At 68.6% G+C, this 56,397-nt stretch carries 53 protein-coding genes (1 of these 53 cut by a window edge); 31 read left to right on the top strand and 22 right to left on the bottom strand.

Features of this window, described 5'->3' with window-relative positions:
- On the top strand, positions 1–132 hold the 3' portion of the coding sequence (locus tag ACIHAO_RS00935; RefSeq protein ID WP_396554767.1) for a TetR/AcrR family transcriptional regulator. It extends 450 nt beyond the left edge of the window; the window shows 132 of its 582 coding nt (coding positions 451–582); the start codon falls outside the window, past its left edge; its stop codon occupies positions 130–132.
- On the opposite strand, the gene ACIHAO_RS00930 is transcribed toward ACIHAO_RS00935, so the two are convergent.
- Both ACIHAO_RS00930 and ACIHAO_RS00925 read right to left on the bottom strand, forming a co-directional pair.
- Positions 129–1,448, bottom strand: coding sequence for a GGDEF domain-containing protein (locus ACIHAO_RS00930; protein WP_396554147.1), 1,320 nt, complete (start codon positions 1,446–1,448; stop codon positions 129–131). The two genes, ACIHAO_RS00935 and ACIHAO_RS00930, sit on opposite strands and share 4 nt — an antisense overlap.
- A gap of 202 nt (positions 1,449–1,650) precedes the next feature.
- Entirely contained in the window at positions 1,651–2,904 is a 1,254-nt protein-coding gene (locus tag ACIHAO_RS00925) for an MFS transporter (protein ID WP_396554146.1), read from the bottom strand.
- A 491-nt stretch (positions 2,905–3,395) separates the two neighbouring features.
- Between ACIHAO_RS00925 and ACIHAO_RS00920 the strand changes: the two genes are divergently transcribed.
- Complete coding sequence (locus tag ACIHAO_RS00920; RefSeq protein ID WP_396554145.1) at positions 3,396–5,291, top strand: FAD/NAD(P)-binding protein; 1,896 nt, start codon at positions 3,396–3,398, stop codon at positions 5,289–5,291.
- A 103-nt stretch (positions 5,292–5,394) separates the two neighbouring features.
- On the opposite strand, the gene ACIHAO_RS00915 is transcribed toward ACIHAO_RS00920, so the two are convergent.
- The 7 genes from ACIHAO_RS00915 to ACIHAO_RS00885 form a co-directional block, all read right to left on the bottom strand.
- Positions 5,395–6,432, bottom strand: a complete 1,038-nt coding sequence (locus ACIHAO_RS00915; RefSeq protein WP_396554144.1) for an LLM class flavin-dependent oxidoreductase — start codon at positions 6,430–6,432, stop codon at positions 5,395–5,397.
- Entirely contained in the window at positions 6,429–8,006 is a 1,578-nt protein-coding gene (locus tag ACIHAO_RS00910; protein WP_396554143.1) for a dipeptide ABC transporter ATP-binding protein, read from the bottom strand. Before ACIHAO_RS00910 ends, ACIHAO_RS00915 begins: the two co-directional genes overlap by 4 nt.
- Positions 8,003–8,815, bottom strand: a complete 813-nt coding sequence (locus ACIHAO_RS00905; RefSeq protein ID WP_396554142.1) for an ABC transporter permease — start codon at positions 8,813–8,815, stop codon at positions 8,003–8,005. The genes ACIHAO_RS00910 and ACIHAO_RS00905 overlap by 4 nt, the downstream gene beginning before the upstream one ends.
- Entirely contained in the window at positions 8,808–9,758 is a 951-nt protein-coding gene (locus ACIHAO_RS00900; protein WP_396554141.1) for an ABC transporter permease, read from the bottom strand. The genes ACIHAO_RS00905 and ACIHAO_RS00900 overlap by 8 nt, the downstream gene beginning before the upstream one ends.
- On the bottom strand, positions 9,755–11,362 hold the full coding sequence (locus ACIHAO_RS00895; protein WP_396554140.1) for an ABC transporter substrate-binding protein: 1,608 nt from the start codon (positions 11,360–11,362) through the stop codon (positions 9,755–9,757). The genes ACIHAO_RS00900 and ACIHAO_RS00895 overlap by 4 nt, the downstream gene beginning before the upstream one ends.
- A 225-nt stretch (positions 11,363–11,587) precedes the next feature.
- Positions 11,588–12,226, bottom strand: a complete 639-nt coding sequence (locus tag ACIHAO_RS00890) for a DUF1524 domain-containing protein (RefSeq protein WP_396554139.1) — start codon at positions 12,224–12,226, stop codon at positions 11,588–11,590.
- 192 nt (positions 12,227–12,418) lie between these two features.
- Positions 12,419–13,099, bottom strand: a complete 681-nt coding sequence (locus ACIHAO_RS00885; RefSeq protein ID WP_396554138.1) for a hypothetical protein — start codon at positions 13,097–13,099, stop codon at positions 12,419–12,421.
- A 54-nt stretch (positions 13,100–13,153) separates the two neighbouring features.
- On the opposite strand from ACIHAO_RS00885, the gene ACIHAO_RS00880 reads away from it, so the two are divergent.
- Complete coding sequence (locus tag ACIHAO_RS00880; RefSeq protein WP_396554137.1) at positions 13,154–14,440, top strand: adenylosuccinate synthase; 1,287 nt, start codon at positions 13,154–13,156, stop codon at positions 14,438–14,440.
- Between the two features lie 69 nt (positions 14,441–14,509).
- Here the strand turns inward: ACIHAO_RS00880 and ACIHAO_RS00875 are convergent, their stop codons facing one another.
- Positions 14,510–15,004, bottom strand: a complete 495-nt coding sequence (locus ACIHAO_RS00875; RefSeq protein ID WP_125790956.1) for an OsmC family protein — start codon at positions 15,002–15,004, stop codon at positions 14,510–14,512.
- A 122-nt stretch (positions 15,005–15,126) separates the two neighbouring features.
- On the opposite strand from ACIHAO_RS00875, the gene ACIHAO_RS00870 reads away from it, so the two are divergent.
- Together ACIHAO_RS00870 and ACIHAO_RS00865 are read left to right on the top strand one after the other, a co-directional pair.
- Positions 15,127–16,062 carry an LLM class F420-dependent oxidoreductase gene (locus ACIHAO_RS00870; protein WP_396554136.1) on the top strand — a complete coding sequence of 312 codons (936 nt, stop codon included), beginning with the start codon at positions 15,127–15,129 and terminating at the stop codon, positions 16,060–16,062.
- A 140-nt stretch (positions 16,063–16,202) separates the two neighbouring features.
- On the top strand, positions 16,203–17,426 hold the full coding sequence (locus ACIHAO_RS00865) for an MFS transporter (protein WP_396554135.1): 1,224 nt from the start codon (positions 16,203–16,205) through the stop codon (positions 17,424–17,426).
- On the opposite strand, the gene ACIHAO_RS00860 is transcribed toward ACIHAO_RS00865, so the two are convergent.
- The gene (locus tag ACIHAO_RS00860; RefSeq protein WP_396554134.1) at positions 17,410–18,945 is read right to left on the bottom strand and encodes an amino acid permease; all 1,536 of its coding nucleotides are present in this window, start codon (positions 18,943–18,945) and stop codon (positions 17,410–17,412) included. The two genes, ACIHAO_RS00865 and ACIHAO_RS00860, sit on opposite strands and share 17 nt — an antisense overlap.
- A 223-nt stretch (positions 18,946–19,168) precedes the next feature.
- On the bottom strand, positions 19,169–20,287 hold the full coding sequence (locus ACIHAO_RS00855) for a glycerophosphodiester phosphodiesterase (protein ID WP_396554133.1): 1,119 nt from the start codon (positions 20,285–20,287) through the stop codon (positions 19,169–19,171).
- Between the two features lie 317 nt (positions 20,288–20,604).
- Here ACIHAO_RS00855 and purD point away from each other — a divergent pair, with 317 nt between their 5' ends.
- The 9 genes from purD to ACIHAO_RS00810 all read left to right on the top strand — a co-directional run bounded on the left by purD (position 20,605) and on the right by ACIHAO_RS00810 (position 28,757).
- Entirely contained in the window at positions 20,605–21,867 is a 1,263-nt protein-coding gene (gene purD, locus ACIHAO_RS00850; RefSeq protein WP_396554132.1) for a phosphoribosylamine--glycine ligase, read from the top strand.
- A gap of 136 nt (positions 21,868–22,003) precedes the next feature.
- Positions 22,004–22,390 (top strand): PE domain-containing protein, encoded by a 387-nt coding sequence (locus ACIHAO_RS00845; RefSeq protein ID WP_125784839.1) that lies wholly within the window; start codon positions 22,004–22,006, stop codon positions 22,388–22,390.
- Positions 22,341–22,982, top strand: coding sequence for a DUF3558 domain-containing protein (locus ACIHAO_RS00840; protein WP_396554131.1), 642 nt, complete (start codon positions 22,341–22,343; stop codon positions 22,980–22,982). Before ACIHAO_RS00845 ends, ACIHAO_RS00840 begins: the two co-directional genes overlap by 50 nt.
- A 10-nt stretch (positions 22,983–22,992) precedes the next feature.
- Positions 22,993–24,648, top strand: coding sequence for a hypothetical protein (locus ACIHAO_RS00835; protein ID WP_396554130.1), 1,656 nt, complete (start codon positions 22,993–22,995; stop codon positions 24,646–24,648).
- A gap of 4 nt (positions 24,649–24,652) precedes the next feature.
- Positions 24,653–25,423, top strand: a complete 771-nt coding sequence (locus tag ACIHAO_RS00830; RefSeq protein WP_396554129.1) for an ESX secretion-associated protein EspG — start codon at positions 24,653–24,655, stop codon at positions 25,421–25,423.
- A gap of 166 nt (positions 25,424–25,589) precedes the next feature.
- Complete coding sequence (locus ACIHAO_RS00825; RefSeq protein WP_396554128.1) at positions 25,590–25,907, top strand: hypothetical protein; 318 nt, start codon at positions 25,590–25,592, stop codon at positions 25,905–25,907.
- A 45-nt stretch (positions 25,908–25,952) separates the two neighbouring features.
- Positions 25,953–27,071 carry a transglycosylase SLT domain-containing protein gene (locus tag ACIHAO_RS00820; protein WP_396554127.1) on the top strand — a complete coding sequence of 373 codons (1,119 nt, stop codon included), beginning with the start codon at positions 25,953–25,955 and terminating at the stop codon, positions 27,069–27,071.
- A gap of 227 nt (positions 27,072–27,298) precedes the next feature.
- Positions 27,299–28,486 (top strand): pyridoxal phosphate-dependent aminotransferase, encoded by a 1,188-nt coding sequence (locus ACIHAO_RS00815; protein WP_396554126.1) that lies wholly within the window; start codon positions 27,299–27,301, stop codon positions 28,484–28,486.
- An 85-nt stretch (positions 28,487–28,571) separates the two neighbouring features.
- A complete protein-coding gene (locus ACIHAO_RS00810) occupies positions 28,572–28,757 on the top strand; it encodes a hypothetical protein (RefSeq protein ID WP_007032516.1) in 186 nt (61 codons plus the stop codon).
- Here the strand turns inward: ACIHAO_RS00810 and ACIHAO_RS00805 are convergent.
- The 3 genes from ACIHAO_RS00805 to ACIHAO_RS00795 form a co-directional block, all read right to left on the bottom strand.
- On the bottom strand, positions 28,754–29,581 hold the full coding sequence (locus ACIHAO_RS00805; protein ID WP_396554125.1) for an SAM-dependent methyltransferase: 828 nt from the start codon (positions 29,579–29,581) through the stop codon (positions 28,754–28,756). The genes ACIHAO_RS00810 and ACIHAO_RS00805 overlap by 4 nt on opposite strands.
- 92 nt (positions 29,582–29,673) lie before the next feature.
- Positions 29,674–30,264, bottom strand: coding sequence for an HAD family hydrolase (locus tag ACIHAO_RS00800; protein WP_396554124.1), 591 nt, complete (start codon positions 30,262–30,264; stop codon positions 29,674–29,676).
- Between the two features lie 2 nt (positions 30,265–30,266).
- Positions 30,267–31,295, bottom strand: a complete 1,029-nt coding sequence (locus ACIHAO_RS00795) for a threonine aldolase family protein (RefSeq protein ID WP_396554123.1) — start codon at positions 31,293–31,295, stop codon at positions 30,267–30,269.
- Positions 31,296–31,430: 135 nt separating this feature from the next.
- On the opposite strand from ACIHAO_RS00795, the gene ACIHAO_RS00790 reads away from it, so the two are divergent.
- The 10 genes from ACIHAO_RS00790 (at position 31,431) to ACIHAO_RS00745 (ending at position 40,009) form a co-directional block, all read left to right on the top strand.
- Entirely contained in the window at positions 31,431–31,949 is a 519-nt protein-coding gene (locus tag ACIHAO_RS00790) for a SigE family RNA polymerase sigma factor (protein WP_005152531.1), read from the top strand.
- Positions 31,936–32,640 carry a hypothetical protein gene (locus tag ACIHAO_RS00785; RefSeq protein WP_396554122.1) on the top strand — a complete coding sequence of 235 codons (705 nt, stop codon included), beginning with the start codon at positions 31,936–31,938 and terminating at the stop codon, positions 32,638–32,640. The genes ACIHAO_RS00790 and ACIHAO_RS00785 overlap by 14 nt, the downstream gene beginning before the upstream one ends.
- Positions 32,641–32,663: 23 nt before the next feature.
- The gene (locus tag ACIHAO_RS00780; protein WP_396554121.1) at positions 32,664–33,278 is read left to right on the top strand and encodes a TetR/AcrR family transcriptional regulator; all 615 of its coding nucleotides are present in this window, start codon (positions 32,664–32,666) and stop codon (positions 33,276–33,278) included.
- Positions 33,279–33,305: 27 nt separating this feature from the next.
- The gene (purB, locus tag ACIHAO_RS00775; RefSeq protein WP_396554120.1) at positions 33,306–34,736 is read left to right on the top strand and encodes an adenylosuccinate lyase; all 1,431 of its coding nucleotides are present in this window, start codon (positions 33,306–33,308) and stop codon (positions 34,734–34,736) included.
- A gap of 300 nt (positions 34,737–35,036) precedes the next feature.
- Positions 35,037–35,864, top strand: a complete 828-nt coding sequence (locus ACIHAO_RS00770; RefSeq protein WP_396554119.1) for a substrate-binding periplasmic protein — start codon at positions 35,037–35,039, stop codon at positions 35,862–35,864.
- Positions 35,865–35,911: 47 nt separating this feature from the next.
- Positions 35,912–36,685: an ABC transporter substrate-binding protein gene (locus tag ACIHAO_RS00765; RefSeq protein ID WP_396554118.1), complete on the top strand. Its 774-nt coding sequence runs from the start codon at positions 35,912–35,914 to the stop codon at positions 36,683–36,685.
- Positions 36,686–36,693: 8 nt separating this feature from the next.
- On the top strand, positions 36,694–37,476 hold the full coding sequence (locus tag ACIHAO_RS00760) for a transporter substrate-binding domain-containing protein (RefSeq protein ID WP_396554117.1): 783 nt from the start codon (positions 36,694–36,696) through the stop codon (positions 37,474–37,476).
- Positions 37,477–38,235 (top strand): amino acid ABC transporter permease, encoded by a 759-nt coding sequence (locus ACIHAO_RS00755; RefSeq protein WP_396554116.1) that lies wholly within the window; start codon positions 37,477–37,479, stop codon positions 38,233–38,235.
- Positions 38,232–38,972 (top strand): amino acid ABC transporter ATP-binding protein, encoded by a 741-nt coding sequence (locus ACIHAO_RS00750; protein ID WP_125784856.1) that lies wholly within the window; start codon positions 38,232–38,234, stop codon positions 38,970–38,972. Before ACIHAO_RS00755 ends, ACIHAO_RS00750 begins: the two co-directional genes overlap by 4 nt.
- Before the next feature lie 149 nt (positions 38,973–39,121).
- Positions 39,122–40,009 carry an MOSC domain-containing protein gene (locus ACIHAO_RS00745; RefSeq protein ID WP_396554115.1) on the top strand — a complete coding sequence of 296 codons (888 nt, stop codon included), beginning with the start codon at positions 39,122–39,124 and terminating at the stop codon, positions 40,007–40,009.
- On the opposite strand, the gene ACIHAO_RS00740 is transcribed toward ACIHAO_RS00745, so the two are convergent.
- Positions 39,892–40,698 (bottom strand): S-adenosyl-l-methionine hydroxide adenosyltransferase family protein, encoded by an 807-nt coding sequence (locus tag ACIHAO_RS00740; RefSeq protein ID WP_396554114.1) that lies wholly within the window; start codon positions 40,696–40,698, stop codon positions 39,892–39,894. The genes ACIHAO_RS00745 and ACIHAO_RS00740 overlap by 118 nt on opposite strands.
- Before the next feature lie 35 nt (positions 40,699–40,733).
- Here ACIHAO_RS00740 and ACIHAO_RS00735 point away from each other — a divergent pair, with 35 nt between their 5' ends.
- Both ACIHAO_RS00735 and ACIHAO_RS00730 read left to right on the top strand, forming a co-directional pair.
- Positions 40,734–41,615, top strand: coding sequence for a phosphoribosylaminoimidazolesuccinocarboxamide synthase (locus ACIHAO_RS00735; RefSeq protein WP_396554113.1), 882 nt, complete (start codon positions 40,734–40,736; stop codon positions 41,613–41,615).
- Positions 41,616–41,665: 50 nt separating this feature from the next.
- On the top strand, positions 41,666–42,382 hold the full coding sequence (locus tag ACIHAO_RS00730; protein ID WP_396554112.1) for a DUF2334 domain-containing protein: 717 nt from the start codon (positions 41,666–41,668) through the stop codon (positions 42,380–42,382).
- 15 nt (positions 42,383–42,397) lie between these two features.
- Here the strand turns inward: ACIHAO_RS00730 and ACIHAO_RS00725 are convergent, their stop codons facing one another.
- Both ACIHAO_RS00725 and ACIHAO_RS00720 read right to left on the bottom strand, forming a co-directional pair.
- Positions 42,398–43,042 carry an MBL fold metallo-hydrolase gene (locus ACIHAO_RS00725; RefSeq protein ID WP_396554111.1) on the bottom strand — a complete coding sequence of 215 codons (645 nt, stop codon included), beginning with the start codon at positions 43,040–43,042 and terminating at the stop codon, positions 42,398–42,400.
- Positions 43,043–43,075: 33 nt separating this feature from the next.
- Positions 43,076–44,020: a DUF5937 family protein gene (locus tag ACIHAO_RS00720; RefSeq protein WP_396554110.1), complete on the bottom strand. Its 945-nt coding sequence runs from the start codon at positions 44,018–44,020 to the stop codon at positions 43,076–43,078.
- A gap of 61 nt (positions 44,021–44,081) precedes the next feature.
- Here ACIHAO_RS00720 and ACIHAO_RS00715 point away from each other — a divergent pair, with 61 nt between their 5' ends.
- Positions 44,082–45,224 carry an MFS transporter gene (locus tag ACIHAO_RS00715; RefSeq protein WP_396554109.1) on the top strand — a complete coding sequence of 381 codons (1,143 nt, stop codon included), beginning with the start codon at positions 44,082–44,084 and terminating at the stop codon, positions 45,222–45,224.
- Positions 45,225–45,257: 33 nt separating this feature from the next.
- A complete protein-coding gene (locus tag ACIHAO_RS00710; protein WP_396554108.1) occupies positions 45,258–46,760 on the top strand; it encodes an aldehyde dehydrogenase family protein in 1,503 nt (500 codons plus the stop codon).
- 102 nt (positions 46,761–46,862) lie between these two features.
- On the opposite strand, the gene ACIHAO_RS00705 is transcribed toward ACIHAO_RS00710, so the two are convergent.
- Positions 46,863–48,443 (bottom strand): GMC family oxidoreductase, encoded by a 1,581-nt coding sequence (locus ACIHAO_RS00705; protein ID WP_396554107.1) that lies wholly within the window; start codon positions 48,441–48,443, stop codon positions 46,863–46,865.
- A gap of 105 nt (positions 48,444–48,548) precedes the next feature.
- Positions 48,549–49,337, bottom strand: a complete 789-nt coding sequence (locus ACIHAO_RS00700) for a hypothetical protein (RefSeq protein WP_396554106.1) — start codon at positions 49,335–49,337, stop codon at positions 48,549–48,551.
- 66 nt (positions 49,338–49,403) lie between these two features.
- Here ACIHAO_RS00700 and purS point away from each other — a divergent pair, with 66 nt between their 5' ends.
- Both purS and purQ read left to right on the top strand, forming a co-directional pair.
- Complete coding sequence (gene purS / locus ACIHAO_RS00695) at positions 49,404–49,643, top strand: phosphoribosylformylglycinamidine synthase subunit PurS (protein ID WP_125784867.1); 240 nt, start codon at positions 49,404–49,406, stop codon at positions 49,641–49,643.
- Positions 49,640–50,323, top strand: a complete 684-nt coding sequence (gene purQ, locus ACIHAO_RS00690; RefSeq protein ID WP_192742543.1) for a phosphoribosylformylglycinamidine synthase subunit PurQ — start codon at positions 49,640–49,642, stop codon at positions 50,321–50,323. The genes purS and purQ overlap by 4 nt, the downstream gene beginning before the upstream one ends.
- Positions 50,324–50,513: 190 nt before the next feature.
- Here the strand turns inward: purQ and ACIHAO_RS00685 are convergent, their stop codons facing one another.
- Positions 50,514–52,241, bottom strand: coding sequence for an ABC transporter ATP-binding protein (locus tag ACIHAO_RS00685; protein WP_396554105.1), 1,728 nt, complete (start codon positions 52,239–52,241; stop codon positions 50,514–50,516).
- The gene (locus ACIHAO_RS00680) at positions 52,238–53,863 is read right to left on the bottom strand and encodes an ABC transporter ATP-binding protein (RefSeq protein WP_396554104.1); all 1,626 of its coding nucleotides are present in this window, start codon (positions 53,861–53,863) and stop codon (positions 52,238–52,240) included. Before ACIHAO_RS00680 ends, ACIHAO_RS00685 begins: the two co-directional genes overlap by 4 nt.
- Before the next feature lie 119 nt (positions 53,864–53,982).
- Between ACIHAO_RS00680 and purL the strand changes: the two genes are divergently transcribed.
- A complete protein-coding gene (purL, locus tag ACIHAO_RS00675) occupies positions 53,983–56,265 on the top strand; it encodes a phosphoribosylformylglycinamidine synthase subunit PurL (RefSeq protein WP_396554103.1) in 2,283 nt (760 codons plus the stop codon).
- The last annotated feature ends 132 nt before the right edge of the window (positions 56,266–56,397 follow it).

The raw sequence follows: 56,397 nt of genomic DNA, 5'->3' as shown, positions 1-56,397 counted from the left end.
CTCGTCCAGGCGAGCTGGGACGGTGAGCCGCCCGACGCGGACGCGCTCATCGACCTGCTCACCGAATTCACCGTCGGGGGCGTGGTCCGCCTTCGGACCGCGGCCGCCGACGTGATGGAGCGGCTGCGTTAAGCCGCGACGGCCTCCAGGGACTTTTCAGCCACTTCGGCGACCGCCGCCAGGTCCGGCGACGAGACGACCCGGTTCCGGCCGTTGCGTTTGGCCGCGTAGACGGAAGCGTCGGCCGAGGCCATGACCTCTTCCATCGTCCGGCCGTCGAGCGGGAAGTTCGCGACGCCGACCGACGCCGTCCGCTGCTCGATGACCACGGGATTGCCCTCGTTGTCCTGGGTCTTGATGACCATTTCGCTGATCCGCTGCCGGATCCGCTCGGCGACCGCGACGGACTCCCGCTTCGACGACGATGTCAGGAGTACGACGAACTCCTCGCCGCCGAAGCGGCCGGCGAGGTCCTGCGTCCGCGTTTCGGCCTTGACCAGCGCGGCGACCCCCTTGAGCACGTCGTCGCCCGCCAGGTGGCCGTAGGTGTCGTTGATGCTCTTGAAGTGGTCGAGGTCGATCATCAGCGTGCCGAACTGGCCGTTTTCGCGCTCGGCGCGGGCGACCTCGCGGACGGCGCCCTGCTGCCAGGTCGTGGCGTTGAGCAGCTGGGTCTTCTGATCGGTGGTGGCGAGTTCTTCCAGCTGCTTGATCAGCACCGAACGCTGCAGCAGGTACAGCGGCAGGAAGACGAGCAGCACCAGCACCGGCTGATGCGGCATGACGGCGAGCACCAGTGCGCCGATGCAGACCGTCGAAGCTTCGAGGATGTTGTCGTCCCAAGAGCCGAGGAGCGCCTGGATCGTCGCCTTGTCAGGCGCCGCGAAGTACAGGCCGGTCCCGGTGAAGACGGCGTTCATCAGGAAGAAGGCGAGGCTCGCGGCACAGATCGACGTCACCGACGCCGCGTCGGCGCCGACGATCTGCACGGCCGCCCAGGCGGCGAACGCGGTCAGCGTCATCGATGTGGCGTTCGCCACAGTACGGTGGGGGTTGACCGTGCGAAGGCCCGCCCAACTGCGGTATCCGAGGTGGAGATAGATGACGGTTACGAGAAGCGCCGTCAACTGCGGCGGAAGCAGAATCGCACCAGGTAGCACCCAGACCGAGGTCATGTTGATGTGCGGGGTGACGCTCATGCTGCGTCGCTGCCGCTCGATCCGGCGGGTCGCCTCGGTATGCGCGATGGCGAGCCCGGCGAGCAGGAAACACAGCAGGACCTGCGAAGACGTGATGGCGATGGATGCGGCGAAGACCCCCGTCAGTGCCAGCATCGTCGCGACGGACAGCCCGGTGTAGGCGATCCAGTGTCGAGGCCTCTTCCACAGCTCCCACGTCGCTACCGTGAGAGCCGAACGATGTCCAGCGCGTTCCTCCGATGTGATCATCTTTCCCCCTGACTCTTGCGTCATTCTCCGAAACCCCCTACTTACGGACAGCTTCTACCGACTTGCGGGCTGTCGACAAGCTCCCTAGGTGTGTACTTTTCTCTGAGAGGTCGAGGGAAAGGTGCCAGCGATGGCCGGTAGGGATCAGTGAACTGGGGCGCGCGCCAGACGTCCGCGCGATCGGGCCGGCGCGTGGAACACCTCAATGTTCTGCGCGCGCGGCGTCTTTCTCATGCCATCGTTCGGGGTCGTGGCTGAGGGTCCGCCACCAGCTCAGCGCGAGCGGGACGGTCAGTATCAATCCCGCAAGCCCGAAGACGCCGACGGTCGACTGCGGGCCCACCTGATCGGCCAGGATGCCGCCGATCAGGGGACTCACGCCCATCGTGGTGGTCAGGCCGGTGTTCGAAAGTCCCATGACCTGTGCCCGGCTCTCGTCCGGCACGGCCAGCGTCAGTGAGGCGGTCGCCTGCATCAGCGCCACCGTGCCGAAGGCGCCGCAGAGCACGAACAACAAGATCGACGACAGCGGCCCCGGCTGCAGGAAGCACAGCAGCAACGGGACCGCCGTCAGCGCCGAAAGCGGCCCGATCAGCTTCGGCCGGACGTGTGCCGGCACCCAGCGCGAGTAGATGAACGCGCCGATCACGCTGCCGATCGGATCGGCGGCCAGCAACAGGCCGATGATCTCGGGGCCGCCGCCCGACGAGGCGACATACGGCGCCGCGATGCCCTCGTACACCGGCAGCAGGCCCATCAGCCAGGTGAACAGCAGCAGCGAGCGAAGCCCGGAGCTGGCGAAGACGATCTTCCCGCCCGAGCCGATCGACGCGAAGAACGACTTGCGCTTCTCGCCGGTGGCCGCGGCCGGACGCGACTTCAGTCCGAATCGGACGAACACCGCCGAAATCACGAAGGTGACCGCGTCCAGCGCGAGGGCGATGTGGGGTTCGAGCGCGGTCAGCAGGAGACCGCCGCCCGCGAACCCGGCCAGCTGCGCCGATTGGACGGTCATGCTGCGGATCGCCATGCCGACGACGAAGCGATCGCCTTCGAGGATCTGGGGCAGTAAGGCCAGCTGCGCCGCCTTGAACGGCGGGTTCAGCAGTGAGACGGCGCCGACGAGGACGCACAGGACCCAGAACGGCAGCACCGGGATCGCGACCAGCGCGATCAGCGCCGCCCGTAAGAGGTCCACGACCACCATCACGGTTCGCCGGGGGAACCGGTCCGCGAACCCGGTGAGGAAGATTCCGCCGAGCAGCGAAGGGGCGTATGTCAGCGCGTAGGTGAGACCGGTCAGGGTCGCGGAGCGGGTTTCGGTGAAGACGAGGACCGAGAGGGCGACCCTGGCGAGTTGATCGCCGAAGATCGAGAACAGCTCGGCGAACCAGAGCGAACGGAACTCGGCTACCCCGAACACTTCTCGGTAAGTGACCCGTCCGGCCGAAGCCATGTTGCCCCCAATAGGGTCCTTATTACGCGACAAACTCGTGACCGAGAGTAACGCGGTCACGAGCTCGTCACGAAGCGTCATTCGTTCACGTAAGTGTCTCCTGACTGTTGGTGATTGGCTAGGTTCTTTCGCCGGGTTTCTGGAGTTGGAGATCTTTTTCGTGGACGAACGGTCGTTCGCGAAGATGTCCCGATGGCCGACACCGAGGTCCAGACCTGCGGCTTTCGTCTTTTTCGTGCCTTTGGCCGGTGAAATCCGGCTGTGGCCGCCTCGTCGGAGGCCGGAATCCCCGCGCGGCCGGGACCGGCCGGATGAGCCCGCGCCGCAGGTGTCCGATCGCCACGGAGCGCAGCGGAAACGCTGGGCCGAATGGCTGAGTGGCCTGCGTCCGGAGGAGTGAACGGCTCAGCCTTCTTTCCGAGCCTCCGCGCGACGGTTCCGCTCTTTGAGAAGCCGGACGCGCCCCGGAATCCGGGCGTAGCTTCGGCCTCGTGAGTACCGGAGAGCGTCCCTACGTGCTCGCGGTGGTCGGTGCCGGTCCGCGCGGGGTGGGTGTGCTCGAACGGCTCGGCGCGAACGCCGCCGAACTGCTCGGCGGACGGCGGCTGATGGTGCATCTCATCGATCCTTTTCCCGCCGGGGCGGGCCGGGTCTGGCGGTTCGAGCAGTCGCCGCTGCTGCGGATGAACTCCATGCCCGAGGACGTCACGGTCTTCACCGACGACACCGTGAAGATCGACGGTCCGATCCGGCCGGGGCCCTCGCTGATCGAATGGGCGCGGCTGGTTCGCGCGGGCACCCTCGACGCCGAGGTCGACGACAGGCTGCGTGCCGAACTCGAGGCGCTGCAAAACGATCACTTCCCGACGCGACGGTTGCAGAGCGCGTATCTCACCTGGTTCCACCGCAAGGTCCTGGCCGAACTCCCGGCCGGGATCGAGGTCGTCGAGCACCGGACCCGCGCGGTGCGGCTCGAAGACGGCGAGCCGCAGTCGCTCTGGCTGGAGGATCGCGCGGAGCCCCTCGAAGTGGACGCGGTCCTGTTCACCGTCGGGCATCTCGACGCGGAACCGGACGACCGCGAGACGGCGCTCGCGGATTTCGCCGCCCGCCACGACCTCGCGTACTACCCGGCCGGCTACACCGCCGACGTCGACTATTCGGCGATCGGACCGGGGGAAACCGTGCTGGTGCGCGGATTCGGCCTCGCGTTCGTCGATCTGATGCTGTTGCTGACCGAAGGCCGCGGCGGTCGTTTCGAGGAGCAGGCGTGCGGCGGGTTGAAGTATCACCCCAGCGGCGCCGAGCCCGTACTGCACATCGGTTCCCGTCGCGGAGTGCCGTACCACGCGAAAATCGGCTACCGCTCGCGCGGGAAACCGTTGCGATTGCCGAGGTTCTTCGACGCCTACGCCATCGAAAGGCTTTGCGCCGTACCCGGCCGGATCGACTTCCGCCGCGACGTCTGGCCGCTGATCTCGAAGGAGATCGCCTGGGCGTACTACAGTGAACTGTTCACCGCCCATCCCGAACGGGTGCGCATGGACTTCGCCGTCTTCGCCGACGCTTTCGCGGACGCGGCACCGGACGAACTCGCCGCACTGGTGGCGCGGGCGGTCCCGGCGCAGGACGACCGGCTCGACCTGGACCGGCTCGACCGGCCGATGGCGGGCGCCGAATTCGGCACCGCCGAGGAGTACGGCAAGGAACTGCGCGAGTACGTCGAAGCGGACCTGAGCCGCCGGTCGGACTCGGAGTACAGCGCGGATCTTGGCGCGTTCATGGCGCTTCTGTCGGTGATGGGCCAGCTTCCCGCGCTGATTCAGACCGGACGGCTCGACGCGGCCTCGCAACTGTCCGATTTGGACGGTTGGTTCCTCGGTTTCTTCTCGTACTTCGCCAGCGGGCCGCCTCCGCGACGGCTCGAAGAACTGCTCGCACTCCAGGAATCGGGCCTCGTTTCCTTCCTGGGCGCCGAAATGCGGATTTCGGCCGACGAGGAACGCCGGTCGTTCGTCGCCACCGGCGCGAGCTTCCCCGGCGAGACCGAGGCGCGGACACTCGTCGAGGCAAGGTTGCCCGAGCCGAGCATCACCCGGGCGTCCGATGTCCTTTTGCGACAGTTGCGCGACAGCGGCGCGCTCGGCGAGGAAGCCGTGGCCGACCCGGTCACCGGCGACCGGCTGCTCGCCGGCCGCATCCACACCCGCGTCTCCGACGGCCGGATGCTCGACGGCGAGGGCCGTCCGCATCCGCGCCGGTTCGCGCTCGGGCCGCATACGTCCGCGCGGTCCGCCGGGGCGTTCACCCGGCCGCGGACCAACGCGATTCCCTTCCGGCAGAACGACATCGTGGCGCGGGAAATCCTGCGGCTGGCCGTCTCGTGAGTGCTCGCTGCCGCCGCGGTCCGGTGCTCCCAATGCCGCATTGGGGACACTGAGCGTCTCCAATGTGACATTGGGGGCACCGATGCGCACCTTCTCGAAGGTGCTAGCTCTCCCACACCTGTGAGGGCAGCTCTTTCCGCACGATCGGGATGACGTCGGAGGCGAAGAGCTCCAGGACTTCCCGTGCCTCCTCGGATTTCAGGCCGTCCACCGAGACCGCCTGCGCCTCGTGCCCGAAGGACGCGTGGTAGTCACCGATCTTGTCGATCACCTGCTCCGGGCTTCCGACCAGCGCGGAACCGTTGGCGATCTTGTCCTCCAGCGTGGTGAACTCCGACTTGTTGTGTTGATACGCGGGTGTCTTCATCAGCGCCTCGAAATACGGCCGGTAGCCGTTCAGCGCCTCCTGCGAGGTCTTCGCGACGTACAGCCCACCCGCGCCCGAACCGACGAGCGCGTCCGCCGGATCGTGACCGTACTCGGCCCACCGACGCCGGTAGTGGTCGATCAGGTCCGCGTACTTCTTCTTGGGGTGGAAGCCGTTCGCGGTGAACAGCGGGTCGCCGAACTTCGCCGCCAATTCGGTCGACTCGGTGCTCGACGCGCTTCCGTGCCAGATCCGAGGCCGCGGGTGGAACGGCCGCGGCTGCGTCGTGACGTCGGTCAGCGGCGCACGGAACTCGCCTTCCCACGTCACGCCTTCCTCCAGGAACAGCCTGCGCAGCAGGGCGAACTTCTCCGCCTGGTACTCCCATTGCCGTTCCTCTTCGAGGCCGAACAGCGGGAAGTGCCGGGGATCGTTGCCCTTCCCGATCATGAGTTCCAGCCGCCCGCCGGAAAGCTGGTCGAGCGTCGCGTAGTCCTCGGCGACGCGGACCGGGTCGAGCACGCTGATCACGGTCAAGGTGGTCAGCAGCCGGACGCGCCGGGTGCGTTCGGCGACCGCGGCCAGGATCACCGGTGGCGCCGAGGAGAGGAAGGGCTCGCCATGCCGTTCGCCGACGCCGTACGCGTCGAAGCCCAGCTCCTCGGCGAAGATCGCTTCGTCGACGACTCGGCGCAGCCGTTCGTGCTGGGTCGGTGTCACCCCGGTCACCGGGTCGGGGTGATTCGCGACGAGGGAGAAAAGCCCGAATTTCATCGTGTCTCCAACGGTTTCCGGCCCGGGATCGCGGCGAGCAGCTCGCGGGTGTAGTCCGCGCTCGGCCGTTCGAGGACGTCCTGAGCGGGGCCGAGTTCGACGAGTTCGCCGCCGCGGAGCACGCCGACGGTGTCCGCGATCTGCCGGACCACGGCGAGATCGTGCGAGATGAACAAATACGTCAGGCCGAGTTCGTCCTGAAGGCCGGCGAGCAACCGCAGGATCTGCGCCTGCACCGAGACGTCCAGCGCGGACACGGGTTCGTCGGCGACGATCAGTTCCGGGCGCAGCGCGAGCGCCCGCGCGATGGCCGCCCGTTGCCGTTGCCCGCCGGACAGTTCGGCGGGTTTGCGCTTCAGCACCGAAGACGGCAGCGCGACCTGGTCGACGAGTTCCGCCGCCCGCGCCCGGCGTTCCGCTTTCGTGCCGACGCCGAACGCCCGCAGCGGCTCGGAGATGACGTCCTCGATGCTGAACTTCGGGTTCAGCGACGCGTATGGGTTCTGGTACACCAGCTGGAACCGGCGGCGCAGCCGTCGCAGTTCCTCGCCCCGCAGCGTCGTGATGTCCTCGCCGTCGAACTCGACGACGCCGTCGGTCGGCGTCTCCAGCCGCAGGATCATCCGCGCGGTGGTCGACTTGCCCGAACCGGACTCGCCGACCAGCGCGAGCGTCCGGCCGCGGGCGATGTCGAACGAAACGCCGTCCACGGCGCGGACGGTCCCGAAGGCCTTGCCGAGGCCGCGGACCGAGACCAGGACGTCGGAGGACGGCGGTTTCGGCTCGCGCAAGGGGGTGTCGGACAGGCTCGGCGCGGCGGCGAGCAGATTCCTCGTGTACTCCCGCGTCGGCGCCGCGAGGATTTCGCCGGTCGTTCCTTCCTCGACCACGGTCCCCTGGGACAGCACCACGATCCGCGACGCCCGATCGGACGCGACGCCGAGGTCGTGCGTGATCAGCAGGACGGCGGTGCCCGCTTCGGCGGCGAGTTCTTCGAGGTGGTCGAGGATCTGCCGCTGCACGGTGACGTCGAGCGCGCTGGTCGGCTCGTCGGCGATGATGAGTTTCGGCCGTCCGGCCAGTGCGGCGGCGATCAGCGCTCGCTGGCGCAGCCCGCCGGACAGCTCGTGCGGGTACTGCCGCGCCCGCGCCTCCGGATCCGAGATCCCGGCCTTGCGTAGCAGCTTCACCGCTTCCGTGCCGGCGGTTCGCTTGTCCGCCAGGCCATGGATCAGCAGCACTTCCGCGACCTGATCGCCGATCCGGTGCACGGGATTGAGCGAAACCGTCGGATCCTGGGGGACCAGCGCGATCTCGCGGCCGCGCACGGAACGCCAAGCGCGGTCGGAGAGCTTCGTGAGATCCCGGCCGTCGAAGGTGATCTCGCCGCGTTCGATCCGCCCACCGCGGGGCAGCAGGCCGATCGCCGCGTGCGCCGTCGTGCTCTTGCCGGAGCCGGACTCGCCGACCACCGCGACTATCTGTCCTTTGTGGATGGACAGCGAGACGCCGGCCACGGCGGGGACGGACTTGTAGGAAACCGCGAGGTCGCGGATGGTCAGCAGATCGCTCATCGCACGTCTCCTTCGATGGCTCTGGACAGCCGGTTCGCGGACAGCACCACGGCCGCGACGGTGAGTCCGGGGAAGGTCGTCATCCACCAGGCGGTGGCGAGGAAGCCGCGCCCGCCCGCCACGAGCGAGCCCCACTCCGGGGTCGGCGGGGTGGCGCCGTAGCCGAGGAAGCTCAGCGCGGACACCTCCAGTACGGCGGTGCCGAAGGTGAGCGTCGCGAGCGCGAGCACCGGCCCGAGCGCGTTGGGCAGCACATGCCGTCCGAGCACCCCGGTCCAGCGCACGCCTCCCGCGCGGGCCGCCTCGACGAACACGCCACCGCGGACACGCAGCACTTCGGCGCGCATCAGCCGGGCGAACTGCGCGAGATTCGCGACACCGACGGCGATCGCGACGTTGGTCGTACCGAAGCCGAGCGCCGTGACCAGCGCCAGCGACAACAGGATCGACGGGATCGCCAGCAGGACGTCGACGCAGCGCATGATCGCCGAATCGAGGGCGCCGCCCCGGAACCCGGCGAGCAGACCGAGCGCGGAACCCGCGACGAGCGCGACGACGACGGCGATCACCGTCGCCCGCAACGAAAGCGCGGCGCCGTGCACCACTCGCGCGAAAATGTCCCGCCCGGTTTCGTCGGTGCCGAAGAGGTGACCGAGCGAAGGGCCCTGCATCTTCTCCGCGGGGACACCGGCGAGCGGGTCCTGCCCGGTGAAAAGGCCGGGGACGAGCGCCGCCAACAGGGCGAAGGCCAGGACGGCGATCGCGAGGAGCAGCCCCGGCCGCCTGGTGTGCACGAGAACGTCAGGCATCGGCAGTCTCCCGGTGTCGGATCCGCGGGTCCAGCAGCGGATAGACGAGGTCGACGAGCAGGTTGATGCCGACGAACATCAGCGCGGCGAGCACGATCACCGCCTGCACCACCGGGATGTCGTGCGCGGTGACCGCCGACGACGTCACGCGTCCGAGGCCGTCACGGGAGAACACCGTCTCGGTGATCACCGAACCCGCGATCAGGTTCCCCGCGACCACCCCGGCGATGGTCAGTGTCGGCACCGCCGCGTTGCGCAGGAGGTGTCCGAAGTGGACTCTCGATCGGCTCGCCCCTTTGGCCAGCGCGATCTCGGCGTAAGGCTCGGCGAGTTGCGTGCGGAGGCTCTTCGCCAGCACCTGCCCGATGATCGCGCCGGTCGGGATGGCGAGGGTGATCGCGGGCAGGATCAACGACTCGAAGCCGTTCGAACCCAACGCTGGCAACAGCTTGAGCTGGAAGGAAAAGAACTGGATGAGCAACAATCCGACCCAGAACGGCGGCAGCGAGATCCCCAGCGGTGGCAACGCGAGCAGGAGATCGCCCAGCCGGCGCTGCCGGGTGACGGTGCCGGCGATCGCGATCCCGCCGCCGAACAGGATCGCCAGTACCAGCGCGAATCCGGTCACCGCGAGGGTCGGCGGCAGGGCGGAGACGACCATGTTCGTGGCGTCGTCCCCGGTGGCGATGGAGCGGCCGAAGTCGCCTTGCAGCGCGGCGAGCAGCCGCTTTCCGTACTGGAGTGGCAACGGGTCGTCGAATCCGTACTCCGCCTTCGCCGCGGCCAGTTGCTCCGGCGTCACCGAAAGGCCGCCCTCACCTCCGCCGAGCTTCGCGCTGACCGCGTCACCCGGCAGGAGGTAGAGGATCACGAACGACACGGTGAACGCGGCCCACAGGACGAAGACCGCCTGCAGGATCCGCCGGAGCAGGTACCGCCTCACGAGCCCGACACCCAGGCGTCGAACAGCTGCAACCGGGACGACGCCTCGAAACCGACGCCGTGCGCGTTCGGCCCGTGCGCCAGCACCTGGGTCAGCTCGAACACCGGCGCCGAGTAGCCGTGCTCGATGATCGCACGCTGCGCCGCCTCGGCCGCTGGCTTCCGCTTCGCCGGGTCCACAGTGGACGACTGCGCGTCGAGCGGCGCGTCGACGGGGTTGTCCGCGGGCAGCTTGCTGCGGTTGTTCGCCTTGGTGGAGAACAGATTGCGCAGGATGTCCGGATCGGCGCGGGTGGTGTTGTACCAAAGGTACTCGTAGTTCCCGCTTTGCGTGATCTGCACGCTCTCGGCGGTCGTGCGCTGTTCGATCTGAAGGTCGAAGCCGATCTTGCGCAACTGCTGCTGCACGAGTTCGAGCACACTCTTGTTCTGGTTGAACACCAGGGAGAAGACGACCTTGGCGGTCAGCCGCTGCCCGTTCTTCGTCCGGATCCCGTCGGGACCGGGCAGCCAGCCCGCGCTCTCCAGCAACGACGTCGCCCCGGCCGGATCGTAGGCGAGCAGCGGCGACAGGTCGGTGTAGAACGGCGTCGCCGAGCCGAGAATACTGGTGGCGGGTTTGTAGTTCGGTGTCAGCACGGTGTTCGTGATCTCGGGGCGGTCGATGCCCTTGACCACCGCCCAGCGGACCTTTTCGTCGGTGAGCACGCCCTTGGTGACGTTGGCGTGCAGGTTGAACACCACACCGGGATTCGGTCGGGTGGGCTCGGTGAACCCGTTGCCGGTGAACTGCGGTTCGTCGACGGGCTGGACGTCGGTGATGGCGTCGAGCTGCGCCGAAGCGAGACTTCCGGTGCGCACGCCGGGTTCCGGCACGATCTTGTAGGCGATCCTGTCGAGATATGCCTCGCCCTGGTGCTTGAACAGCGACGAACCCCAGCGGTAACCCTTGCGTTTGGCGAGGACGATTTCCTGGTTCTGCTTGAGGCTTTCGAAGACGAACGGGCCCGAGCCGATCAGCCCGTCGCCTTGGCAGCGCTGATCGGGAGTCTTCTTGTACGCGGCAGGCGCGAGGACGCCGAGCGACATCGTCGAGCTGGCCTGCAGGAACTGCGCGCTGGGAACGGAGAACTCGATCTTGACCGTCTTCGGGCCGGCGACCGTCGTTCCCTTGTAGACGGCCAGATAGCCGGAGCCGAGTTGCGATTTCGGGCCGAGCGCCTTGATCGCGTCGAAGCTCGTCTTGACCGCGGCGGCGTCGACAGGGCTGCCGTCGGAGAAGGTCGCGCCGTCGCGCAGGTGGAAGGTGAACGCGGTCGAATCGGCGTTGCTCTCCCACTTTTCGGCCAGCCACGGCTTGATCTCACCGGTGGCCGGATCCTGGTCGGTCAGCGAATCGACCAGCTGACGGCCGATGTTGAGCGACGCGTTGGTGCCGACCTGCTGCGGATCGACGCAGTCCGGGCTCGACGAGATCCCGAGGCGCAACGTGCCGCCGGGTTTGGGCGGCCCGGCGTCGGCACCCGTCGAACCGCCCGCGGAAGAGCAGGCGGTGGCGAAAAGTGCGGTGAGCGCGAGTAAAGAAGTGGCGGCGGTACGGGACACCGGGTGGCCTCCAGCGGGGAACGGGGGGCGCGTTTTTGGGAATTGCACTGCTGCTTGCGCCTGCCCGATTCACGCTAATCACGACCTTGAGGCCCGCCCACATACTGAGCCCGGCTCCCAGCCCGCGAAACGTCCCACCTTTCCGCTTGACAGCCCCGAAAGTCCGTGAAGGCCTCCTTCCCTACCCTCAAGGTAGTGAAGGAGGCCCTCACGGATCGACCAGGTCTAGCAGCGGTTGAGCATGTCCGTCAGCGCGGTCTTCTCCGCGGACTTGATGGAGAGCTTGTACTTGTACTTCACCGTGGTCCACATCTTCGCGTAGGTGCACCAGTAGCCGACGGTCGGCGGCTTCCAGGCGTCCGGCGACTTGTCGCCCTTCTCCTGGTTGACGTTGTCGGTGACGGCGATCAGCTGCGGCGCGCTGAGGTCGTTCGCGAACGCCTGCCGCTGCGAGGTGGTCCACGACGACGCCCCGGTGCGCCACGCGGCGGCGAGCGGCACGACGTGGTCGATGTCCACATCGGACGCCGCGGTCCAGGTGGCGCCGTCGTACGGGCTGGACCAGCTGCCGGAGACGGCGGCGCAGCTGCTGTCCTGCTGGACGTTCGTGCCGTCCCGCTTCAGCACGACCTCACGGGTGTTGCAGCTGTTGCCCTGGTCGGACCAGTGCGGGAACTTGTCGCGGCTGTACCCGGTGGACGAACCGTCCGGCTTGACGGTCAGCGCGGCCAGCTGGGTCTTGGCGGTGTCGGCCGAGGGGATGCCAGGGGGCGTCGCTTCGGCGACACCGGCGACGCCCGCCGAGACGATCGCCGAGACGGCGAGAACAGTGAAGGAGCGACGAACAGCAAGCGCGGTTGGCATATTGCCGCCTCCGTGTCAGGTTTGGGGACCTGGTCACCATGCGGGACGGATATGACCCACGCAACACCATCGGATGACACTCTGCTGGCTATTCGTGAACGGAGGGTGTCACGAGCAGGTAGGACCCGGTGTACGCCGCCGAAAAATTTTCGGAAAGTCCAGCTGATGGTTCTGGGCCGAACGGGCTAGCGCCTAGTCCAGGCCGCGGACCAGCCGGAGGTCCTCGGTGTGCCGGTACCAGGTCCAGCGGCTCATCGCGCGCGGATGGACGACGCCGTCGCTGCTCGGCCGGGTCGGGATGCAGCCGAGCTGGAACGCCCGCGCGTACTGCGTCGAAGGCCGTTTGAACAGCGTCCCCTTGGTCACCCGGACCATCAGCCCCGGTCCGCTCGCGTCCGGCTCGACCTCGATCGAGCGCGCGGGCCCGCGCAGGACGGTGTGCTCGTCGCAGTAGGCCACCCCGCGGATCATCCCGATCACCCCCCGCCCGACCAGCACCCCGCCGTTGTCGTCGCGGATCAGCGGCACCGGATCGACCTCACCACGGAGGGCGAGCGAGAGGGCACGCAGCGGCTGCGTCGGCAGGCTCCAGATGCGGGCGACGTCGGAGTCCGGCGACGACGGCACGAATCCGAGCGACACGCCCGAGAGCTGTTCTTTTCGTAACAGCCGCAGCGCGACGGCCGCGAGGTCCGCGTCGGTGCCCGCGACCACCAGGTGATCGTGTTCCCCCAGCAAGGGGTCGATATCCGCCTTGCCAGGGCGGCTCGGAACGCGCACCATTTCGACGTCGTCGATGTCCGGGAGTGTGGGCTCGCCCTCGGGACAGACCACCACTATTCCGCGCACCCGAAGGCCCTCCGTTACGCTCATGCACCGGCATTTACCAGCGCCAAACCACAAGTCGCCGAACACCTGGAGTGTCACATGCCGGCCATCGTGCTGATCGGGGCCCAATGGGGGGACGAGGGCAAGGGCAAGGCCACCGACCTGCTCGGCGACCGCGTCCAGTGGATCGTGCGTTACCAAGGCGGTAACAACGCGGGCCACACCGTAGTCCTTCCCGACGGGCAGAACTTCGCCCTCCACCTCATCCCGTCCGGGATCCTCACGCCGGGCGTCACCAACGTCATCGGCAACGGCGTCGTCATCGACCCTGGCGTGCTGCTCGACGAACTCGCCGGGCTCGAGGAACGCGACGTCGACACCAGCAAACTGCTGATCTCCGCCGACGCGCACTTGATCATGCCGTACCACGTGGAGATCGATAAGGTCACCGAGCGTTACCTCGGCAGCCGCAAGATCGGCACCACCGGCCGCGGCATCGGCCCCTGCTACCAGGACAAGATCGCCCGCGTCGGCGTCCGCGTGCAGGACCTGCTCGACGAAAAGATCTTCCGGCAGAAGGTCGAGTCGGCACTGGAGTTCAAGAACCAGGTGCTGGTCAAGGTCTACAACCGCAAGGCACTGGACGCGAACCAGGTCGCCGACGAGGTGCTGGCCGCGGGCGAGAAGTTCGCGCACCGCATCGCCGACACGCGCCTCCAGCTCAACCAGGCCCTCGAACGCGGCGAGACCGTGCTGCTCGAAGGCTCGCAGGGCACCCTGCTCGACGTCGACCACGGCACCTACCCGTTCGTGACGTCGTCGAACCCGACCTCCGGCGGCGCGAGCGCCGGTTCGGGCATCGGACCCGGCAAGATCGACACCGTGCTGGGCATCCTCAAGGCCTACACCACACGCGTCGGCTCCGGCCCGTTCCCGACCGAGCTGGACGACGAGTCCGGCGAGTACCTGCGCAAACAGGGCGGCGAGTTCGGCGTCACCACCGGCCGCTCCCGGCGCACCGGCTGGTTCGACGCCGTCATCGCGCGCTACGCGGTGCGGGTCAACGGCATCACCGACTACTTCCTCACCAAACTGGACGTGCTGTCCGGGCTGGAGAAGGTGCCGGTGTGCGTCGGCTACGAGGTCGACGGCTTCCGTACCTACGACATGCCGATGACACAGACCGACGTGCACCACGCGCTGCCGATCTACGAAGAGCTGCCTGGCTGGTTCGAGGACATCTCGGGCTGCCGCACCTTCGAAGAGCTGCCGGCCAACGCGCGGGCCTACGTCGAGCGGCTCGAAGAGCTCTCGGGCGCGCGCGTCTCGGCGATCGGCGTCGGCCCCGGCCGGGAGCAGACGATCGTGCGCCACGAGTTCGTCTGACCCCCTAAAGCGCGCTATGAAAGGCCCCTTCATTGCAAATTTCGCAATGAAGGGGCCTTTCATGGCGTCTCAGGCGAGTGAGGTCTTCACCGGCGTCGGGTTCCGGAACAGGTCCAGCACCGGGCAGTGCTCGTCCACCTGCCGCTTCAGGTCCTCGTAAGCCTCCGCGCCCGCAGGCCCGCTCAGCTCCACCGAAACGCGCACATCGCCGAAGCCGGGGCGAGTCTCCGAGAACCCGAAGAACCCGTGCAGGTCGATGTCGCCGTCCACGGTCACCTGAACGCCTTCGAGCGGCACACCGAGCTTCGCCGCCCAGAACTGGTACGTGATCACCTGGCACGAGCCCAACGCGGCGAGCGCGTATTCGACCGGGTTCGCCGCGGTGTCGGTGCCGCCGAGCGCGGCGGGTTCGTCGACGGCGAACGAGTGGTCCCGCACTCGCACGTCCACCCGCGTCGCGGTTCCGGGGTTCAGCGCGTTGGCGACGCTGAACGAGACGGCGGCGTTGCGCGGGTCGGCGTCGACGGCGGTCTTGGTTCCTTCGATGACATCGGTCAGCGACATCGGGTCTCTCCAGGATCGAGGTGTCGGACGCCGCCCAGGGTGCGGCAACCCGCGCGACCGCGCTCGTGATCTCATCTGGTGAACGGCGAAATATCCTTTGGACGGCGCGGTTGGCGTTGAACATGACCATCGGAGTGGCACTCCCGTCCGGGGACACCGCGGACGCCGTCAACATCGTCGATGAACTCGTCACGCAGACCCGGCAGGCCGCCGACGCGGGCCTGACGTCCGTCTGGTTCTCCCAGCAGATGGAGCACGACGCGATCACCGTCGCCGCCCTCGCCGGCCGCGCGGTCCCGGGAATCACCGTCGGGACCGGCGTCGTCCCGATCTACCCGCGACATCCGTTGCTGATCACCGGTCTCGCGCAGACGGCGCAGGCCGCCACCGGAGGCCGGTTCGTCCTCGGCCTCGGAACCGGCGCGAAGAACTGGCTCGAACCGGCGTACGGCATCGAGTACCCGTCGCCGATCAAGCACCTTCGCGAGTACCTGACGATCCTCCGTCAGGTGTTCGACGGCGGCGAAGTCGACTTCCAAGGTGAGACTGTTCGAGCGCACGCCAAGGGCTTCGCGGCTTCGCTTTCTGTCGCCGGGGCTTCGGACATCCCGGTGATCATCGCCGCGATGGGACGCCAGGCGCTGCGCGTCACCGGCGAACTCGCCGACGGCACGATCCCGTTCCTCGCCGGGCCCAAGGCCCTTTCCGAGGTGATCGTCCCGGAGATCACCAAGGCCGCCGCCGGCCGTCCGGCGCCGCGGATCATCGCGATGGCCCCGGTCGTCGTGACCGACGATCCCGACGCCGTCCGCGCCCAGGTCGACCGGCAGTACGCGTTCTTCCGCGACATCCCGTCCTACCGCGCGATCTTCGACGCCCAGGGCGTGGATTCCGCCGGTGAGCTGGTGATCGCCGGGAACGAGGAGACCGTCGCGGCCGAGATCCGGCGGTACTTCGACGCCGGGGCGACCGAGGTGGTCGCGACGCAGAGCGGCATTCGGAACAGCGAAGAGCGGCTTCGCACTTGGAGCGTCCTCGGAGACCTCGTCAAGCGCTGACCCCCATGTCAGGAAAGGGTCGTTCAGGACATTTTTCGTCCTGAACGACCCTTTCCTGACATCCAGGGTCCCCGTGGCCTTGCTCACAGCGTTCGGATTGTGCATACTCGTGCGCATTGCGAACACAGCTGGAGGTCCCCATGTCCACTGCCGCGGCCCGTTCGTGGGTGGTTCCACTCGCCTGGACGGCGGTACTGCTCGACGGATTCGACCTGGTCGTCCTGGGCACGGTGCTGCCCGCGCTGCTCCGTGACCACGTCTGGGGGCTGACGCCGGGCACGGCGTCGGTGATCTCGACGTTCGGCCTGATCGGCATGATGATCGGCGCGATGGCGATCGGCACGATCACCGACGTCATCGGCCGCCGCAAGGCGCTGATCATCGCGGTCACCGCCTTCTCGGTGTGCACCGCGCTCTGTGCGATCGCGCCTTCCGCGTTCTTCTTCGGGCTGTTCCGGTTCCTCGCCGGGCTCGGTCTCGGCGGTTGCCTCCCGACGGCGATCGCGCTGGTCACCGAGTACGCCCGCAAGGGGAAGGGCAGCAGCGCGACCACCACGGTGATGACGGGCTACCACGTCGGCGCGGTGCTCACCGCCCTGCTCGGCATCTGGCTGATCCAGCCGCTCGGCTGGCGCGCGATGTTCGTCGCGGGCGCGCTGCCCGCGCTCGTGCTGGTACCGCTGATGATCAAGTACCTGCCCGAGTCCGAATCCTTCGAGCGGGTGCGGGACACGCAGGAGAAGTCGGCGACACAAGTTGTCGGCGGGCTGTTCCGCGGCGGGCTCCTGCGCGCCACCATCGCGTTCTGGGTGACGTCGTTCATGGGGCTGCTGCTGGTCTACGGGCTCAACACCTGGCTGCCGGAGATCATGCGCCAGGCCGGGTACCCGCTGGGCGCGGCGCTCGGGCTGCTGCTCACGCTGAACCTGGGCGGCGTCGTCGGCCTGCTCGTCGCGGGCCGGGTGGCGGACAAGGTCGGCGTGCGACCGGCGGTGATCTTCTGGTTCCTCGGCGCGGCGCTGTTCCTGGCTCTGCTGAGCGTGAAACTGCCCGCGGTCGGTCTGTACGTGGCCGTGTTCCTCACCGGCGGTTTCGTGTTCAGCGCGCAGGTGCTCGTCTACGCCTACATCGGCAAGACGTACCCGGATTGGCAACGCGCCACCGGAATCGGCTGGGCGGCGGGTGTCGGCCGGGTCGGCGCGATCAGCGGCCCGATCCTCGGCGGCGCGCTACTGACCGCCGGAATCGCGTACCCGTGGGGTTTCTACGCCTTCGCCGCAGTCGGGGCGTTGGGAGCGGCCGCGGTGACCGGAGTCCGCGCCGGCCGCTCCCGGGAGGCCACCGCCGCTACCCCAGCTCCTTGAGTTCCCTTTCCACGGCGGCGAGTTCCGCCTCGGAACCCTGCACCTTCGGGCCCGTGAACCACTTGCGGGCCGAGACGAACCACCACGCCGCCGCACCACCGAGTACGACGAGGAAGGCGATAGGCGTGTAGTTGAAACTGTCGATGGTGATCGGTGACCCCTGCGGGAGCATGAACAGCACGAAGATGAAGCACACCCAGACGGTCGCGATGGTCCCGATGAGCTTGCCCCAGCGGCCGAGGTTCCACGGTCCGGGTTCGAAGTCGTCGCCCTTGCGCACCCGCAGGAACACCGGGATCACGTAGGCCACGTAAAGGCCGACGACGGCGATCGAGGTCACCGCCGCGTAGGCGGTTTGGCTCCACAGATACGGCAGGGCGAGCAGGAGCGCGCCGCCCGCGGCCAGCCACACCGCGTTGGTCGGTGTCTGGGTGCGCTTGTTGATGCGGTGCCAAAACTTTGAACCCGGGATCGCGCCGTCACGGGCGAAGGCGTAGATCATCCGCGAGTTCGCGGTCACCGACGCCATCCCGCAGAACAGCTGCGCGCCGATACAGATCAGCAAGAGGAACTTGCCGGTCGTCGCGCCGGTCGCGTCGATGAAGATCTGCGCGGGCGGCACCCCGGTCGCGGAGCCGACGGCGCCGTCGTAGTCCTGGATGGCGAACGTGAGGCCGATCAGCAGGACCCAGCCGGCGACCAGTGAGACGAGGATCGAGTTGATGATGCCGCGCGGCCCGGCTTTCGCCGCGTTCTTGGTCTCCTCGGTCATATGTGCCGAGGCGTCGTAGCCGGTCAACGTGTACTGCGCGACGAGGAGCCCCAGTAAGAAGACGTAGACCGGTGAAGCCCAGCCGGTCTTGTTCACGAACTCGCCGAAGACGAAGGACGCGTCCTGGTGCTTCTCGGGAACGACGATCAGCACCCCGACGATCACCAGCACGCCCACCAGATGCCACCACACACTGATGCTGTTCAGCAGTGCCACGATCTTGACGCCGAAGGTGTTCAGCAGCCCGTGGACCACGAGGATGATCCCCAGCAGCAGGATCGTGTTGCCCGGCGTCGCCTCGAAGCCGAACTGCAGGTCGAGGAAGGCGTTGAGGAACAGCGCGGCGCCGAAGTCGATCCCCGCGGTGACGGCGATCTGCCCGATGAGGTTGAACCAGCCGGTGAACCACGACCACGCCGCGCCGTTGCTCGGCGCGAGCTTCGCGGCCCAGTAGTAGAGGCCGCCCGCGGTCGGATAGCTGGAACAGACCTCCGCCATGCCCAGCCCGACGAGGATGACGAACAGGCCGACCAGCGGCCAGCCCCAGATCATCGCGGCGGGCCCGCCGGTCTTCATGCCGAACCCGTAGAGGGTCAGGCAGCCGGACAGGATCGAGATGATCGTGAAGGAGACGGCGAAGTTCGAGAAGGTCGACATCGTGCGCCGGAGTTCCTGCGCGTAGCCGAGCTGGTGGAGCCGGGCACTGTCTTCGTCGGCGGGTTCGACCTGCTTGTCTGAGACATCCATCGGGCACCCACTTAAAAGGTATGCGGACAGACCATTGAGATCCGCCGAAATTAGGCCCGCCGACCTGCGGATGTCAAGGTCCCGTCAAGAAACCCGTCCCCAGATGTCAGGAAAGGGTCGTTCAGGACAGATTTTGTCCTGAACGACCCTTTCCTGACATTCACCGTGCTTGAAGTACAGGAAGGGGGCGTTCCTGTACTTGGACCTCAGCTGCCGTAGAGGCTCAACGCCCCCGGAAAGCCTTCACAGCCTCCAGCGCCGTGTCCGGGTGGTCGGCGAAGTAGCCGTCGACGCCCGCCTTGAGGAACGCCTCCTGCTCGGCGAACGCGCTGCCGTACTCGGCGGGGTTCGCCGACGAGCGCAGGTTCTGCGGGAGGAAGTTGTTCTCGTTGCGGAACGTGTAGGGCCCGACCTTCAGCCCGGCCTGGTGCGCGTCGGCGACCAGCTTGGTCGGCTGTCCCAGCGCGCCGTTCACGACCGGGATGACCTGCGCCTTTTCCGGGCCCAGGTAGTCGGCGTACTTCGAGATCTCCTTCAGGCCCGCAGGCGTGACGAGGTCGGCGTACGTCCGCGGGTCGCCCTTCGCGACGAAGTCGGCCGGAGCGCCGGTCGCGGAGGTCAGCTGCAGCAGCGGCACCCGCACCTGGCGCGAAAGCGCGATCAGGTTCGACACCTCGAACGACTGGATGATCACCGGCGCCTTCGGGTGGTTGAGCCCGTTGCGCTTGATCAGGTCGACGAGCTTCGGCTCGGTCGGGTTCTTGATCGACGAGAAGTACGTCGAGTGCTTGATCTCCGGGTACGTCCCCAGCTCACGGCGCAGTTCGCGGCCCAGCCGGCGCGTCAGGTCGAGCACCTCCTGGTAGGTGGCGATCTGGTAGCGGCCGTCGTAGATCCGGTTGTTCGGGCGCAGCTGCGGGATCCGCTCGGTGGCACGCAGGGTCTTCAGCTCGGCGAGGGTGAAGTCCTCGGTGAACCAGCCGGTGAACGACGTGCCGTCGATGACCTTCGTCGTCTTCCGGTTCGCGAACTCGGGGTGCTTCGCGACGTCGGTGGTCCCGCCGATCTCGTTCTCGTGCCGGGCGACCAGCTGGCCGTCCTTGGTGGGCACGAGGTCGACGTCGACCCAGTCGACGCCCTGGCGGTAGGCGAGCTCATACGAGGCGAGCGTGTGCTCCGGGCGGTAGCCGGGGGCGCCGCGGTGTCCGACGATCACCGGCCCATCGTGGCCCTTCGCCAGCGCCGACACATCTTGGGCGCTCGGCTCGGCGGCGCCTGCCAGCCCTGTGACGCTGAGTACGGCGAGTCCGGACAGGGCGAGCACGCCCAGGCGCTTTCGCATGGTGGTTGACCTCTTTCGCTTGAACTCGGGGTACCGCGCAACCCTTGACGCAGGAGGCGTCCGGTCGGCGAAGACGGACCGGCGGAGCGCTGACCGCCGGGTGAACGCCGGATGGAACCACCCGCTCGAGGACGGCGACGTGTTCGGGCTGTGTCGATCGGTGAACCCGCGACCGCGATCGTGTCGCCGGGGCGGGTCGTGTTTTCGCAGGTCAGACGTCATGGCGCCCCGCCGCCACGATGGCGGGGCCTCCGGCCGGGGCGGGTTTCACGTGGCTCCGCCAACAGGTCGTCTCCGGCCCGGTTACCCTGTGCGTCGTGCGCGTACTGGTAATCGGGTCCGGCGCCCGTGAGCATGCACTCGTCCTCGCGGTCGCGGAAGACCCTTCCGTCACCGCACTGGCTTGTGCCCCGGGCAACGCCGGCACCTCTTCGGTGGCCGAGCAGCTCGGCGTGGACGCGGCCGATCCCGAATCGGTCGCCGCCCTCGCCAAGCAATGGCAGGCGGACCTGGTGGTGGTCGGCCCCGAGGTCCCGCTGGTGGCGGGTGTCGCCGACGCGGTCCGGAAGGCGGGCATCGCCTGCTTCGGCCCGTCCGCGTCCGCGGCCAGGATCGAGGGCTCGAAGGCGTTCGCGAAGGACGTCATGGCGGCCGCGAAGGTGCCGACGGCGCACTGTGAGGTCGTCGACAACCCGGCCCGCCTCGACGCCGCGCTCGGCCGTTTCGGCCCCACTTGGGTGGTCAAGGACGACGGCCTCGCCGCGGGCAAGGGTGTCGTGGTCACCACGGACGTCGATGTCGCGCGCAAGCACGCCCTGATGCTGCTCGACGGCGGACACCCCGTGCTCCTCGAGTCCTTCCTCGACGGCCCGGAGGCCTCTCTCTTCTGCTTCGTCGACGGCCGCACGGTCGTCCCGATGCTGCCCGCGCAGGACTTCAAGCGCGTCGGCGACGGCGACGCGGGCCCGAACACCGGCGGCATGGGGGCGTACGCGCCGTTGCCGTGGGCGCCGAAGGACCTGGTCGACGACGTCGTCGAGCGGATCGTCCAGCCCGTGGTCGACGAACTCGACAACCGCGGCGCCACCTTCTCCGGCCTGCTCTACGCCGGTCTCGCGCTGACTTCCGAGGGCCCGCAGGTCATCGAGTTCAACTGCCGGTTCGGCGACCCGGAGACCCAGGTCGTCCTGGCGCTGCTGCGCAGCCCGCTCGGCGAGGTCCTGCACGCGACGGCGACCGGCAAGCTCGCGAAACTGCCGCCGCTGGACTGGGATTCCGGCGCGGCGGTCACCGTCGTGCTGGCCGCGGACGGTTACCCCGGCAAGCCGAGGACCGGCGACGTCATCACCGGCGGTGAGCTCGAAGGCGTGCTCCACGCCGGCACCCGCCGCCGCGACGACGGCGCCGTGGTCTCCTCCGGCGGCCGTGTGCTGTCGGTCGTCGGCACCGGCAAGAACCTGAAGGCCGCCCGCAAGGACGCCTACGCGACGGTCGAGAAGGTCCATCTGGCCGGCTCGCATCACCGCACCGACATCGCCCTCCTCGCGGCCAAGGGAGAGATCGCCACCCCGGTCTCGTGAATTCCCGGCGGAACCGTCGCGGTTCCGGGTGCGTCTAACCCGGTATTTCCTGCAAAGCTTAGGCAACCGATACATCCGCGTTGGTAGCCTCAAGCAGGACGAACGGTCACCGTGCGCAGTGTCCAAGGGGTGGGGAATGGCAGTATCGGACAAGGTCCAGGACCTCACGTCGGCGGTCCCGACGCCACCGTCGGTGGCCGACATCAGAGTCGACCCGTCGAAGCTGCTCGAAGTGGCGAAGATCGTCGAAGAGCAGATCGACGCGTTGCAGGACAAGCTCATGACGCGGCTCGACCAGCTGCGCATCGACACCCCGGCCAACGACACCGTGAGCACGCAGGCGACCGGTGTCTGGAACGAACTCGTCGCCGACGGCGACCAGTCGTACGCCGCGCAGGTCCGGGCTTACGTGGCCGGTCTGCGGAGCCTGGTCAACCAGCTCCGCACGGCGGCCAAGGAGTACAAGACCAGTGATGCGGACAAGGCCGCCGCGTTCGGGGACCGTGGTGTTCACCGGGCGTAGGCCCCGTGTGCTGGTGTCCGGCGGAGTGCTCACCCTCGCGCTGGCCGGATGCACCACGGACACGGGCGGGCAGGCGTTCCCCGACGAGCCCGCGCTGGCTTCGGTCACGCAGGGCGCCAAGGCGTCCGCGCTGCCTGCCAGGCCCGCCGAGTTGAGCCTGCAGGGCGTCGATCCGTGTGCGCTGCTCACCGATCCCCAGCTCGATCAGCTCAAGATCAACAGCAAACCGCGCGCGGCCGCGGAACCGATCGACGGTCCCACCTGTGTCCTCGACGCGGACGACGCGCAGCCCTTCCACAGCTACTACGTCCGCACGATCACCGCGGACGTCGAAGAGTGGTTCACCGGCAAGCGCCGCAAGAACAGCATGACCACGGAACCGACGGCGGTCGGCGGGTTCCCCGCCATCAAGAACCACCGTGACGGCGGGACGCCGGGTGACTGCGAAACGCTCGTCGGTGTCGCTCGAGGACAGACGCTGGCGGTGCGGGCAGTGGCCGTCACCGCCGGCGGGTTCACCATGCCGCAGCTGTGCGAAATGTCCGCGCAGGCGGCCGATTCGGCTTTGCAGACCTTGAAAGCACGCAACTAGGGAGGGCGGCGTGAACGTTTCCGACCTCGCGGGCAGGCTCCGCGATCTTCGGTTCGACGGCTACACCGACACCGGGATCGCGACCGAGATCGAACGCTTCCGCAGCGGTGACGGCACCGGCAGCATCGGCATCGCCGTCGACGCGCTGAAGGCCGTGGCGGGCGCGCTCGCCGACACCGACAAGACACTGCGCGACGAGCTGGGCAAGCTCGGCGTGGAATGGCAGAGCGAGGCGGGTGGCGCCGCCGGTCAGGTGTTCACCGAGCAGGCCGGCTTCTCCCAGGACGCGAACTCGAAGGTCTCTCACTCCGCGGAGATGATCTTCGCTCAGGGCGAGGCCTTCAACCGGACGCTGCACAAGCTCCCGGATCCGGAAGTGGTCCGGAAGGGCGCCGGCGGGATGACCATCGGCGACGTCGTGCTGAGCCTCATCGGGTTCGAGACCGACCACGCCAAGAGCGTCAGCGCCGCGAACAACGCGCGGGCGCAGGCGCAGGAGGCGTTGAACGACTACGCCAAGACGAGCGGCGAGAACCTGCTGTCGACCGACACCTTGGCCGACCCGCAGGCGATGAACCTCGCCCAGACCACCACCGCCGCCGGAGTGGGCGGCGGTTCCGGCGCGCTCGACCTCGCGGGCACGGCCACCGAGCTCACTCCGGACGGCAGTGTGCGGCCCGCGTCGGCCGCCGTCGAGTCGAAGTACGTGCCGCCGGTCGTGCAGCCCGTCAGCAATCCGAAGGCGCCGTCCTACGATGCCCCGACCCCGGCCTACGGCGTCGCGATGGGCGGCGGTGTGGCCCGCAAGACCGGTGCGTCGGCGCCCCATTCCAGTGTCACCGCTCCGGCGGCCGCGGCTCCGACCACGCCGTCCGGCACCTCGAGGCCGGTACCCGCGCCGGGCAGTGGCTGGGTGACGCCGAACCGGCCCGCCCCGCAGCCGGAACAGGGCAGGCCGTCGTACCCGGTCACCGGCTCGCCCGCCACGCCGCCGTTCATCCCGCCGGGTGCGCCGAACAGCCCGAGCGTCCCGCCGGGCCCGTCCACCGGCAGCGTGCCGCCGAACAGCACCACGTCGGCGCAGCCCGCCGTCAAGTCGTTCGGCACCGGACCCGGTATCGACAGCGCTCTCGGCAAGGGCCCCGGCTCCAGCTCCGGCCCCGGTGTCTTCGGCAACGTCGGCGGTGGCGCCGGTGGTGACCAGGCGCTTGGCAAGGGCCGCTCGGTCGGCGCCGGACCGCAGACGCCGTTGGCCCCCGGCAACGAATCCGGCCGCGGCTTCCCCGCCGTCCCGAAGATCACCGGCCCGGCGTCCGGCGACCTCGGTGCGGGCGCCGCCGCGCTCGGCGCCGGTGTCGCGGGTGGCGCGCTGAGCGGTGACAAGGAACGCGACCGCCGTCCCCGTCAGGAAGGCGGCGGGAAGCCGACCCGTCAGCTGCCGATCGGCGAGCTTCCCGAAGAAGAGGCCATGAAGCGTTCGGAGAAGATCGGCGCGAAACAGCCGAAGCCGGAGTCGAAGTTCATGGAGCGTGCGGCCACTCAGGACGTCGAAGACGATGCGGAGCACATCAGGCGTTACGGCGTCGACGACAAGGACCTGTTCACGGACGAGCGCATGGTGTCGCCCGACGTGATCGGTGACCACGGCAACCGCGAAGCGCGCTGAACCTGTGCCGAACGACAACGGCAGCCTGGTGCTGTCCGCACTCGAGTTCGAAATGCTCTGGGAAGCCGAACGGCTGCCCCGTCGCCATGTCGCACTCGACGTGCCGAGCCCCGGAACGACCCACACGGAGCGGGCGGCACTGATCGAAGATGCCTGGGAATCCCTGCGCGCGCGAGGTCTCGCGCGGGGACACCAGGCGTCGGGCGAACTGGTCGACATGCTGAACCTGTTCGCGCACCCGCGGGTCGCGATCGACGTCTGGGTGTGGACCGACCGCGAGATCAAGGGCCAGGCGGTCAGCGTCGGCAACCAGGCGTTGCTCGGCGTGATCGACTCCGGCCAGGTGTGGCTGATCCCCGCCAGGGAGAGCTCCCTCGCCGAGGCCGCCGTCTCGGTCGCGGGCGATCTCGGTCCCGGCGTCGGCCAGTCGGTCAGCATCCCGCACGACATCCTCCGCGACGCCGACGCCGCCGCCCGCGGCGACGCGAAAGCCATGGTCACCGCCTTGGAAGACCTGGACGTGCCACTGTGGCAGGCCCAAGAGGTGGCGGGCATGCTGCTCGGCCAGGAGGCGCGTGGCCAGTTCGGCGTCGAACGCGCGGGCCGCGACGGCCGCCCCCGCCGCGCGGAAAGCGTGGTCGCCTTCTACGACACGGACGCGGGGCGGTACCTGTTCCAGCTCGCGCGGAACCGGGACGGCCGGGATTGGGCGACCATCACCCCGGCGGACAACCAGCTGCTGGCGACGCGGATCCGGGAAGTCGCCGATTTCTGACTTGCCCGATTCGACTGTTCACGAAGTCGAAATCGGCGGGGTGGAAGTTGGCGTGGATACGCACACGGCCCACTGCCGAGGTCTTAAAGTATGCGCGGGAACCGTCCTGATCGGCAGCGCGTCTGATCGGACGGATACGAGTTTTCCGTGAAGGGGATGACGAACCGTGCCTGTGTACGACCCGGAGTCGATGGGGATCGCCGCCGGTCAGGTGGAAAGGCTCAAGGACGAGTTCGAAAAGTCCAAGAAGCACGTCACCGGCGTCGACGACGAAAAGGAAAGCCCGTTCGGGACGATGGGCGGTTCGGGTGACGTCCACGGCGCCGTTGGCTCCTTCAAGGACGGCGTGCACAACGAGTTCGATTCCGCCGGAAAGCTGATGGAGGCCACCGCCTTCGTGCTGCGGAAGGCCGCCGGCTTGATCCAGGAGACCGAAGCCGTGCACGTGGACAATCTGAAGCTGCACGAGCACGGCAAGCAGTGAGCACACGAAAGCCGGCCCCGGCGGGCCTGATTTCTAGGGGGCGTTGTGGGCGATATTGACTTCCCACCGAACTGGTCACAGGTCACGGACAAGGCCAAACAAGTCGAGGGCATCAAGCCGGAAGCCATTCAGAAGGCCGCGGATCAGTTCCACACCGCCGCGTCGCAGGCAGGCGACCACAGTGCCTCGCTGAAGTCGTCGACCGACGCGTTGAACGGCGGCGTCTGGAAAGGCCCCGCCGCCGACGCCTTCTTCGATTACGTCAAACAGATCACCTCCGCGGGTGACCGGGTCAAGGGGCACCTGGAGGAGATCAGCAAGGACCTCGGCGAACTCCAAGTCCAGCTGAGCGACATCAAAGGCAAGATCGACGACGCCGCCAAGACGGCGCAGAAGACCATCCAGACGTGCATCGACACGGAGACGCCGAAGGTCGCGGCGGCTCGTAAGCAAGCGGCCGACGCGGCGGATCCGGACAAGAAGATCCAGCCGCCGAACCCGACCGCGGAACAGATCATCATCGCGGCCAATGCCGCCAACCAGAAGACCGCCAGTTCGGCCGCCGAAAGCATCACCGGGCTGCTGACCCAGGCGGACGGGTTGATCAGCAAGTCGCAGCAACTGATGAAGAAGGACATCGAGGGCGGTGGCTACGCCGCGGTCCCGATGCCCGGCAAGGACGGCAGCGTCCCCAAGCGCACTGGCGGTCTCCACACCGGAGGCGGTGGCGGCGGTGGAGGAGGCGGCGGTGGCGGTGGGGGCGGCGGCCTCGGCCCCAGCGGCGGTCCGCCGTCGACGACGCCGCCGGGCAACGTCCAGCAGTGGATCCAGGAGGCCATCAAGATCCTGCAGGCCGCCGGGATCCCGGTGACCGAGGCGGACATCCAGAAGATCTGGACGATCATCGAGAAGGAGTCCGGCGGTAACCCCAACGCCATCAACAACTGGGACTCCAACGCGGCGAAGGGCACGCCGTCGAAGGGTTTGATGCAGTGCATCGACCCGACCTTCAACGCGCACAAGCTTCCCGGGCACGACGACATCTACAACCCGGTGGACAACATCATCGCGGGCGTCCGGTACACGTTCTCGCGGTACGGCGGCTTCGAAGGGCACCCGGGGCTGAAGTCCATGGCCGGTGGCGGCGGTTACCAGGGCTACTAGCGGCGTCGTGAGTGGCGGCTGCGGGTTGGTGCCAGGCCCGGTCCGTGAAGGCCTCCTTGAGGGACCCAGAGTCCCTCAAGGAGGCCTTCACGGACTCGATAATCGCCACGTTCGCCCCAGGAACACCAGCAGTCACAGCGGCTGCGCGTGAAGGCCCCTTCATGGGTTAGAACCCGAATCGCCACTCACGACCACCGGTACCGACCACCACGAGTTAGCCTCACCCCATGTCTTTCCCTGGTCCCGCAACACGTTCCGACGTCCCGCCGTTCCACGTCATGGACGTCCTTTCGGCCGCGCAGGCCCGGCAGCGCAGCCACGGCGACCTGGTCCCGCTGCTCGCGGGGCAACCGTCCGCGCCGGCGCCGCGTCCCGTGCTCGAGGCCGCGCAGCGGGCGCTGAAGGACCACACCCTCGGCTACACCGAGCAACTCGGCGTCCCGGAACTGCGCGAGGCCGTCGCGGCGCACTACAACCGCACGTACCCGGTCGACGTGAGCCCGCAGGACGTCATCGTCACGACCGGGTCCTCCGGCGGCTTCCTGCTCTCGTTCCTCAGCGCCTTCGAGGCCGGTGACCGGGTCGCGATGGCGCGCCCCGGCTACCCGGCCTACCGCAACCTGCTGAAGGTGCTCGGTTGCGAGGTCGTCGAGTTCGCCACCGGGGCGGGGACGAACTTCCAGCCGACCGTCGCGTTGCTCGACGAACTGGGGCCGATCAAGGGGCTGATCGTGGCCAGTCCGAGCAACCCCACCGGCACCGTCCTGCCGCCGGGTGAACTGGCCGCGATCAGCGGCTGGTGCGCGTCACGCGGCGTGCAGTTGATCAGCGACGAGATCTACCACGGGATCTCCTACGGCGCCGGGCTCGATTGTGCCTGGCAGTACGGCGACGAAGCGCTCGTCCTGGGTTCGTTCTCCAAGTATTTCGCCATGACGGGCTGGCGGCTCGGCTGGATGCTCGCGCCTCAGCGGCTGCATCGCGCGATCGACGTCCTGACCGGCAACTTCACCATCTGCCCGCCCGCGGTCTCCCAGCACGCCGCGATCGCCGCGTTCACTCCGGAGGGGTACGCGGAGGCCGATGGTCATGTCGAGCGCTACCGGGCCAACCGCGACGTGCTCTTCAGCGGTCTCAAGGGCATCGGCATCGACAAGCTCGCGCCGGCCGAAGGTGCCTTCTACGCGTACGCCGACGTCTCCGCTTACACGAACGACAGTCTCAGTTGGTGCCAGCGGCTCCTCGCCGAGACCGGTGTCGCGATCGCGCCCGGTATCGACTTCGACCCCGTCGACGGTGGCCGGTTCGTGCGGTTCTCCTTCGCGGGCTCGCGCGAGGACATCGACGAGGGCGTCCGCAGGCTGGGCGACTGGCTCACGGCTCAGGGGGAACCCGGAGTTCTCCCTGAACGTTAGCCGGAAAGAAGGCGCTCACGACTCCCGCCTGACAACCTGGACTCACCGGGCCCGCTCGGGCACGGTGAGGCAATCGGAGGATGCCATGTTCTGGAAGATCGTCGGCGGGCTGATTCTGGCTTGGGTGGCCTTCATGGTGCTCGGTTCCGTGCTCGGGTTCCTCGTGAAGGCCGTCTTTTGGATCGCCGTCATCGGCGGCGCGGTCTTCCTCGGCACGGCCGCGTACGGCGCCATCAAGGGCAAGGGCACCCCGAAGCAGCTTCGCCGCTAAGGCTTACGCGCCACCCCGCCGAGCGACGTGAAGTTCACGGGCGAAGGCGGGGTGAAGCGCGGGCCGTCCGGCCACCACAGGTGCGGGTACGTCAGCCCGGGCTCCATGAGGTCGACTCCCTCGAAGAAGGACTCGATCTCCTCGCGCGTCCGGTACAGCGTGTCCAGCCCGGTGCCGTTGAAGCGTTTTTCGAGTGACGTCGCGATGTCGGCGGCTTCGGTGCCGTCGGCGGGATTGTGCTGGTGCAGCAGTGCGACGAACGAGCCTGGGGCCAGCGCGTCGACGTAGGCGCGGACGATCTTTTGCGCCTCGTCGAGGTCCTGGATGTGGTGGACGATCGCGCACAGGATCAGCCCGACCGGCCGGTCGAACTCCAGCCGGTGGGTGCGCGCCAGCTCCTCGATGACCTCGTCCGGTTTGGTGAGGTCGGCGGCCGCCATATGCGCGAAGTCGTTCGCCGCGAGCATCGCGCGGCCGTGTGCCTGGACCACCGGATCGTGGTCGACGTAGACGACCCGTGCCTCGGGGTTGTACCGCTGCGCGACCTGATGCGTGTTGTCCGAGGTCGGGAAGCCGGAGCCGAGGTCCAGGAACTGGTCGATGCCTTCCCGGTCGGTCAGGTAGCGCACCGTCCGGACCAGCCAGTGCCGGACCTCCTTGGCCATGGTCCCGGCATCCGGCGCGAGTTCCAGGATCTGGCGCAGGACCACCCGGTCGGCCTCGTAGTTGTCCTGGCCGCCCATGAGCGCGTCGAAGACCCGCGCGATGCTCGGCCGGTCGAAATCGACGGGCACGAGCGGCCGCCGGCCGTCTGGACCAGGCATGGGCACCTACCGTGGGAAATCTCGGTTCGGGACGAGAATCAGCTTAAGTCATCCGGTTCACCGCGCGTAAGCGGATGAGCGGCGAGGGTGAATTATTCCTCCGAAGAGCCGAAAGCAGATCTCGCTGTTGTCACGCCGACCCAGCGTTCCGCCTTCATCCCGACCGCCCGTGCACCGTCCACATTGGACTGTCGATCGTCGAAGAACAGGCAGTCGGCCGGTTCGGCGCCGAGTTCGGCGAGCAGGATCCGGTAGATCTTCGCGTCGGGCTTCATACAGCCCAGGTCACCGGAGAAAAGCTTTACGCGGAACAGGTTCGCCCATTCCTGCTCGCGCACCCAGCGGCCGAAGGTCGACGAAGCGTTCGAGAGCAGCGCGAGCGCCGCGCCCGCTTCGTGCAGCCCTTCAAGCAGATCGAGGACGTCCGGTTCGACATGTGTCCAGCCGGTGACGTCGATGCTGGTCAGCTCGTCGGCGAAGGCCTTGTCGACCGGGAAATCCAGCGCGCGGCCGACACTCTGCCAGTACTCGAGATCCGACCCGCCGGAGTCGTACCGGACCCGTTCGGCCCAGTAGTGCGGTTCGAAGTCGGCGACTTCGCGGTCGAAGGCCTTGGCCAGGGTGGGCAGCGCGTCGGTGTGCGCGCTGATGACGTCGCCGTAGTCGAAGACGATCCAGTTCACGTTCAGCCCCCGGTCTTGATGCGTTGAAGGGTTTCTTCGATGTCGGCCGCCGAGAGGTCCCGGTGCGCCACGAAACGGATCCTGCCCGAACTGGGCAGCGTCCGGATGCCGAGCCCGGCCAGCCACGCCAGCCGTCCTTCGAGGTCGGGCGCGGTGACCTGCACGATGTTGGTGTCGGGAGTGTTGACCTCCCAGCCGTGCTCGGCGAGCCCGGTCGCGAGCCGTGTGGCGTTCTCGTGGGTCTCGGCAAGGTCGCCGACGCGGTCCAGCGCGACCATGCAGGCCGCGGCCAGCACACCGCCTTGACGGATCCCGCCGCCGAGCATCTGACGCATCCGCCGCGCCTTCTCGACGAACTCCCGGCTGCCGGCCACCACCGAGCCGACGGGTGCGCCGAGCCCCTTGGAGAAGCAGGCGGAAACGGTGTCGACGCCGACCGTGAGCGCCGCGGGCGGGACCTCCAGCGCGACGGCGGCGTGCCAGAGGCGGGCGCCGTCGAGGTGCACGGTCAGCCCGGCCTCCTTCGCCACCGCGACCAGTCGCGCGTGCTCGTCGGGCGGGGTGACGGCGCCGCCCGCGGAGTTGTGCGTGTTCTCCAGGCACAGCAGCGGGGTGTGCAGCGCGTAGTACGGCCCGCGCGGGTTGCCGATCGCGGCCGAAAGCGATTCGGGCGTCGGCCGTCCCGGTCCGGCGTCGTGCTCCAGCGGCTCCGGCATGCCACCCGCGAGCCAGGCGGCGGAACCGAGTTCGTCGGTGATCACGTGTGCGCCGCGCGGCGCGAGGAACCGGTCGCCACGCTGGAGATGGATGCTCAACGCGATCAGGTTCGCCATGGTCCCGCTCGGCGTCCAGAGCGCCGCGGGCATGCCGAGCAGTTTCGCGGCGCGCTGTTCCAGCGCGCCGACGGTCGGATCGCCGTCGAGGACGTTGTCGCCGACCTCGGCATCCGCCATCGCCTGGCGCATGACGTCGTCCGGCCGGGTCACGGTGTCGGAGCGGAAATCGATCAACGGGAGGGGGCGCGAGGTCACGGTACGATCACATCACATCGTCGGGCCCGCCCTGAATCTCCTCCCCGGCTGGTCCCCCGCGCCCGCTCATGCAACCGTGGACGCCCCCGGTTCCGTCCTACCCACCGACGAGGCAAGAGCGGAGACAAAACCCGCGTGAACCAGCGCGACGAACAAGAGTTCGCGGAGTACTTCGCCGCGAAGCGGGACTCCGTGCGCAGGACCGCGTACATGCTCTGCGGTGACTGGCATCGCGCGGACGATCTCGCGCAGACGGCGTTCGTCGCGCTGCACCGGAGGTGGAAGAAGATCAGAGAACGGGCGGCGACCGACGCCTACGTGCGAAAGACGCTGGTCAGGGCGGCCATCGACGAGTCGAGGCGGCCGTGGCGGCGGGAGTGGCAGACCGAAGAGCTGCCCGAACCGCCACAGGACGGCTTCGACCTCGGCGAACAGGTCGTCACCAGGGAAGACCTGCTGGCCGCGTTGCGCGAAGTGCCCCCGAAGCAGCGGGCCGTGCTGGTGCTGCGGTTCTTCGAGGGGCTCGACGTCGGTGCGGCGGCGAAGGCCCTCGGGTGCAGCGAAGGAAACGTAAAGAGCCAGACCGCGCGAGGGCTGGCGAACCTCAGGCAGGTCATGGAGAAGGAGGAGGTGGCACGGGATGGACGAGAATGAGCTGAAGGCGTTGTTCCGTGACGCCCCCGGCGACGCGCCGTCGCCGACCTTCGACACTTCCGACGTCGTCCGCGCCTCCAAACGCGCCACTGCCCGACGCCGAAACGGTATCGCGGTGGCCTGTAGTGCGGTGGTTTTGGTCTTGGCCGGAGCGGGCATGTTCGGCGTGCTCGGCGGAACCGACCTCCAGCTGGGGAGCGGGGCCAAATCCGATCAAGAAGCGGCCACCGCCGGGCAACCCGGGGCCGCGTCCGCACGTCCTCTTGACAGCGGGGACCCCTCGAACTTCTCGAACCCGCCGCCTCAGCAGGGGGGCGACGGGCCAGAGAGGACCGGCCGGATGACGGCCGAAGGCACCTACGGGTGCGAGCAGGTGGACCGGGAGCTCGCCACCGCCCTCGCTGGCGAGCTCCCGGTCCCCGTGAATGTCGCCAAGTCGACGCCCGGCGACATCTGTACGACGGGAGCCAGGTCCGCGGGGTTCCAGGTACTCGGCGGCACCGTCTCCGCCACGGTCTTCCCCGCGGGCGCGGCCATCCCGTCGCTGCCGACCGGCGCGTCCAGCGCGCAGCGGATCACCGGCAAGGGTTCCCTGGTGGTCGTGGTGAGCCTCGGTGACGGCACGGGCGGGCCCGCCTTCTCCGAGTCCGAGGTCGACAGGCTTGTCGGCGTGCTCGCGGCCCGCTACTGAACCAGGTGGCAAAATAGCCCGCCATGACCGCCGCAGCGACAACGCCGAAGGGTGAGCGACGCCGTGCCGAGCTCATCGAGGCCGCCGCGTCGTTGCTGGCCGAGGGTGGCTTCGACGCCGTGCGGCATCGTGCGGTCGCCGAACGCGCCGGGCTGCCGCTGGCCTCGACGACGTACTACTTCGATTCGCTCGACGAGCTCGTCACCGCCGCCGTGGAACACCACGCGAAGGTGGAATTGGAGACCGGGCGGCAGCGCCTCGACGAGCTGGCGACCCGCAACCGCGGTGTCGAGGCCACCGTCGACCTGGTGCTGGACATGCTCCTCGGGCCGCTTCGCCCGGATCGTGAGGCTGACGCCGAAGCGGTCCTTCTGCGCTACGAACGCCTCGTCGGGACAGGCCGTCGCCCGTACCTTCGACCCCTGATGAGGACGCTGTCCGCGCAGCTGTACGAGCTGCTCCACGAGATCTTCGCGCGCTCCGGCACCCCTGTGGACGCCGTCGAACTGGAGCGGCTGGTCGCCCTCGTCGACGGCGCCGTGGTCAACGCGCTGATCGAGGTCGACCCGGAGCCGCGTGCCGCCGCCGCGCGCATGCTCCAAAGCGCCCTCGCCCCCGTTCGTGGCGCAAGCAGGTGACGAATTGCGGGAGGTTAGTCTGGCCGCGTGACGGACAAGCCCCGCATCCCCAACGTGCTCGCCGGCCGCTACGCCTCGCCTGAGCTGGTCGAACTGTGGTCCCCGGAACGCAAGGTCGTGCTGGAGCGTGAGCTCTGGCTCGCCGTGCTCCGCGCGCAGGCCGACCTCGGCGTCGAGGTTCCGGACGGTGTCGTCGCCGACTACGAACGCGTGCTGGAGCAGGTCGACCTCGACTCGATCGCCGCGCGCGAGCGGGTCACCCGGCACGACGTGAAGGCCCGGATCGAGGAGTTCAACGCGCTCGCCGGGCACGAGCACGTCCACAAGGGCATGACGTCGCGTGACCTCACCGAGAACGTCGAGCAGCTGCAGGTGCGGCGCTCGCTCGAGCTGGTGCGCTCGCGGGTCGGCGCGGTGCTCGCCCGGCTCGCCGCGATCGCGGTCGAACACGCCGACACGGTGATGGCCGGCCGTTCACACAACGTCGCCGCGCAGGCGACGACCCTGGGCAAGCGGTTCGCCACCGCCGCAGACGAACTGCTCGTCGCGTTCGACCGGCTCGAGAACCTGATCGAGCGGTACCCGCTGCGCGGCATCAAGGGCCCGGTCGGCACCGCGCAGGACATGCTCGACCTGCTCGGCGACGAGTCCACTTTGGACGAACTGGAGTCGCGGGTCGCGGCCCACCTCGGCTTCGAGAACGTGTTCACCAGCGTCGGCCAGGTGTACCCGCGCTCGCTCGACTTCGACGTGCTGTCCACCGTGGTCCAGCTGGCCGCGGCGCCGTCGAGCCTGGCGAAGACGATCCGCCTGATGGCGGGCCACGAACTGGTCACCGAGGGCTTCAAACCGGGCCAGGTCGGCTCGTCGGCCATGCCGCACAAGATGAACACGCGTTCGTGCGAGCGAGTCAACGGGCTCGCCGTGGTGCTGCGCGGCTACCTGTCGATGATCGGCGAGCTCGCCGGCGACCAGTGGAACGAAGGCGACGTGTCCGACTCCGTCGTCCGCCGGGTCGCGCTGCCCGACGCGTTCTTCGCGCTCGACGGTCTGCTGGAGACGTTCCTCACGGTGCTGGCCGAGTTCGGCGCCTTCCCGGCGGTCATTTCGCGTGAGCTCGATCGCTATCTGCCGTTCCTCGCGACCACCAAGGTGCTCATGGCCTCGGTCCGCGCGGGGGTCGGGCGTGAAACCGCTCACGAGGCGATCAAGGAGAACGCCGTCGGCGTCGCGCTCGCGATGCGCGAGCGGGGGCTGGCGGAGAACGACCTCCTCGACCGGCTCGCCGCCGACGAGCGCATCCCGCTCGACCGCGGTGAGCTGGACAAACTCCTCGCCGACCGGATCTCGTTCACCGGTGTCGCGCCCCGTCAGGTGGCCGCGATCGCGTCGCGTGTCGAGGGCATCTTGGAGCGTTTCCCGGAGTCGGCGAACTACTCGCCGGCCCCGATCCTCTGACCCGGTGACCAAGGTCTCCGGTGACCAAGGTCCCTTGATCCCTTGAAGTCGCGCGTTCTGGGCCGCCAGGTCCCCGGGATCACGATGGCAGGGCGCCGCAAGACCGTCGTGAGCTGCGAATTCATCGGATTGCGTCCTGGCAGCGTGATCCCGGTCGCGCGATATCAAATAGTGGGACGAAGTTACTCGATCGGGCGAAATGCCTAATCTCGATCGCTGAACCCGGAGCGCCAGGCCGCCCATGAGGCGGCCTGGCGTGTTTGTATCGCGCCTTGCGCGCCGAAACCCACGGAAGAAGCGATGAGATCCACGCTGTCGAAATTCGTCGCCGTCGTCACCGCCGGAGCGGCCACCCTCGCCCTCGCCGCCTGCGGCTCCGGTGACGCGGGCGCGACCGCCCAGAAGCTGCGGGTCGGCACCCTGACCGACGCGCCGCCGTCCATCTACCTGGAGAACGGCACCTTCACCGGCTACGACAACGAACTGCTGCGCGACATCGCGAAGCGCGAGGGCTTCGAGGTCGAGTTCGTCGGCACCGAGTTCGCCGGCCTGCTGGCCTCCGTCGCCACCAGCAAGTTCGACATCGGCAGCTCCACGATCTCCACCACCGAGGCCCGCAAGAAGACCGTGGCGTTCAGCAACGGCTACAGCACCGGGTTCACCACGATCCTCACCAAGAAGGGCGCGGCCCTCAAGGACGTCGGCGCCTTCAACGGCAAGCGGCTCGGCGTCGTGCAGGCGTCGGTGCAGGACGACTTCGCCACCGGCAAGGTGCCCGGCGCCAACGTCGTGCGCTTCCCCGACTACAACGCGGGTTTCGCGCAGCTGAAAGCGGGCAGCCTGGACGGGTGGGTCGTGCCGAAGGACATCGGGCAGAAGTACATCGACCAGAACCCGGGCGTGCCGCTGGAGTTCGGCTACACCGTCGAGACCAAGGACACGCCGTCCGCGTTCGCCGTCCGCAAGGACAACAAGGAACTGCTGAAGAAGCTCAACGACGGCCTCGCGAAGGCCGTGGCGGACGGCACCGTCGCCCGCCTGCACGCTCAGTTCTTCAAGACCGAGCCGCTGCCCAAGGAACTCGAAAAGGGCGGCCCCGGCCTGCCCGTCCAGAACGCGGGGATTTGAAAACCATGAAGTCGACACCAAGGAATCGGGACAACAGCGGGCGGCCTATGAGGCAGTCCTTGCTCGCCACGCTGGCCGCCGGTCTCGTCGCCGTCCTCGCCGCTTGCGGTGGCGGCGAGTCCGCCACCGAGAAGACCCTGCGCGTCGGGACGCTGAGCGACGCGCCGCCGAACATCTACGTCGAGAACGGCAACTACACCGGCTTCGACAACGAGCTGCTGAAGGCCATCGCCGCCAAGCAGAACCTGAAGCTCGAGTTCGCCTCGACCGACTTCTCCTCGCTGCTGGGCCAGGTCGCGAACAACCAGTTCGACATCGGCAGCTCGGCCATCGCGCAGACCGACGAGCGCAAGAAGAACGTCGACTTCTCCAGCCCGTACAACTTCGAGGTGATGAGCATCCAGACCAAGGACGGCTCGCCGATCACCGAGGAGAAGGCATTGTCCGGCAAGCGGGTCGCCGTCATCCAGGCGACCGTCGGCGACAAGTGGCTCACCTCGACCGTGCCGGACGCGCAGGCCGTGCGCTTCCCCGGGTACGCCCCGGCGCTGGCAGCGCTCAAGAGCGGTGCCGTCGACGCCTACGTCCTCGACCAGGCGATCGCCGAAACGAACGTCAAGGACAGCGCCGACGTGAAGCTCAAGGTCGTCAAGTCCTTCACCACCGACGTGCCGCACGGCTTCGCGGTGAAGAAGGGCAACACCGAACTGCAAACGAAGATCAACGAGGGCCTCAAGCAGGTCATCGCCGACGGCACCTGGGTCAAACTGCACGAGAAGTTCCTGCCGACGGCGCCGGTCCCGGACCAGTTCAAGGCGTGAGGATCACCATGAAAAAGGCATTCGCCGCCGTCGCCGGCATCGCCCTCGTGGCGGTGCTGGCGGCGTGCGGCGGCGGCGAGAACGCGAGCGGTGACACGCTTCGCGTCGGCACCCTCAGCGACTCGAAACCCAACGCCTATCAGGAAAACGGCGTGTTCACCGGCTTCGACAACGAGCTGCTGAAGGCCATCGCCGCGCACCAGAACCTGAAACTCGAGTTCGTCTCCACGGAGTTCTCGGCCCTGCTGAGCCAGGTCGCGAACGGCAAGTTCGACATCGGCAGTTCCGGTATCTCGCAGACCGACGAACGCCGTAGGACGGTCGACTTCTCGGCGCCGTACAACTACCAGTCACTCGGCATCGAAACCCGCGAGGGCGTCGGCATCACCGATGAGAACTCGTTGGCGGGCAAGCGGATCGGTGTCGTCCAGGGCACGGTGTCGGACAGCTGGCTGGCGGCCAACGCGCCCGTCGCGCAGGCCGTGCGGTTCCCGCAGGACGCCGCGACGCTGGCCGCGCTCAAGTCGGGCGCGATCGACGGCGCGATCTTCGACCGGGCGACCGCCGAGGACTACGCGGCGAAGAACCCGGACGCGAAGCTCAAGGTGGTCAAGGCGATCACCACGACCATCCCGCACGGGTTCGCCGTGAAGAAGGGCAACACCGAACTCGCGGGCAAGATCAACGCGGGTCTCAAGGCGGTCATCGCCGACGGGACATGGGAAAAGGTGCACCGGCGGTTCGAACCGAACGCGCCGGTGCCCGTGGAATTCAAGGCCGGGCAGAAGTAAGTGGACGACTTCCTCAACACGTTCCTGAACTGGGAGTACATCTGGGAGGTCTTCCCGGACCTCCTCGGGACCGGCCTGCTGAACACACTGATCATGTCGGTGTTCTCGGCGCTGATCGGCACCGTGCTCGGCATGGTGCTGGCCACGATGGGCCTGTCCGGCAAGGTGTGGCTGCGCTGGCCCGCCCGGGTGTACACCGACATCTTCCGCGGCCTTCCCGCGATCCTGACCATCCTGGTGATCGGGCAGGGCGGCGGGATCCTCATCCCGTCGATGGCGAGGAACACCTACCCGCTCGGCATTCTGGCGCTCAGCCTGATCGCGGCCGCCTACATCGGCGAGATCTTCCGCGCCGGCATCCAGAGTGTCGAAAAAGGACAGATGGAGGCCAGCCGCGCGCTGGGCATGAGCTACACCAAGGCGATGACGCTCGTCGTCATCCCGCAGGGCGTGCGGCGGGTGCTGCCCGCGCTGGTGAACCAGTTCATCGCGCTGATCAAGGACTCCAGCCTGGTGTACTTCCTCGGCTTCCTCGCCGAGCAGCGTGACCTGTTCCGGATCGGGCAGGACCTCGCGGCCAACACCGGGAACCTGTCGCCGCTGGTCGCGGCCGGGTTCTTCTACCTGGTGATCACCGTGCCGCTGACGCATCTGGTCAACTACATCGACAAGAAGCTGCGCACCGGCAAGAAGATCCGCGTCGATGACGACGGCGGCGAACTGGGCCTCCTGAACAGCGGAAAGGTGCCGACGTCATGACGACCGCCGTACGTTCTTCGAGCGTCGAACTCCGCGACATCCACGTCTCCTTCGGCACTCTCGAAGTGTTGAAGGGCGTGAATCTCAAGGTCGAGAAGGGCCGCACGACCTGTGTCATCGGGCCGTCCGGCTCCGGCAAGTCGACACTGCTGCGCTGCGTGAACCGCCTTCAGGAACCCGACTCGGGCGACCTGCTGCTGGGCGGCGAGAGCGTCATCTCGTCCGATCCGGACGCGCTGCGTCAGCGGGTCGGGATGGTGTTCCAGCACTTCAACCTGTTCGGGCACCGCAGCGTGCTGGACAACATCACCCTGCCGCTGCGCAGCGTCCGCAAACTCGGCAAAGCGGAGGCCGCGGAGATCGCGCACGCCCGGCTCGCCGAGGTCGGCCTCGCCGACAAGGCGCCGTACCGGCCGAGCGCGCTCTCGGGCGGGCAGCAGCAGCGGGTCGCGATCGCCCGTGCGCTCGCCATGGAGCCCGAGGTGATGCTGTTCGACGAGGCGACCAGCGCGCTGGACCCGGAGTTGGTCAAGGGCGTCCTCACCCTGATGGCGGGGCTGGCCGAGCGCGGCCTGACGCTGCTCGTGGTCACCCACGAGATGGGGTTCGCGCGCGGCGTCGCCGACGAGGTCGCGTTCATGGACGACGGGAAGATCGTCGAGCAAGGGGCTCCGGAGGCGATCTTCGACGCTCCGCGGAGCGAGCGGCTTCAGCGGTTCTTGTCGCAGGTGTTGTGAGCCAGCGGCGGTTTCGCGTGATTGGCCGGACGGCACGCGTGATCAGGCGGACGACACACGTGTCTGGATGGACGACACGGGCGTCGTCCGTCCAGTCACACGAAACCGCCACTTACCACTCACGAAGCCTGACTCGCTAACCTGCGGTTATGGCGAGAGTGGCGAAGCTGGTCTATTACCCCGTCAAGGGCTGCGCGGGGACGTCGGTCGAGACGGCCGACGTCACCTCGGCGGGCCTCAGGTTCGACCGTGCCTGGATGGTCGTCTCCCCGGAGGGTGAGTTCCGCAGCCAGCGGAAGCAGCCGGTGATGGCCTCGATCCGGGCCGAGGTGCTGGACGACGGCGCCCGTCTGCGGCTCGCCGCTCCCGGCGTCGAAGATCTCCTGGTCGAGACGGTCACCGACGGTCCGCGGCATCCCGCGGCGACGTTCACCTGGCAGGGCAAGGGCGTCCACCAAGGCGACGAGGCCGCCGAGTGGTTCTCCGACGTCCTCGGCCTGCCGTCGGTGTTCGTCGGGCTCACGCCGGAGCACGAGCGCGTCACCAACGGCGAGATCCCCGGCACCGCGGCCTTCGCCGACGCGCACGCGATCCTGCTCACCTCCGAGTCCTCTTTGGACGGTCTGAACGAGCGGATCGCGTCACGCGGAGCCGAAGCCGTGCCGATGGACCGCTTCCGGCCCAACATCGTCGTCTCGGGCTGGCCGGAGCCGCACCGCGAGGACGACGTCCGATCGCTCACCGCCGGCGGTCTCGACCTGGGGTACGCCAAGGTCTGCATCCGCTGCACGGTGCCGATGGTCGACCAGGACACCGGCAAGAAGGCCGGTCCCGAGCCGATCCGTTCGCTCGCCGACTATCGCCGCGAACCGGAGGGCGGCGTCTCGTTCGGGATCAAGATGGCGGTGACCGGTCCGGGTCAGGTGTCCGTCGGCGACGAGGTGATCGTGCACTCCTGGGCGGGCCCCAGTCCGAGCACGGCCGACGCCGAGCCGCCGTTCACGGCGACCGCGAGCCGTCCCGCGGAGTCGGTGTAGAGCACGTTCCGGCCCGGCGGCACCGTGCCGAAGGTGTCGCCGACCAGTGCTTTCACCAGGACGTGCTCGCTGCTGACCGAGACCGTGCCGGACAGCCCGGCCAGTTCGAGGTCGGCGGGGCTCGCGGCCAGCTGGACGTTGCCGAAGTGGTCGACCGTGAGCACCTCGGTCACCAGTTTGCCGGGGAACACCGCGACGAACGGGTCGGGCAGCCGCACAAGGTCGTCGACGCGCGGCCCGAACTCCTCCGGAGCGACCCCGAGCGCGAGATGCGCCGCCGCGGGGGCGAAGACATCGCGACCGTGGAACGTCGGCGAAGTCACCGGAAGGCGGTAGTCCGGTGCCGCGAGTTCGTACGCGGCTATCACCCCGCTGAGTGTTTCGGCGGCGGGAATCAGGAGCCCGTTGTCCGGGCCGACGAGCATTCCGCGTTCGGTGACCACCACGACGCCGCGCCGCGCGGTGCCGACGCCGGGGTCGACGACGGCGAGATGGACGGACTCCGGCAGGTACGGCACGGTCTGGGCGAGTACCTCGGCGCCGGTCCTGACCTGCTGCGGAGGGATCCCGTGGCTGACGTCGATCACCCGGACGGACGGCGCGATCCGCGCGATCACCCCGTGGCACGCGGCCACGAAACCGTCGCACAGCCCGTAGTCGGTCGTGAACGAAACGCAGTGGATCGGCATGATCAGCCATCATCCTTGATCGCTAGGGTGCAGCCGTGACGACGCTCGAATACCCGAAGATCGCCGCCGGCAAGATCCGTGAGCTCTACGCCGTCGATGACGAGCATCTGCTGCTCGTCACTTCGGACCGGATCTCCGCCTACGACGTCGTGTTCGACACGCCCATCCCGGACAAAGGGCGAGTGCTCACCGCGATGAGCGTGTTCTGGTTCTCCCTGCTCTCCGATGTCCTCCCCAACCACCTGATCTCCTACGAAGACGAACGCATCCCCGCCGAGGTCCGCGGCCGCGCGCTGCTGGTGCGGCGGCTGGCGATGCTGCCGTTCGAAGCCGTCGCCCGCGGCTATCTCACCGGTACCGGTCTCGCCGATTATCGCGCGCGCGGCACGGTTTGCGGCGTCGAACTTCCTCCTGGCCTGACCGATTCCTCCCGGCTCCCCGAACCGATCTTCACTCCCGCGACCAAGGCCGACCGCGGCTCGCACGACGAGAACATCGCCTTCTCCGATGTGGTCGGGCAACTCGGCAGGGAGCGGGCCGAAGAAGTCCGTGAGGCGACGTTGGCGGTGTACCGCCGGGGCGCGGAGTTCGCCGCCGAACGCGGCATCCTGCTCGCGGACACGAAGCTCGAATTCGGCATCGACTCCGAGGGCAACCTCGTCCTCGCCGACGAGGTCCTGACCCCGGACTCCTCGCGCTACTGGCCCGCCGGCGGTTACGCGCCGGACAGCCCGCAGCCGTCGTTCGACAAGCAGCCGCTGCGGGACTGGCTCACCAGTCCCGCGTCCGGCTGGCACCGCCGGGACAGACCGGGGGCACCACCCTTGCCCGAGGACATCGTCGCCGCCACGCGGGCGAGGTACATCGAGTCGTACGAACGCATCACCGGCCGGTCGCTGCAGGATTGGCCCGCCTGACCGGCCGCGTTCACCCCGTTGTCAGTCCGCCGCAAGCCCGGGCTGGCGCAATGGGGACCGTGGACGCACGTTTGCTGGTTTCCCTGTCCGGCGTGACCACCCGGACGTTGCACCGCTGTGCCGACCTCGCGGCCGAGCTCGACCGGCGCAAGGTCCCGATGTCCGTGCTCTACGCCGCCAGGACCGGCGAGGGCCCCGTGACCGAGTGGATCCGGACGCGCCGCCGGAATGGCGACTCCGTCCTCCTGCACGGTTACGACCACCGGATCCCACCCACCCATCGCGCCGTCCACCTGGGCAAACGCGCCGAGTTCGCGGCTCTTCCCGCGCATGAGGCGCGGCTGCGGCTGATCGCGGCGAAGGCGGCGCTCGACGCCAACGGCATGGCCGTCGACGGATTCGCGCCACCGCGCTGGATCGCGTCGGAGGGCACCCTGCAGGCCCTGCGTGAGCACGGGTTCCGGCTGTGCGCCGATCTGGTCTCGGTGCGGGATCTGGTGTCCGGCGAGGTCCGGCGCGCCAGGGTGCAGGAGTTCGGCGGGCCGTCGCACCGGACGGAGACCGTCCGGTGTTTCGCGCTGGTGCTGGCCGCGGCGAGGGCGGCGCGCCGCGGCGGGCTGGTGCGGCTCGGCATCGACGCCGCGGACCTCGCCCGGCCGGGGCTGCGGCAGGCGTTCCTCGACGCTGTCGACGTCTCGCTGGAGAACCGCGCTTTCGGAACCACCTACGGCTCGCTCTCGCGAACGCGGGTCAAGTTGCCGGGATGACCGACCAGGTCACCGCTAGAGCTTCACCGGCTCCCCGACGTCGAGCACCTTCACTTCGGTGCCTTCCGGGGCGAGGTTGGCGAACAGGCCGTAGTGCATCTGCGGCCGCGCGAGGACGGCTTCGTGGATCGGGACGGCGAGGCGCGGCGACACCGCACGCAGGTAGTCGACGGCCTCGCCGGCCTTGAGCCACGGGGCGCCGGTGGGCAGGCCGAGGACGTCGATCTTCTGTTCCGGCACGAAGAACGAGTCTCCGGGGTGGTAGAACGCGCCGTGGTCGACGATGTAGCCGACGTTCGGGATCACCGGGATCTCCTCGTGGATCACCGCGTGTTCGCCGCCGACGACGTTGACGGCACTGCTGCCGCTGGACCCGATTTCGAAGGCGTCACCGGGGTTCGCGATCTGGAACTCGGTGCCGAGCTTTCCCACGGCGTCGGCGGAACCGGGGTCGACGATCAGCCGCACGCCGGGATTCGCCGCCAGCAGCGCGGGCAGCCTGTCCATGTCGAGGTGGTCGAAATGCTGGTGGGTGATCAGGATGGCGTCGAGCTCCCGCTCGCCTTCGAAGCCCGCCGAGAAGGTGCCGGGGTCGATCAGGATCCGCGCGCCCTCGGTCTCCAGCAGGGTGCAAGCGTGTCCAAAGTGGACAATACGCATCAGGGTTCTCCTTCGCGGTCGGTCATTTCCAGCCTATGCCCGGATCAGGGCGTCGCCAAGTTCGGTGCGCAGGTAACGCACTTCGCGGCCGCGGCGCCGCGTGTCGAGCAGGCCCGCCGCGCGCAACGCGGTCAGATGCTGCGAGACGGTCGGTGCGGAGAGGCTCAGCCTGCGCGCCAGTTCGGTGGTGCTCGCGGGTTCGTTGAGGGTCGTCAGCAAGGCGGCCTTCGTCCGGCCGAGCACTCCCGCGAGCGCGCCGGGCGGGCGTTCGGGATCCGACCAGAGTTCGGCGACCCCGCGTGCCGGGTACAGCAGCGAAGGCTGCCACGGCTCCATCGTGATCACCCCGACCGAAGGCCACGCGAAAACGCCCGGGATCAGCAGCAATCCGCGTCTGTCGAGGTGGACGCGGCCGCGTTCCTTCATCTCGATCACCAGGACGTCGTCGACGAGCCGCACGCGCGGGTGGATGTCCTCGAACACCAGCGCGATCCCGCCGGCGGCCAGTCGTCGTGAGCGCTCCTCGATGTCGGCGACGAGGAAGCGGCGCATCCGTGGCCAGTGCGGTTCGACCAGTTCGGTCCAGGCGATCTCCATCTGACCGGCCAGCAGGTCCCTTGCCTCGGCGGGGTCTTCGGGCAGCCCGCTCAGGTCCGCGTCCACTTTGGACAGTTCATGCGCGACCTGCTGCGGTGGCGTGCGGCGGATTTCGGCGAGCTGGGCGGACGCGGTGGTCTCCGGCCCGCTCGGCGGCGGGCTGAGGAAGTCGGTGATGTAGTGCCGCGCGCTCATCACCTTGGCGAAGCCGTCGATGGGGAGATCCGGCAGCTTCGCGGCCGCCTCGCGCAGCCACGGCAGATGACTGGGATGCCGGCGCCTTCCGAGCAGGGTCTGCATCGCGCCCATGGTCTCGTCGAGCGGCGAGATGCCGAACCGGACGCGGTTGGCGCTCTCGGCGGTCAGGACCAGCTCGATCACCGGATTAGGTTATGCCCTAATCAATGGTTCTCGCCAGGCCGGGTTCGGCAGTGTTCGTGGCATGACGTTGCTGCGTAATCCCGGGTATTGGCGCTGGTCGGCGGGGGTCCAGCTGAACCGGCTGCCCGCCACGATGGCGCCGCTGGCCTTCACCGTGCTGACCACCGCGACGACCGGTTCGTACCGGCTCGGCGGGATCATGATGGCCGTTTTCGTCGCCGCCGAGATGGTCGGCGCCGTGCCGACGGGGCGGCTGCTCGACCGCGTCGGACCCGCACGCGGTCTCTTCGTGCTGCTTCCGCTGGTCGCCGCGGGCCTGTTCCTGCTGGCCGCGGTCGCTTCGGCCGGAGCCCCGGACTGGGCGCTGCTCGCGCTGGCGATCCCGCCTGGCCTGGTCGCGGGCGGGTTGAACGGCGGCTTCCGGACGCTGCTCGCCGGGACGGTGACCGAAGAGGAACTGCCAAGGGCCGTTTCGGTCGACGCGATGATCCTTGAAGGCGTCATCGTCGGCGGGCCGCTGCTGGTGGCGCTCCTGGCGACGTCCGGACCGGCCGTCCCGGTGCTCGCGATGGCCGTCGTCGCCCTGCTCGCGGCCCTGCTAGTGCCTCGGCGCACGGTCACTCGGGATCCACAAAGGACAGTCGAGCGTCAAGTGATCCCGGTCGCCGCTTGCGTGCCATGGCTGGCGGGGTTGTTCACCGTCGGGCTCCTGCTGTCGACCATCGAAGTCGGCCTGCTGCCGCTCGTCCAGCGCCTCGGCGCACCCGACTCGGCGACGGCGATCGTGATCGTGGTGCTCTGCGCCGCCAGCCTGACCGGGAGCGCGCTGTACGCGGCGCGGGGCAAGCTCGGCGATCCGCGGCTGTTCCTTGCCGGCTTCGTGCTCGGCGGGATCGTGGTCTCAGCGGGCTTCGGCTGGGCCGGGCTGCTCGGCGGGGTCGCGCTGATCGGGCTCTGCACCGGTCCGCTGATGGCCGTCTCGTCGGTCAACCTGCAGAAGCTGTTGCCCGAACGCCGCCGGTCGGAGGGCTTCTCGCTGGCCTTCACCGTGCAGGCGTCGGGGTTCGGGCTGGGTTCGCTGGCCATCGGGGTGCTGCCGGTGTGGCTGACCCCGCTTCTCGGCGTCCTTGCGGCCCTCGTCTCCTGTGCGATGCTGGTGGCACGCCCCAGGCGAGCTATTGGCACGCCGTCAGTAACGTCGTAGCCTGGGCTTTGAGCCGAGACACGGGAGAAGTCGATGACCGCAGTCCAGCCGAAGCCGACCGCGCACAGCGTGGGGGAGACCTTCGATTCCCTCAGCCCGGCGACCGACGAGGTCGTCGGCACCTACCCGGTGCACAGCAAGGAGGACGTCCGCGCCGCGATCGCCCGTGCGAGGGACGCCGCCGAATGGTGGGCCGGGCTCGGCTTCGACGGTCGCGCCGAGCGGCTGCGCCGCTGGAAGGGCGTCATCACCCGCCGTCTGCCGCAGCTGTGCCAGGTCGTCCGCGACGAGACCGGCAAGCCGATCGCCGACGCGCAACTGGAAAGCGTCCTCGCCATCGAGCACATCGCGTGGGCGGGCAAGCACGCGCGCAAGATCCTCGGCAAGCAGCGCCGCGCGGCCGGGCTGATGATGTCGAACCAGGCGGCGACGGTCGAGTACCAGCCGCTCGGCGTCGTGGGCGTGATCGGCCCCTGGAACTACCCGGTCTTCACGCCGCTGGGCTCCATCGCCTACGCCCTCGCCGCCGGCAACGCCGTCGTCTTCAAACCGAGCGAGTACACGCCCGGCGTCGGGAAATGGCTGGTCGACGCCTTCAACGAGGTCGTCCCGGAATGGCCGGTGCTGCAGCTGATCACCGGCTTCGGCGAGACCGGCGCTTCGCTCGTCAGCGGAGGCGTCGACAAGATCGCCTTCACCGGTTCGACCGGCACGGGCAAGAAGATCATGGCCGCGGCCGCCGAGACGCTGACCCCGGTGATCATCGAGGCGGGCGGCAAGGACGCGGTCCTGGTCGACGCGGACGCCGACCTCGAGGCCGCCGCCGACGCGACCGTCTGGGGCGCGTTCTCCAACTCGGGCCAGACCTGCATCGGCGTCGAGCGCGTGTACGTCCATGAGCGCGTGCACGACGAGTTCGTCGCGAAGGTCGTCGAGAAGTCGAAGGACGTGCGGGCCGGTTCGGACGCGGCCGCGCAGTACGGCCCGGTGACGATGCCTTCGCAGCTCGCGGTGATCAAACGCCACATCGCGGACGCCATCGAACGCGGCGGCAAGGCGCTGGTCGGCGGCGTCGACGCGGTCGGCGACCGCTACGTGCAGCCGACGGTGCTCGTCGACGTGCCGGAGGACTCCTCGGCGGTCAAGGAGGAGACGTTCGGCCCGACCGTCACCATCGCCAAGGTCCGCGACATGGACGAGGCCGTCGAGAAGGCCAACGACACGAAGTACGGCCTCGGTTCGACGGTGTTCTCGAAGTCGCGCGGCCTCGAACTGGCCGCCCGCCTGCGCACCGGCATGACCTCGATCAACGCGCCGCTTTCCTTCGCCGGCATCGCTTCGCTGCCCTTCGGTGGCGTCGGCGACTCGGGCTTCGGCCGCATCCACGGCCCGGAAGGCCTGCGCGAATTCGCCCGGCCGAAGGCCGTCGCACGACAGCGCTTCACCGCGCCGATCGTGCTGACCTCGTTCTCCCGCAAGGAAAAGACCGATGCCCTGGTGGCGAAGCTCATTACGGTGCTGCACGGGAAACGCTGACCTGCCGCCTTGTCAACCCCGCGCGCAATGAAGGGGCCTTTCATAGCAAAATTTGCTATGAAAGGCCCCTTCATTGCGCTTGCGGAGGCGTGAAAGGACCGGTCACGAGCCCCGAATGAGGTCCGCCGCCTTCTCCGCCACCATGATCGTCGGCGCGTTCGTGTTCCCGCGCGGCACCACGGGCATCACCGACGCGTCCACGACTCGCAGCCCGTCCACCCCGCGCACCTTCAGCGACGGGTCGACGACGGCGTTCTCGCCCGTTCCCATCGAGCAGGTCCCGACAGGGTGGTACAGCGTCTGCGTCTTCTCGCGCACGTAGTCGGCCAGTTCGCTGTCGGTCAGGTCGTGGCGCTCCGGAAGGAACGGCTTGTCCAGGTACCGCGCGAGCGGACCGGACTTCCCGATCTCCACCAGCGCGCGCATCCCGGCGAGCATCTTCTCCATGTCCACGGACTCGGCGTAGTACGCCGGATCGATTTCCGGCTTCCACAACGGATTCGACGACTTCAGCCGCAACCGTCCCCGGCTCGCGACGTCGACCAGGGTCGCCGCCGACGTGAAGCCCGGCACCGTCGGTTCGCGCATTCCGTTGTCGTAGAACAACGTCGGCGCGACGTGGATCTGCATGTCCGGCGGCGAGACGCCGTCCGCGGCGGGGAAGAACGCACCCGCCTCGCCGATGTTCGAGGCCAGCGGGCCGCGTTTGGTGAGCTGGTAGCGCACCAGTCCGCCCGGCGTCGCCGCGTCCACCAGGTCGGTGGTGCCGCGGGTCGACCAGATGATCCCGCAGGCGGGGTGGTCGTGCAGGTTTTCGCCGACACCGGGAAGCGACGCCACCACGTCGATCCCGTGCTCCCGCAGGTGTTCCGCCGGGCCGACGCCGGAGAGCATCAGCAGCTGCGGCGAGTTCACCGCGCCGCCGCTCAGCAGGACTTCGGCCGACGCGCGCACCGTCGTCTCGACACCTTCGTCCAAATAGGACACACCGACGGCGCGGGTTCCTTCGAACACCACGCGCGTGGCTTGGGCGTTGGTCCGCACGGTGAGGTTCGGCCGCGACAACGCGGGCCGCAGGTACGCGTCGGCCGTCGACCAGCGGCGGCCCTTCTTGCAGGTCACCTGGTAGACGCCGGCGCCTTCCTGTGACTCGCCGTTGAAGTCGTCGGTGCGCTTGAGGCCCCAGGCGACCGCGGAATCCACCCAGGCGTGGGACAGCTCGTGGGTGAAGCGGCGGTCCTCGACGTTCAGCGGCCCATCGGTGCCGTGCAGCGGCCCGCCGAGCCGCTGGTTGCCTTCCGCCCGTTTGAAGTACGGCAGGACGTCGTCGAAACCCCAGCCCTCGGCGCCGTGCCCGTCACGCCAGCCGTCGTAGTCCGCGCGGTTGCCGCGGATGTAGATCATCGCGTTGATCGAGGAACAACCGCCGAGCGTCTTCCCGCGCGGCCAGTACAGCGTCTTGCCGGTGTGCTTCTGCTCGACCGTCTCGTAGTTCCAGTCCCATTTCGTCTTGAACAGACCGGGGAACGCCGCGGGGATGTGGATCTCGTCCGCGTCGTCCTCGCCGCCCGCTTCGAGCAGGAGCACCCGCGCTGACGGATCCTCACTCAGCCGGTTCGCCAGCACGCATCCCGCGCTGCCCGCGCCGACGATGACGTAGTCGAAGGAGTCCTGATCGGCCACGGTGCCTCCTGCTGCTGCTCACCCGGTGTTGGCGTGCTGCCAATGGGCTCATCTTGGCCCAGCGACGCGCTCCGAGCATCCCCCAGTCGAAGGACTGATGCGAGCTCAGTCGGAGTCGGGTGAAAAAGAAGCCACGCAGGGCCCGCCTTCGGCACTGTCGTCGGTCTCGATCCGCCCGGGCTGCCGGACGCCGTCGACCTCACCCGCGAGATGCAGGATCGTCTGCTCGGCGGTGGTCAGCAGGTCGGCCTTCTCGACGGTGTACCTGGCCTCGCCGTGGATGATCTGCTGCACGCCGTCGCGGGTCGTGTCGGGCACCTTCTCGCACAGCACGGACAACGCCGCCGGGATGTCCCGCGTGTTGATCGCGTCGACGAACTTGTTCCCCGCCTCTTCCCCGGTCTTGACATCGGGCCGCGGCGACGGCTTCGTCTCGATGCCCGGCAGCGGCTCGGGCTCGCCGCCGACCTTGGCGTCACGCACGCACCAGCCGCCTTCGCCGGGGATCATCGCGATCCCGACGGTCTGACCCGCGGCGGTGAACGCGGCCGAGTACTCCTGCGCCGCACGCTGGTGCGCGGGCGTGCTCAACTGTGCGCCGTCGGAGACGGCCATGGTCTGCTCGAAGGTGTAGGACCGCTTAGAGCGGATCGCGCACCAGAGCTGACTGACGCGATCTTCGGCGACGCCGTTCACGAACGACTGGCTCAGCTGCTCCGGCGTCGCGCGCGAGGAGGTGTCCGCCTTCGCCTTGAAGAACCCCGGCGACACGAAGCCGGTGAACGCGACACCGCCCGCGATCAGGACGAAGACCAGCACGAGAGTGATCCAGAGCCAGGCCTTCGACTTCTTCGGCGGCGGGGTGTACCCGTACTGCGGTTGCCCGTAGGTCATGCGGCAACCGTAGTGAAGTAGGCTCGGGCGGTACCCACGACCTGCGTGAATAAGGAGCAGCCTGCCGTGGCCCGAGTCGTTGTCGACGTCATGCCCAAGCCCGAAATCCTCGACCCGCAGGGGCAGGCCGCGCTCGGCGCCGCCGGTCGTCTCGGCTTCACCGGGATCACCGAGATCCGTCAGGGCAAGCACTTCGAGATCGAGGTCGACGACTCCGTCGACGACGCGACGCTCGAAAAGATCGCCGAAGGGTTCCTCGCGAACCCGGTCATCGAGCAGTGGACCATCAAGCGGGTGGACGCGTGAGCGCCCGCATCGGGGTCATCACCTTCCCCGGCACGCTCGACGACGGTGACGCCGCCCGCGCCGTCCGCTACGCCGACGCCGAGGCCGTGCCCCTGTGGCACGCGGACGAGGACCTGAAGGGCGTCGACGCCGTCGTCGTCCCCGGTGGCTTCTCCTACGGCGACTACCTGCGCGCCGGCGTCATCGCCCGCTTCGCGCCGGTGATGTCTTCGGTGATCGAGGCCGCCCACAAGGGCATGCCGGTGCTGGGCATCTGCAACGGCTTCCAGATCCTGTGCGAGGCCGGGCTGCTGCCGGGCGCGATGATCCGCAACGCCGGCCTGCACTTCATCTGCCGTGACCAGTGGCTGCGCGTCGAGAACAACGACACCGCGTGGACCACCCGGTACGACAAGGACGCCGAGATCCTCATCCCGATGAAGAACATCGACGGCTGCTTCGTCGCCGAGCAGGCCACCCTCGACGAGCTGGAGGGTGAAGGCCGCGTGGTGTTCCGCTACGTCGGCGGCAACCCGAACGGCTCGCGCAACGACATCGCCGGCATCCGCAGCGAGAACGGCCGCGTCGTCGGCCTCATGCCGCATCCGGAGCACGCCATCGACGCCCTCACCGGGCCTTCCGACGACGGGCTCGGCATGTTCTACAGCGCCGTGGACGCTCTGTCGTTGGTCGCGCGCTGACGTGAACCCGCCGAAGGGGCGCCGTTCCGTATCCAACTCGCGTTGAGTGCGGAGGGCGCCCCTTCATCGTGTTCACGTGGGCCTTCGGCCCGAAAGAGGGCGCGCGACGTGAAGTCTCCGTCGGGCGCGGGGCGCCCTTGGGGAGACGCGTTTCCGCCTGACACCCCATGCATTTAGTCCTCTAAATGCGTCAGGAGGCGGCGGCCACCAGGGCGGCATAGGGGCCGCCGGCGGCGAGCAGTTCAGCGTGCGAGCCCAGCTCGGTCACCCGGCCGCCCTCGATGACCGCGACCCGGTCCGCCGCGGCCGCCGTGTGCAGCCGGTGCGCGATCGCGATCACCGTGCGCCCTTCGAGCACCGCGCTCAGCGACCGCTCCAGCTCCCGCGCCGAACCCGTGTCCAGCAGCGACGTCGCCTCGTCCAGCACCAGCGTGTGCGGGTCGGCCAGCACCACCCGCGCCAGCGCCAGCTGCTGCGCCATCGCCGCCGGGACGGCGACCGCCCCGGCCCCGACCTTCGTGTCCAGCCCGGCCGGCAGGTTCGCCACCCACTCCGAAGCCCCGACCGAGGCCAGCGCGGCCAGCAGCCGCTCGTCGGACCAGTCCCCGGCGGGCAGCGTGAGATTGTCCCGCAGCGTCCCCGCGAACACGTGCTGCTCCTGGGTCAGCAGCAGGACTTCACCGCGCAGGACGTCGTCCGGCAGCGTCGAGACTTCGGCGCCGCCGACCCGCACGGAACCCGATGTCGGCGCCGACATCCCGGCCAGCAGCCGTCCCAGGGTCGACTTGCCCGCACCGGACGGCCCGACGATCGCCAGCCGTTCACCGGCGGGCACCCGCAGGTCGATCCCGTGCAGCACTTCGCGGTCCGCGTTGTAGCCGAAGCGCACGTCGCGCACTTCGATGTCCTGGCCGCGCGGAGCCTCCGAGGTCGTCTCCGAAGACGGAGCCGGCCGCACGCCCAGCAGCCGCCGCAGCGAGGCCCCGGCAACCTGCATGTCCGCGAGCCAGAACAGCGCCTCGTTCAGCGGGCCGGTCATGACCTGCGAGTACAGCAGCATCGCGGTGATCGTGCCGAGCCCTTCCCAGCCGTTCGAATAGGCGAGCAGGCCCAGCCCGAGCATCACCGGCACCGGTAGCACGTAGCTGATCTCCAGCGACGGGATCCACCGCATCTGCAGCGCCCGGATCTTGCGCTCGCCCAGCATCGACGCGTCGAGCCCGTCGTGCCCGGCCCGGATCCGGCGGCCGGTCAGGTTCAGCGCCTCGGCCGTCCGCGCGCCCTCCGCGGTCTCGTGCGTGGTGGACTGCAACTCGGACCACTTGTCGAGCATCCGCCGCATCACGTCCGGGATCCGGCGCTGGTACCAGATGTTCACCGGCACCAGCAGCGGCAGCGCGACGAGCAGGCCCAGCGCCAGGAACGGCGACGTGATCACCATCGCCACCACGGTGAACACCACCGTGACGGCGGCGATCAGGATCTCCGGCGCGCCGAACCGCACCGCGTGGTCGATGCGGCTGACGTCGGTGGTCGCCCGGCTGAGCAGGTCACCGGTGCCCGCCGCCTCGACCGTCCCGAGGGGCAGGTTCAGCGCGTTGCCGACGAACTCCTCGCGGTTGCGCGCGAGGATCCGCTCGCCGAACACCCGCGCGCGGAGCCGGGCCAGCCCCTTGAACCACGCCTGTGCGCCCAGCACCACCACGAACGCGACCGCCAGCCACGTGATCGTGGTGGTCGTCGTGCCTCCGACGACCTCGTCCACCAGCACGCCCAGCAGCCGCGGCCCGGCCAGCCCGATCGCGGTCGCGACACAGAACAGGCCGAGCATCACGGAGAACTCACGCTTGTTGTCCCGCGCGGTCTCCTTGATCCATCGTCGAACGTCTTTCTTGTCTGCCAAAGGCAGCTTCTTCATGCGGGCACTTTCGTACTCACGACCACATCGGCGACATGCGTCCACAGTGGACTCTGACTGAACACGACGGTGGTCTTGCCGCGCCGCAGCTTCGCGACGCGTTCGGTTATGCGGGCTTCGGTATGCGCGTCGACGGCCGAGGTCGGCTCGTCGAGCAGCAGGACGTCGGCGTCGGTCGCCAGCGCGCGGGCCAGGTTCAGCCGCTGCCGCTGGCCACCGGAAACCTCACGTCCGCGTTCGCCGATCACCTCGTCGACGCCGTTGGGCAGCGCGTCCACGATGTCGTCGGCGTCCGCCGCGTACAGCGCTTCGGTGATCTCGACCTCGCCGGGCTCGGTGGGGGCGACCTGTTCGCGCAGCACTCCGGAGAACCAGATGTCCTGGTTGTGCGCGAACACGACCCGCCGCCGCAGCTCGCCGAGGGCGACCCGATCCACCGGAACCCCGCCGACAAGGGCAGGTTCACTCGGATCGGTGAACCGCGCCATCCGCGAAGCGACCGCTTCGGCATCGGCTCCGACGTCGATGACGGTCAGCTTCCCGGCCTCGGCCTTGATCCCGGTCGTCTCGTCGTAGAGATCCAGCGGGCCTTCCGGCAGCGGGACAGGGTGCTCCGGCTCGGCGAGCGTGCGTTCGGTGGACAGCAGTTTGCACACCTTCCGCGCCGAAACCAGCGCGGCGCTCAGCACGCCCGCGAATTCGGTCGCCGTCGTCACCGGGATCACCAGGAACACCGAGACGCCGTAGAACGTGATCAGCTCGCCGACGCCGATGGTGCCGTTGATCGCCAGCTGCGCGCCCAGCCAGGTGATGACCACCGTGACCAGTCCCGGCAGCGCGACCTCGGCGCCCGCGAGCCACGCTTCGCTGCGTCCCACCTGGACACCGGCCGCCCGCACCCGCTGGCTGGAGCGGCGGAAGCGGTCGAGGAACTGCTTCTCGCCGCCGACACCGCGAAGGATCCGCAGGCCGGAGACGATGTCCGCGGCCAGCGCGTTGACGTCGGTCTTCTCCTCGCGCTGCTTCGTCTGGCGCTTCTCCAGCGGCTTCAGCAGCGGGCCGATGCCGACCACCGCCAGCGGGACGCCGACCAGCGCGACCACGCCGAGCAGCGGGGACGTCGTCAGCAGCGCCGTCGCGCAGACGATGAACGCGATCAGCGAGCCGAAGGCCCGCCCCAGCACCTCGAAGGAATCACCGATCGGGTTGATGTCGCTGGTGGTGATCGCGACCACGTCACCCGTGGTGGTCGTGTCGCGCAGGTTCGCGCCCAGCTTCGCCGCGTGTTCGGTGGCGAGCCGCTGCGTCACCCCGGCGCCGTGGATCCAGCAGCCGTAGGAGGCGAAGTGCTGCACCGTGCCCGCGAGCGTCTGCGCGATCCCGAGCCCGGCGGCCGCGAGGCCCCACAGCCAGACGGAATCGCCATCGCCGCGGCCGATCGCGTCGATCCCCCGGCCGATCGCGACCGGCAGCAGGGCGATCGGCAGCGACCACAGCGCACCGCTGATCGCCGAGACGGCGAGCAGTCCCGGGCGCGCGAGCATCATCCTGACGAGGTACCGCCAAGCGGTCGGCTTGGCGGGCAGGCGTAGTCGCGGAAGCGGATATGTGGCGGAAAGCACGATTGTCGACGTTAAGCCGATCACCGTCGCGGGCGCGACCGATTTATGCGTGGGCGACGGCAGGGTGAACAGACCCCTCACCTACTCTTAAGGCCGTGGCGAACCCTGAGGTTGACACCGTGACCAGCACCGTTGACACCACTCAACGCGCCGAGGCGACCCCCGAAACGACCCAGCCGTACGTCGAGCTCGGCCTCGCCGACGACGAGTACGCCCGGATCAGGGAGATCCTCGGCCGCCGTCCGACCGACGCCGAACTGGCGATGTATTCGGTGATGTGGAGCGAGCACTGCTCGTACAAGTCCTCGAAGAAGCACCTGCGCTACTTCGGTGAGACCGCCACTCCCGAAATGAAGGAGAAGATGCTCGCCGGCATCGGCGAGAACGCGGGCGTCGTCGACATCGGCGAGGGCTGGGCGGTCACCTTCAAGGTCGAGAGCCACAACCACCCGTCCTACGTGGAGCCGTACCAGGGCGCCGCGACCGGCGTCGGCGGCATCGTGCGCGACATCATGGCGATGGGCGCGCGCCCGCTCGCGGTGGCGGACGCGCTGCGCTTCGGCCCGGCGGACGCCCCCGACACCCGTCGCGTGCTGCCCGGCGTGGTCGCCGGCGTCGGCGGCTACGGCAACTGCCTGGGCCTGCCGAACATCGGCGGCGAGCTGGTGTTCGACCCGAGCTACTCCGGCAACCCGCTGGTCAACGCCCTGTGTGTCGGCGCGATGCGGGTCGAGGACCTGCACCTGGCGTTCGCCTCGGGCAAGGGCAACAAGATCATCCTGTTCGGCGCGCGCACCGGCCTCGACGGCATCGGCGGCGTGTCCGTCCTCGCGAGCGACACCTTCTCGGGTGACGAAAGCTCGGGTGGCCGCAAGAAGCTGCCCAGCGTCCAGGTCGGCGACCCGTTCACCGAGAAGGTGCTCATCGAGTGCTGCCTCGAACTGTTCGCCCAGAAGCTCGTCGTCGGCATCCAGGACCTCGGCGGCGCCGGGCTCTCCTGCGCGACGTCGGAGCTGGCGGCCGCCGGTGACGGCGGCATGCACATCTACCTCGACCGGGTTCCTTTGCGCGCCACCGGGATGACCCCGGCGGAGGTGCTGTCCAGCGAGTCGCAGGAGCGCATGTGCGCGGTCGTCTCGCCGGAGAACGTCGAGGCGTTCATGAAGGTCTGCGAGAAGTGGGACGTCATCGCCACCGACATCGGTGAGGTCACCGACGGCGAGCACCTGGTCATCACCTGGAACGACGAGGTCGTCGTCGACGTCCCGGCGCACACCGTGGCGCACCAGGGCCCGGTGTACGACCGCCCGATCCAGCGTCCGTCCACACAGGACGCACTGCAGGCCGACACCTCGGCGAAGCTGCCGCGTCCGTCCACTTCGGACGAACTGCGTGCCGACATCCTCAAGCTGATCTCGTCGCCGAACCAGGCGTCGAAGGAATGGGTGACCTCCCAGTACGACCGCTACGTGCGCGGCAACACCGTGTCCGCGCAGCCGTCGGACTCCGGCGTCATCCGGATCGACGAGTCGACCGGCCGCGGCGTCGCCGTCTCGACCGACTGCAACAGCAAGTTCGTCTACCTCGACCCGTACGAGGGCGCGAAGCTCGCGCTGGCCGAGGCGTACCGCAACGTCGCCACGAGCGGCGCGAAGCCGGTCGCGGTGTCGGACTGCCTGAACTTCGGCGCGCCGACCGACCCGGGTGTGATGTGGCAGTTCGAGCAGGCCGTGCACGGTCTCGCCGACGGCTGCGTCGAACTCGGCATCCCGGTCACCGGCGGCAACGTCAGCTTCTTCAACCAGACCGGTGACACGGCCATCCTGCCGACCCCGGTGGTCGGCGTGCTCGGCGTGATCGACGACGTCACCCGCCGCATCCCCACCGGGATCGGCGCCGAGGCCGGGGAAACCCTGCTGCTGCTCGGTGAAACGCACGACGAGCTGGACGGTTCCGCCTGGGCGCGCGAACTGCACGGCCACCTCGGCGGCCGCCCGCCGCGCGTGGATCTGGCCCGCGAGAAGCTGCTCGCCGACATCCTCATCGCCGGTTCCCGCGACGGCATGATCTCCGCCGCGCACGACGTCTCCGACGGCGGCCTGATCCAGACCCTCGTCGAGACCGTCCTCATCGGACAGTGCGGTGCCCGGGTCTTCCTCGACTCGGAGCAGGACCCGTTCGTGCAGCTGTTCTCCGAATCCGCGGGCCGGGTGCTGGTCGCCGTGCCGCGCACCGAGGAACTGCGGTTCACCGAGATGCTCACCGCGCGCGGCCTGCCGTGGCGCAAGACCGGCGTGGTGGACCCGGAATCGGGCTCGCTCGAACTCCAGGACATCACGGAGTTCACGCTGGACGAGCTTCGGGAGACTTGGGAGCGCACGCTTCCGGCACTTTTCGACTGAAGTGAAGTGGCCGTTCGGTGCGGGTGGTGGGGGGGTGTTAATTGTGTGGTAAAGAAACAAAAAAACAAACACACCAACTTAAACCCCCCCCACAAAGGGCCCCCCACCCACGCGGGCGAGCCCGACGCCCCC

It is taken from the genome of Amycolatopsis sp. NPDC052450 (assembly GCF_044547565.1).
Classification (GTDB): domain Bacteria; phylum Actinomycetota; class Actinomycetes; order Mycobacteriales; family Pseudonocardiaceae; genus Amycolatopsis.
This window is presented reverse-complemented; position numbering and strand designations above follow the sequence as displayed.

What these genes read in the sequence shown, in the direction of transcription:
- ACIHAO_RS00810 (WP_007032516.1), top strand. Translation starts at nt 28,572, where the DNA reads ATGTTCTGGAAGATCGTCGGCGGGCTGATTCTGGCTTGGGTGGCCTTC.
- ACIHAO_RS00725 (WP_396554111.1), bottom strand. Translation starts at nt 43,042, where the DNA reads ATGCGTATTGTCCACTTTGGACACGCTTGCACCCTGCTGGAGACCGAG.
- ACIHAO_RS00840 (WP_396554131.1), top strand. Translation starts at nt 22,341, where the DNA reads ATGCGGACAAGGCCGCCGCGTTCGGGGACCGTGGTGTTCACCGGGCGT.
- ACIHAO_RS00845 (WP_125784839.1), top strand. Translation starts at nt 22,004, where the DNA reads ATGGCAGTATCGGACAAGGTCCAGGACCTCACGTCGGCGGTCCCGACG.
- ACIHAO_RS00865 (WP_396554135.1), top strand. Translation starts at nt 16,203, where the DNA reads ATGTCCACTGCCGCGGCCCGTTCGTGGGTGGTTCCACTCGCCTGGACG.
- ACIHAO_RS00870 (WP_396554136.1), top strand. Translation starts at nt 15,127, where the DNA reads ATGACCATCGGAGTGGCACTCCCGTCCGGGGACACCGCGGACGCCGTC.
- ACIHAO_RS00750 (WP_125784856.1), top strand. Translation starts at nt 38,232, where the DNA reads ATGACGACCGCCGTACGTTCTTCGAGCGTCGAACTCCGCGACATCCAC.
- ACIHAO_RS00875 (WP_125790956.1), bottom strand. Translation starts at nt 15,004, where the DNA reads ATGTCGCTGACCGATGTCATCGAAGGAACCAAGACCGCCGTCGACGCC.
- ACIHAO_RS00765 (WP_396554118.1), top strand. Translation starts at nt 35,912, where the DNA reads ATGAGGCAGTCCTTGCTCGCCACGCTGGCCGCCGGTCTCGTCGCCGTC.
- ACIHAO_RS00880 (WP_396554137.1), top strand. Translation starts at nt 13,154, where the DNA reads ATGCCGGCCATCGTGCTGATCGGGGCCCAATGGGGGGACGAGGGCAAG.
- ACIHAO_RS00860 (WP_396554134.1), bottom strand. Translation starts at nt 18,945, where the DNA reads ATGGATGTCTCAGACAAGCAGGTCGAACCCGCCGACGAAGACAGTGCC.
- ACIHAO_RS00910 (WP_396554143.1), bottom strand. Translation starts at nt 8,006, where the DNA reads ATGAGCGATCTGCTGACCATCCGCGACCTCGCGGTTTCCTACAAGTCC.
- ACIHAO_RS00740 (WP_396554114.1), bottom strand. Translation starts at nt 40,698, where the DNA reads ATGCCGATCCACTGCGTTTCGTTCACGACCGACTACGGGCTGTGCGAC.
- ACIHAO_RS00730 (WP_396554112.1), top strand. Translation starts at nt 41,666, where the DNA reads ATGGGGACCGTGGACGCACGTTTGCTGGTTTCCCTGTCCGGCGTGACC.
- ACIHAO_RS00715 (WP_396554109.1), top strand. Translation starts at nt 44,082, where the DNA reads ATGACGTTGCTGCGTAATCCCGGGTATTGGCGCTGGTCGGCGGGGGTC.
- ACIHAO_RS00805 (WP_396554125.1), bottom strand. Translation starts at nt 29,581, where the DNA reads ATGCCTGGTCCAGACGGCCGGCGGCCGCTCGTGCCCGTCGATTTCGAC.
- ACIHAO_RS00760 (WP_396554117.1), top strand. Translation starts at nt 36,694, where the DNA reads ATGAAAAAGGCATTCGCCGCCGTCGCCGGCATCGCCCTCGTGGCGGTG.
- ACIHAO_RS00780 (WP_396554121.1), top strand. Translation starts at nt 32,664, where the DNA reads ATGACCGCCGCAGCGACAACGCCGAAGGGTGAGCGACGCCGTGCCGAG.
- ACIHAO_RS00915 (WP_396554144.1), bottom strand. Translation starts at nt 6,432, where the DNA reads ATGAAATTCGGGCTTTTCTCCCTCGTCGCGAATCACCCCGACCCGGTG.
- ACIHAO_RS00925 (WP_396554146.1), bottom strand. Translation starts at nt 2,904, where the DNA reads ATGGCTTCGGCCGGACGGGTCACTTACCGAGAAGTGTTCGGGGTAGCC.
- ACIHAO_RS00785 (WP_396554122.1), top strand. Translation starts at nt 31,936, where the DNA reads ATGGACGAGAATGAGCTGAAGGCGTTGTTCCGTGACGCCCCCGGCGAC.
- ACIHAO_RS00745 (WP_396554115.1), top strand. Translation starts at nt 39,122, where the DNA reads ATGGCGAGAGTGGCGAAGCTGGTCTATTACCCCGTCAAGGGCTGCGCG.
- ACIHAO_RS00855 (WP_396554133.1), bottom strand. Translation starts at nt 20,287, where the DNA reads ATGCGAAAGCGCCTGGGCGTGCTCGCCCTGTCCGGACTCGCCGTACTC.
- ACIHAO_RS00710 (WP_396554108.1), top strand. Translation starts at nt 45,258, where the DNA reads ATGACCGCAGTCCAGCCGAAGCCGACCGCGCACAGCGTGGGGGAGACC.
- ACIHAO_RS00815 (WP_396554126.1), top strand. Translation starts at nt 27,299, where the DNA reads ATGTCTTTCCCTGGTCCCGCAACACGTTCCGACGTCCCGCCGTTCCAC.
- ACIHAO_RS00770 (WP_396554119.1), top strand. Translation starts at nt 35,037, where the DNA reads ATGAGATCCACGCTGTCGAAATTCGTCGCCGTCGTCACCGCCGGAGCG.
- ACIHAO_RS00885 (WP_396554138.1), bottom strand. Translation starts at nt 13,099, where the DNA reads ATGAGCGTAACGGAGGGCCTTCGGGTGCGCGGAATAGTGGTGGTCTGT.
- ACIHAO_RS00890 (WP_396554139.1), bottom strand. Translation starts at nt 12,226, where the DNA reads ATGCCAACCGCGCTTGCTGTTCGTCGCTCCTTCACTGTTCTCGCCGTC.
- ACIHAO_RS00685 (WP_396554105.1), bottom strand. Translation starts at nt 52,241, where the DNA reads ATGAAGAAGCTGCCTTTGGCAGACAAGAAAGACGTTCGACGATGGATC.
- ACIHAO_RS00930 (WP_396554147.1), bottom strand. Translation starts at nt 1,448, where the DNA reads ATGATCACATCGGAGGAACGCGCTGGACATCGTTCGGCTCTCACGGTA.
- ACIHAO_RS00700 (WP_396554106.1), bottom strand. Translation starts at nt 49,337, where the DNA reads ATGACCTACGGGCAACCGCAGTACGGGTACACCCCGCCGCCGAAGAAG.
- ACIHAO_RS00905 (WP_396554142.1), bottom strand. Translation starts at nt 8,815, where the DNA reads ATGCCTGACGTTCTCGTGCACACCAGGCGGCCGGGGCTGCTCCTCGCG.